This window comes from Aquimarina megaterium XH134 (assembly GCF_000520975.1).
GTDB classification, from domain to species: Bacteria; Bacteroidota; Bacteroidia; order Flavobacteriales; family Flavobacteriaceae; genus Aquimarina; species Aquimarina megaterium.
In genome coordinates this window covers 1-43,855 of sequence record NZ_JACB01000002.1, presented here as the reverse complement: position 1 = coordinate 43,855, position 43,855 = coordinate 1, and the positions used below count along the sequence as shown (strand labels likewise).

General features: G+C 32.2%; 44 protein-coding genes. 38 read left to right on the top strand and 6 right to left on the bottom strand.

Features of this window, described 5'->3' with window-relative positions; genetic code table 11:
• The first annotated feature begins 236 nt into the window (after positions 1 to 236).
• Together Z053_RS0102835 and Z053_RS31300 are read left to right on the top strand one after the other, a co-directional pair.
• Entirely contained in the window at positions 237 to 464 is a 228-nt protein-coding gene (locus Z053_RS0102835) for a TolB family protein (RefSeq protein WP_025663518.1), read from the top strand.
• A gap of 141 nt (positions 465 to 605) precedes the next feature.
• The gene (locus Z053_RS31300) at positions 606 to 770 is read left to right on the top strand and encodes a hypothetical protein (protein WP_206539202.1); all 165 of its coding nucleotides are present in this window, start codon (positions 606 to 608) and stop codon (positions 768 to 770) included.
• Positions 771 to 1,085: 315 nt separating this feature from the next.
• Here the strand turns inward: Z053_RS31300 and Z053_RS0102825 are convergent, their stop codons facing one another.
• The 4 genes from Z053_RS0102825 to Z053_RS0102805 form a co-directional block, all read right to left on the bottom strand.
• The gene (locus tag Z053_RS0102825) at positions 1,086 to 3,845 is read right to left on the bottom strand and encodes a M43 family zinc metalloprotease (RefSeq protein WP_035094834.1); all 2,760 of its coding nucleotides are present in this window, start codon (positions 3,843 to 3,845) and stop codon (positions 1,086 to 1,088) included.
• Positions 3,846 to 3,854: 9 nt separating this feature from the next.
• Positions 3,855 to 4,286, bottom strand: a complete 432-nt coding sequence (locus Z053_RS0102820; protein ID WP_035094831.1) for a hypothetical protein — start codon at positions 4,284 to 4,286, stop codon at positions 3,855 to 3,857.
• 114 nt (positions 4,287 to 4,400) lie between these two features.
• Positions 4,401 to 5,285, bottom strand: a complete 885-nt coding sequence (locus Z053_RS29770; RefSeq protein ID WP_025663514.1) for a tail fiber protein — start codon at positions 5,283 to 5,285, stop codon at positions 4,401 to 4,403.
• A 446-nt stretch (positions 5,286 to 5,731) separates the two neighbouring features.
• On the bottom strand, positions 5,732 to 6,574 hold the full coding sequence (locus Z053_RS0102805) for a DUF2911 domain-containing protein (RefSeq protein WP_025663513.1): 843 nt from the start codon (positions 6,572 to 6,574) through the stop codon (positions 5,732 to 5,734).
• Between the two features lie 121 nt (positions 6,575 to 6,695).
• On the opposite strand from Z053_RS0102805, the gene Z053_RS0102800 reads away from it, so the two are divergent.
• From Z053_RS0102800 to Z053_RS0102775, 6 genes are all read left to right on the top strand, one after another.
• Positions 6,696 to 7,355: an MIP/aquaporin family protein gene (locus tag Z053_RS0102800; protein WP_025663512.1), complete on the top strand. Its 660-nt coding sequence runs from the start codon at positions 6,696 to 6,698 to the stop codon at positions 7,353 to 7,355.
• 240 nt (positions 7,356 to 7,595) lie between these two features.
• Complete coding sequence (locus Z053_RS0102795) at positions 7,596 to 7,952, top strand: hypothetical protein (protein ID WP_025663511.1); 357 nt, start codon at positions 7,596 to 7,598, stop codon at positions 7,950 to 7,952.
• Between the two features lie 85 nt (positions 7,953 to 8,037).
• On the top strand, positions 8,038 to 8,532 hold the full coding sequence (locus tag Z053_RS0102790; protein ID WP_025663510.1) for an SRPBCC family protein: 495 nt from the start codon (positions 8,038 to 8,040) through the stop codon (positions 8,530 to 8,532).
• Between the two features lie 10 nt (positions 8,533 to 8,542).
• Positions 8,543 to 9,241: an SDR family NAD(P)-dependent oxidoreductase gene (locus Z053_RS0102785; protein ID WP_025663509.1), complete on the top strand. Its 699-nt coding sequence runs from the start codon at positions 8,543 to 8,545 to the stop codon at positions 9,239 to 9,241.
• A gap of 3 nt (positions 9,242 to 9,244) precedes the next feature.
• On the top strand, positions 9,245 to 10,552 hold the full coding sequence (locus Z053_RS0102780) for a cryptochrome/photolyase family protein (protein ID WP_025663508.1): 1,308 nt from the start codon (positions 9,245 to 9,247) through the stop codon (positions 10,550 to 10,552).
• A 97-nt stretch (positions 10,553 to 10,649) separates the two neighbouring features.
• Positions 10,650 to 11,015, top strand: a complete 366-nt coding sequence (locus tag Z053_RS0102775) for a nuclear transport factor 2 family protein (protein ID WP_025663507.1) — start codon at positions 10,650 to 10,652, stop codon at positions 11,013 to 11,015.
• Between the two features lie 537 nt (positions 11,016 to 11,552).
• Here Z053_RS0102775 and Z053_RS0102770 read toward each other — a convergent pair.
• Positions 11,553 to 12,431, bottom strand: coding sequence for a LysR family transcriptional regulator (locus Z053_RS0102770; RefSeq protein ID WP_025663506.1), 879 nt, complete (start codon positions 12,429 to 12,431; stop codon positions 11,553 to 11,555).
• 80 nt (positions 12,432 to 12,511) lie between these two features.
• On the opposite strand from Z053_RS0102770, the gene hutH reads away from it, so the two are divergent.
• The 28 genes from hutH to Z053_RS0102620 all read left to right on the top strand — a co-directional run bounded on the left by hutH (position 12,512) and on the right by Z053_RS0102620 (position 39,469).
• A complete protein-coding gene (hutH, locus tag Z053_RS0102765) occupies positions 12,512 to 14,092 on the top strand; it encodes a histidine ammonia-lyase (RefSeq protein ID WP_025663505.1) in 1,581 nt (526 codons plus the stop codon).
• Between the two features lie 51 nt (positions 14,093 to 14,143).
• Positions 14,144 to 15,382: an imidazolonepropionase gene (gene hutI / locus Z053_RS0102760; protein WP_025663504.1), complete on the top strand. Its 1,239-nt coding sequence runs from the start codon at positions 14,144 to 14,146 to the stop codon at positions 15,380 to 15,382.
• A gap of 81 nt (positions 15,383 to 15,463) precedes the next feature.
• On the top strand, positions 15,464 to 17,464 hold the full coding sequence (locus Z053_RS0102755) for a urocanate hydratase (RefSeq protein ID WP_025663503.1): 2,001 nt from the start codon (positions 15,464 to 15,466) through the stop codon (positions 17,462 to 17,464).
• A gap of 11 nt (positions 17,465 to 17,475) precedes the next feature.
• Complete coding sequence (locus tag Z053_RS0102750) at positions 17,476 to 18,078, top strand: HutD/Ves family protein (protein ID WP_025663502.1); 603 nt, start codon at positions 17,476 to 17,478, stop codon at positions 18,076 to 18,078.
• The gene (locus tag Z053_RS0102745; protein ID WP_025663501.1) at positions 18,075 to 18,878 is read left to right on the top strand and encodes an N-formylglutamate amidohydrolase; all 804 of its coding nucleotides are present in this window, start codon (positions 18,075 to 18,077) and stop codon (positions 18,876 to 18,878) included. The genes Z053_RS0102750 and Z053_RS0102745 overlap by 4 nt, the downstream gene beginning before the upstream one ends.
• Before the next feature lie 126 nt (positions 18,879 to 19,004).
• Positions 19,005 to 20,387 (top strand): formimidoylglutamate deiminase, encoded by a 1,383-nt coding sequence (hutF, locus tag Z053_RS0102740; RefSeq protein WP_025663500.1) that lies wholly within the window; start codon positions 19,005 to 19,007, stop codon positions 20,385 to 20,387.
• 695 nt (positions 20,388 to 21,082) lie between these two features.
• A complete protein-coding gene (locus Z053_RS0102735) occupies positions 21,083 to 21,442 on the top strand; it encodes a hypothetical protein (protein ID WP_025663499.1) in 360 nt (119 codons plus the stop codon).
• Between the two features lie 113 nt (positions 21,443 to 21,555).
• A complete protein-coding gene (locus Z053_RS0102730) occupies positions 21,556 to 22,146 on the top strand; it encodes an imm11 family protein (RefSeq protein WP_025663498.1) in 591 nt (196 codons plus the stop codon).
• A gap of 106 nt (positions 22,147 to 22,252) precedes the next feature.
• Positions 22,253 to 22,861: an SMI1/KNR4 family protein gene (locus Z053_RS0102725; RefSeq protein WP_025663497.1), complete on the top strand. Its 609-nt coding sequence runs from the start codon at positions 22,253 to 22,255 to the stop codon at positions 22,859 to 22,861.
• Positions 22,862 to 22,962: 101 nt separating this feature from the next.
• Complete coding sequence (locus tag Z053_RS0102720; RefSeq protein ID WP_025663496.1) at positions 22,963 to 25,053, top strand: hypothetical protein; 2,091 nt, start codon at positions 22,963 to 22,965, stop codon at positions 25,051 to 25,053.
• Positions 25,054 to 25,198: 145 nt separating this feature from the next.
• Positions 25,199 to 25,705: a hypothetical protein gene (locus Z053_RS0102715; RefSeq protein WP_025663495.1), complete on the top strand. Its 507-nt coding sequence runs from the start codon at positions 25,199 to 25,201 to the stop codon at positions 25,703 to 25,705.
• Positions 25,706 to 25,888: 183 nt separating this feature from the next.
• Positions 25,889 to 26,425 (top strand): hypothetical protein, encoded by a 537-nt coding sequence (locus tag Z053_RS0102710; protein WP_025663494.1) that lies wholly within the window; start codon positions 25,889 to 25,891, stop codon positions 26,423 to 26,425.
• A 62-nt stretch (positions 26,426 to 26,487) separates the two neighbouring features.
• The gene (locus tag Z053_RS0102705) at positions 26,488 to 27,006 is read left to right on the top strand and encodes a hypothetical protein (protein WP_025663493.1); all 519 of its coding nucleotides are present in this window, start codon (positions 26,488 to 26,490) and stop codon (positions 27,004 to 27,006) included.
• A 172-nt stretch (positions 27,007 to 27,178) separates the two neighbouring features.
• Entirely contained in the window at positions 27,179 to 27,613 is a 435-nt protein-coding gene (locus Z053_RS0102700; protein WP_025663492.1) for a DUF1801 domain-containing protein, read from the top strand.
• A 420-nt stretch (positions 27,614 to 28,033) separates the two neighbouring features.
• A complete protein-coding gene (locus Z053_RS0102695) occupies positions 28,034 to 28,231 on the top strand; it encodes a hypothetical protein (RefSeq protein ID WP_025663491.1) in 198 nt (65 codons plus the stop codon).
• Between the two features lie 60 nt (positions 28,232 to 28,291).
• Positions 28,292 to 28,873, top strand: coding sequence for a hypothetical protein (locus tag Z053_RS0102690; RefSeq protein WP_025663490.1), 582 nt, complete (start codon positions 28,292 to 28,294; stop codon positions 28,871 to 28,873).
• Positions 28,874 to 29,064: 191 nt separating this feature from the next.
• A complete protein-coding gene (locus Z053_RS0102685; protein WP_025663489.1) occupies positions 29,065 to 29,514 on the top strand; it encodes a hypothetical protein in 450 nt (149 codons plus the stop codon).
• A 183-nt stretch (positions 29,515 to 29,697) separates the two neighbouring features.
• Complete coding sequence (locus tag Z053_RS0102680; protein WP_025663488.1) at positions 29,698 to 30,777, top strand: glycoside hydrolase family 53 protein; 1,080 nt, start codon at positions 29,698 to 29,700, stop codon at positions 30,775 to 30,777.
• Positions 30,778 to 31,385: 608 nt separating this feature from the next.
• Positions 31,386 to 31,904 carry a signal peptidase II gene (gene lspA, locus Z053_RS0102670; RefSeq protein ID WP_025663487.1) on the top strand — a complete coding sequence of 173 codons (519 nt, stop codon included), beginning with the start codon at positions 31,386 to 31,388 and terminating at the stop codon, positions 31,902 to 31,904.
• 175 nt (positions 31,905 to 32,079) lie between these two features.
• Positions 32,080 to 32,799: a YARHG domain-containing protein gene (locus Z053_RS0102660; protein WP_025663486.1), complete on the top strand. Its 720-nt coding sequence runs from the start codon at positions 32,080 to 32,082 to the stop codon at positions 32,797 to 32,799.
• Between the two features lie 95 nt (positions 32,800 to 32,894).
• On the top strand, positions 32,895 to 33,287 hold the full coding sequence (locus Z053_RS0102655) for a hypothetical protein (RefSeq protein WP_025663485.1): 393 nt from the start codon (positions 32,895 to 32,897) through the stop codon (positions 33,285 to 33,287).
• Between the two features lie 3 nt (positions 33,288 to 33,290).
• Entirely contained in the window at positions 33,291 to 33,785 is a 495-nt protein-coding gene (locus Z053_RS0102650; RefSeq protein WP_025663484.1) for a hypothetical protein, read from the top strand.
• A 172-nt stretch (positions 33,786 to 33,957) separates the two neighbouring features.
• Positions 33,958 to 35,067, top strand: a complete 1,110-nt coding sequence (locus Z053_RS0102645) for a helix-turn-helix domain-containing protein (RefSeq protein WP_025663483.1) — start codon at positions 33,958 to 33,960, stop codon at positions 35,065 to 35,067.
• Positions 35,068 to 35,163: 96 nt separating this feature from the next.
• Complete coding sequence (locus tag Z053_RS0102640) at positions 35,164 to 36,246, top strand: S41 family peptidase (protein ID WP_025663482.1); 1,083 nt, start codon at positions 35,164 to 35,166, stop codon at positions 36,244 to 36,246.
• 184 nt (positions 36,247 to 36,430) lie between these two features.
• Positions 36,431 to 36,637 (top strand): hypothetical protein, encoded by a 207-nt coding sequence (locus tag Z053_RS0102635; protein WP_025663481.1) that lies wholly within the window; start codon positions 36,431 to 36,433, stop codon positions 36,635 to 36,637.
• A 320-nt stretch (positions 36,638 to 36,957) separates the two neighbouring features.
• Complete coding sequence (locus tag Z053_RS0102630) at positions 36,958 to 37,659, top strand: CPBP family intramembrane glutamic endopeptidase (RefSeq protein ID WP_025663480.1); 702 nt, start codon at positions 36,958 to 36,960, stop codon at positions 37,657 to 37,659.
• A 169-nt stretch (positions 37,660 to 37,828) separates the two neighbouring features.
• Positions 37,829 to 38,803: a class A beta-lactamase, subclass A2 gene (gene bla / locus Z053_RS0102625; RefSeq protein ID WP_025663479.1), complete on the top strand. Its 975-nt coding sequence runs from the start codon at positions 37,829 to 37,831 to the stop codon at positions 38,801 to 38,803.
• A gap of 126 nt (positions 38,804 to 38,929) precedes the next feature.
• Positions 38,930 to 39,469, top strand: coding sequence for an RDD family protein (locus Z053_RS0102620; RefSeq protein WP_025663478.1), 540 nt, complete (start codon positions 38,930 to 38,932; stop codon positions 39,467 to 39,469).
• 345 nt (positions 39,470 to 39,814) lie between these two features.
• On the opposite strand, the gene Z053_RS0102615 is transcribed toward Z053_RS0102620, so the two are convergent.
• Positions 39,815 to 41,998, bottom strand: coding sequence for a DUF5916 domain-containing protein (locus Z053_RS0102615; protein WP_035094823.1), 2,184 nt, complete (start codon positions 41,996 to 41,998; stop codon positions 39,815 to 39,817).
• A 240-nt stretch (positions 41,999 to 42,238) separates the two neighbouring features.
• Here Z053_RS0102615 and Z053_RS27770 point away from each other — a divergent pair, with 240 nt between their 5' ends.
• The gene (locus tag Z053_RS27770) at positions 42,239 to 43,303 is read left to right on the top strand and encodes a sensor histidine kinase (protein ID WP_025663476.1); all 1,065 of its coding nucleotides are present in this window, start codon (positions 42,239 to 42,241) and stop codon (positions 43,301 to 43,303) included.
• Positions 43,300 to 43,855 (top strand): LytR/AlgR family response regulator transcription factor (locus Z053_RS0102605; RefSeq protein WP_025663475.1); only part of this gene is annotated, 556 nt, incomplete at its 3' end. The genes Z053_RS27770 and Z053_RS0102605, both read left to right, overlap by 4 nt.

The window sequence follows — 43,855 nt, the reverse complement described above, 5'->3', positions numbered from 1 at the left end:
AATAATGATGTTGATGATTGGCACCCATCCTGGTCCCCTGATGGTTCTAAAATAATTTTTTCATCAACCAACAAGGATAAAAAATCACATATTTATATTATGAATAACGATGGTTCTTCAGTAAAAAAGATTCTCTCTCATGGTAGAAAAGCGACATTTCTACGTTAGCCAGGACCAAATAATGAAGCTGGTGAGTGGATCCTGCAGTTTGACCTAATGGCAAGCAAATCGCTTTTATGTCTAAGAGAGATGGAAATTTTGAAATTTATGTGATGAATATAGATGGTTGTAATCAAAAACGAATAACAAATAATGATGTTGATGATTGGCGCCCATCTTGGTATAATGATGGTACTCAACTACTTTTTGGATCAAACACGAACAAGGATGGAGACTACAGGAATGGAGACTGGAATATTTATATTATGAATACCGATAGTTCTTCAGTAAAAAAATATAACTAAAGGTACAAAACCCGCGCATGGTCAAAAGTACATAAATAATATTAATGAGGATACATTATGAAATATGTTAATACTCACATTTACATACTATTCTTTATAATAATTATTACTCAAAATTATGGTCAAAATGAATTTCCAGTCTTGGAAGGCCCATATATCGGACAAAAAACACCAGGCTTAATTCCTGAAATTTTTGCGCCTGATATTGTTTCGATAAATGGAAGATTTGAAAGAGAAGGAAAATCAGAACGTATAGAATTTAACGTTGCTACAAACGGTTATAAATATGAAGCTATTCATGTATAGGAAATGTTGCTACAAAATCGTACAGAAAGTACAGTCATGAGTTTCGAAAAAAACATCCAGTTAATCAACCTGTTAGATACGGTTAGAGAAAAAATCGAATTATACTATGACTAGCAGTAATTAAGATTTTATTCGGATTCAACAAGGATTGACATACAGGGGTTTTGTTCATTTGCATCGTTATGATTCTAGATCGGAATGCATCCCAGTAGTTTATAACCCTGTATAGACTTTCCTATACAGGGTTACAAACCAATAGAATAAAGACGTTTCATTCTATTATCATAAAATTAAGTAGCTAGTGATTTTGTACTCTTATTCTATTAAAATCCTTTTAATAACTTCATTATTATCAATCATTGAAATCTTTATTAAATAAATACCTTTTGGGTATCTGCTAAGGTTAATATCAATTTCTTTAGGATTTTTCAAATTCAGTTCATTTAATGATAAATCCAATTTCCCAAACAAATTATAGATAACTATATTTTGGATATTAACATTTCTAGATTTAACATGTACAAATCCATTCTGTGTTGGGGTTGGATATATTGTAATCGGATTTGAATTAACATCTTCTTGGTTAGAAATTAGCTTTATTGGACTTAAATCTTCATTATTTTGTTCAATAGAAGCATTATTTTTATTATGAGAAGAAATTATTGAATTACAGATTTGGTTCTTTAATGTAAATGATACTGTAGAGCCAGATTTAATTTTAGTACCTGGTTTAAGATTAATAGCCTTTCTTGCCGAAATATCTTTATGAACTCCATCAAATATAACATTACAGTTACCTCCAAAAGTGACTTCATCAGAAAAATAGGATACTTTTAATTTTGGAACAGAACAATTTTTATATTTATAAAATGCAGAATCATAAATATAATCAGCACTATATCCCATACTTGATAATATATCATACATGTCATACACATTTATTTTATGTTTGTCTCCTAATCCAGAAAACAATAAATTACCATATACCTCATAATCAGAATCATGATCCGAGAAGCATTCTAAATCAATATCTTTTTGTTGCCACTCTGGAAAAGTAACGTTTTGTCCATACTTAGTATTGGTAAAAAACAAATATGAAAATCCTCCATGAGATCCAGGGCCAAAAATAAAGAACTGATCTCCAAAAACCCTTAATTTACTGCTATAAGAGGCATTGTTATACTTTTTTAAAAACTGTTTTCTATTTGAAATTGTACCTGTAAGAGATTGTTTTATATTATCTGACTGTATCGGTATTGTATATAAATAAATATCATCATATACTGTTCTATAATCTTTTTTTGTAACCATATATAAGTAATTATTAGATAATTCAGAAGTGATAAATCCTTCTTCTGACGATATAAAATCCATTTGTATCGTCTCAGATAAATACCATTGATTACTACTATTTAATTCTAAAATACCAAATAATTTATTGGTAAGAGGTAAAAATATTTCATTAGGATCATAATTCCCTCTCTTTACCTTAGAGTAATTTAAAACTGTATAATGGCTAGAATTTGATGACAAATTATACCCAGGAACAGAGAAATTTTGATGAAACTGATAATTTCCATTACTATCTTTCTTATATATTCTTATTATATTATTTGTGTCTGATGCTTCTAAAACAAAAAGAAAATCATCTAAAGTAAAAACATCATAGCCTACTTTACTAGTTGCTGAACTATTTTGAATAGTTTGCTTTAAATACCATTGATCACTGGTAGTATTGTAATTATAGATATAAACTTTATCATCTGTCCAAGAGGAAACAATTATTTCATTATCCCTAAGAATAAGACCCTCGTCTGCAGAAATTGACCAATAAAAGTCAATTGCGAAATTCTGCTTAAGATTATAAGCACAACCACTTCTTTCGTAAATTAATAAATAATCGGCTTTAGCATCAGTAGTAATCAACCATTTATCATTCACTTCAATTCTTCCTCCAAATTCATTTAACCAATCAACAGTATACAATTCATTAGGAGGATATATGCTCTGAACTGGAGTATTTCCAATAGTGCATCCTCCTGGTGTTCCTCCAGTACCTGGAGGTACTCCTGAACACGAAACAATACCATTTGCATTCGATTCTTTATTATAAATCATTGGCTTATAAAGACTTAACATATTTCGCATCCTATCTTTTTGTCCTTGTGTAAAAAAAGTTTGACACTCATCTCTAGCATAATCCATAAAATTTTGAATAGCATTGGTAACTTGATTGTTACAATTATACCCTAAACACGCATCTTGATTAGAGTAATGTGCCTGTCTTTGTACTCCTTCGGTATCGCAAATCATATCTCCATCTGTGTCACAATTTGACGAACAAGAATCGTATTGAAAAGTATGAAATAAACCTAGCCAGTGTCCAATTTCATGAACAGCTGTTTTACCTAAATTATATACTGTGGAATTATCACTTTTTCCAACATAATAGTAGTCAATAACTACTCCATCTAATTTATTGTTATCTCTTATGAAAGGAAATGAAGAATATCCTAAATCCTGATTGTTATCACAGGCTCTAATATCTGTTGTCCATAAGTTTAAATATTGATTTGTAGGGAATCCCGGTTTTCTATAACTTTTAATTTTTTGATCTGTTATTAAGCTAACTTTTTTAGGGTTACAAGGAACATCACTCCCAGTATCAAAATAGGAAGGGCCGAAATAACGATTAACTCCATCTGTATAATTTCCATAAATATCCTTTTCTGCTAAACAAAATTTAATCTTTGTATCTACTCCTCCATAAGCCCCTGCATAGGCTTCATTCAAAATATTTATTTGCTCCAAAATTTTTTGTCTAGATAAGTTCTTACCATTTCCTATAGATTCACCTGAATGAATCACATTAAATATTACAGGTATGATAATTGTTTGATCAGAGGAGTTGCTTTTAGCTTGAAAACTTTTAACAACAGTCTTTACATTTTCTATTATATTTTTATCTACTAATTTGTACTGATCTAAATATTCATCACTCAAGCATTTTTGAGAATAACTAAAAGAAAATGTTATCAGTAAAATTAGAGTTATTATACAGTGTTGTGTTTTCATAATATTTTTTTAATCCTGTTTTTTTAGCCAATATACTAGGGATTCATGAGGAGAATCCTTATACTCGATTATTAGAGAGTCTTTAGTTAATTTGCGAACTAAAAACTTCATTCCACTGCCAGATTGATACATTAAATGTAGTTCCGTACATTCTGTATTCATTACATAATCATGTTTTCTACTATCACCTATCCTAATAGTTTTCTTATTTATAAACCAATGATTATAATATCTAGAAGAATCTATTGGTGGCCTTTGATAAGGAACAATACAATTGAAAACTTCCCAATTACCAATCAATTTGATCTCGCATTGATTTTCTTGTGAGAAAGAAAATTGACTTATTATAAGAATTAAGAAGAAGAAAATCTTAGCTCTTAAATCAAAACCAATCCACATTCTATGTATTCTTAAGTAATTAGAAACTGGGGTATTAAACATATTAAGTTATTAATTCATCTTTTTTGATGTATCAATTCGTTATATAAAATTGAGATTATTACCAAAACCAGATGATATCATTTTTGTAACTTATTTGAGATAGTTATAAATCCTTTATTCTTTTGATTTAAGTAGCTTCTTAACAAGGGATTTTAATTCATCAATTTCTTTTTGTTGTTGGATTGTATAAAGCGTTAATTCCTCAATTTTTTTAAGAAGATTCATATCCATTTCTGCTTGCATCACTCCATTTTTTTCAAATTCCTTTGCAGATGGTATTTCTGGTAAATGACTATTTTCTATAATAAATTTCTCTACCTCCTCAATACTTCTCAAATTATAATCCTTTTTAAAAACATAATCAGGAGCAGGAACGTTTAAGTCGATTAATACCTCTTCTGCATGGATGTTTCCTTTTACAGTCAACCTCATATCAGGACTAGTTGTTCCAATTCCTACATTTCCAGCACTATCGACTCTTAGCCTTTCTACTCCATTATTAGTTCCAATAGATACTCCATTTGTCCCATTAATTCTAAGACCATTATATGTAGCAAACCCGTGTTGAGCTGTTACTATAGCAACGTCTGTTACTGGTTGGCCTTGTCTAAAATTTAAATGTCCCTGTGTAGTTCCATGATATATATTTAAAGTAGTATTCCCATTTACATGTAGTTTATCATTAGGACTAGTCGTTCCAATTCCTATTTTCCCGTCATTTTTTAACGACATAATAGCCCCATTTGAACCTGTAAATTCATGAATAACACTAGTTCCTCCTGTTATTATGTTATAATATTCTGTTTTAACGCCATTCCTTCTAAATCCATTGTAGGACTTGTTGTCTCCATAATCAAAAGAGATTCTTCCATTAACTACTAGACTCTGATCGGGAGTAACTGTACCAATTCCAACATTGCCATTAGGTAATTCAGTGATTTGTGCATTAAGTCCTAAAGTAACTCCAAATACTATAATCGATAATACTGTTTTTTTCATTTCTCACTTTTGTTTTCTAGTTTATATTTATGACACTTAATTTAATGTTTATGTCTCAGTTATTGAAAATGTTACTTACATTTTCATGTTTTTTTGATTGATTTTTATAACAAAGATGCATATTTTTTCATGTATTTTTTGCAAAAAACTTCCTCATACTGGATTTTTATGATATCTCTCAATGATTAGCTAATAACTCATATAATCTATTTGCTTTATTTCATAACTACTATCTCTCTCTTTTGTTTTTCGATCTGTAACATACAAACATTAGATTAATGCTATGGAAAAGGATAAATATGTCCCATCAACAGTTCTGGCGTTAAAAATTGCCAGACTGTTCAAAAAACCTTTAGAAGATATCTTCTTTTTAGAAGAAGAAGATTAGAAAACAAAAAAGCGTTCCAAATGGAACGCTTTTATGATTTGTGTGTGAAAAAGAGTGTTTATTTGGCTCCCCACTCTGCAAGGGAATCTTTATTCATTTTAACATAGTCGGCATTTCCTGCCTTCTCTGCTAACTCTAACGAAGTTTTTGCTGCTTTTATTGCCCCATCTTTATCTCCAGCCAGAGAATAAATCAAAGATTGTTGTCTATGGTACCAAAAAGCAGGCTCTTTACGTAGTGATATCGCTTTATCAATATGTTCTTTTGCTTTTGCAAAATCTCCAGAATCTTTATAGAAAGTAGCCGCAAGATAATGATCTCTGTCGGTTGGTCCTGCCATAGTTTTTTCGATACTGGCAATAGTTTGTGCTTTTGCAGCAGTTGTTATCGTAACTGCAGCTTCTGTGTTTGCCCAAATAAAATTCATAACTGCAGAATCCATTTTAAAATCACTAAACATGATTGTAAATGTCTCTACATTCATAGGTAATGTATTTGATTTTACAGTTGCGGTAGCTGCTACTTTGGTATCATCCCATTTTTGTGGAGTCCCCCAATTGTTTGCATCACTATAAAAAATCACTTCCCAATTTTCTTTACCTGGTTTTGTGAAAATTGCATATGTTCCTTTTTTTAACTCTTTACCAGCAACTTTTACATCATCACTAAATGTAATTTGAGTATTTTTATTAGCTCCTGTTCTCCATAGCTTATCATAAGGCACTAAATTTCCAAAAATAGCTCTTCCTCGCATACTAGGGCGAGAATATTCAACAGAAACATCTGTCAACCCAATAACCTGCTCTATTTTAGAAGTAGGACTTGGTTGTGGTGCTTTTACCTGAGCTTCAATTCCTAAAGAAAATAAAGCCATAGAAAGAAATAAGATGATCTTTTTCATTGTAGTTAGTTTAGTTTGGTTTAAATTACTTAATGACGAAAATAAGGATTACAACATACATTAAAGGTTAACAAAAACTTAAAATAAGTAATAGTATATTTGTCATCATTTTAAAAAAGTAATGAGAAAATATATTTCTGAGAGCATAGGAACCTTTAGTATGGTATTTTGCGGTACTGGTGCTATGACTATTAATGAAGTAACCGGCGGAGATATCACTCACGTTGGTGTAGCGATTACCTGGGGGCTTATTGTAATGGCAATGATTTATGCTTTTGGAGAAATATCCGGAGCACATTTTAACCCTGCAGTTACCATTGCATTTGCATATGCCAAAAAATTTGAATGGGAAGAAGTACCTAAGTATATTGTTGCTCAATGTATTGGTGCTATAGCAGCTAGTAGTATTCTACTCTTTTTATTTCCTGAAAGTGAGTTCCTTGGCGGTACCCTACCAGCTTTCGATGATCTAAGAGCATTCGTTCTAGAGACATTACTCACTTATTTTCTTATGGTTGTTATCATTAATGTTTCTACAGGCTCAAAAGAAACCGGTACAATGGCCGGGATTGCAGTTGGCGGTGTCGTATTGCTAGAAGCCATGTTTGCCGGTCCGATGACTAATGCTTCAATGAATCCAGCCAGGTCACTGGGGCCCGCTCTATTATCTGGTCATTGGGAACATCAATGGTTGTATTTTATTGCTCCTGTTCTAGGTGCACTATTAGCTGTTCTAACCTGTAAACTGGTAAAACCCGATAATTGTTGTAAAGATTGCTAAAGAATAATAAGCTTTACCCGTTGTGTATCTAGGAAGATTATTACGAAAAAAGCGTCAATTCTAGTGTTTTCTAATAATTAACTTGTCTATTTTTGGTTATTATCAAAATTAAGCAAAGCCAATTTAAGTTTTATTACCAGTTACTTTATCCACATAAACTGATTTTTTGGTATTATACCCTATAAAAGTCATTCTTTTTAACATATATTTACAATTCATAAACAATACCCATATCCCCCAATGGAGCATTTTTCTAATGAATTTTGTAAAATAGACCTATACGATCAATATGCTATACTTACTATTAATGAAAATGTAGAATTTTCACTTAATAGAGCTTCAATACTAAGAGATAAACTTAAAAAGCATTATGAATCAAAGAATTTTATAATGATTAGCCATCGCAAGTTTGAGCACAAAGTCTCTCCAGAGATATATAAACAAGGGGTATTAGATAATATGATAGGATTGGCAATTGTATCTAGTAACGATAAAGAAAGGGATAAAGCCATTCTAGAACAGCCATTATACGGTAAATCCTTTGCGTTTTTTAGTACGCTCGAAGAAGCAAAAGCCTGGGCTAAAAGTTTTTTCTGACAAAGCTTATTCTTATCCTGTTTAACAAAAACTACCATAAGTTAAACAAAAAATTCATACATTTGTTGGTATACTTTCGTAAGCTATGAAAATCTATACATTAAAAACGAAACAACACCTTCCTATATCTATAGAAAAAGCCTGGGAGTTTCTTTCTGATCCAAAAAACCTAAAAACCATAACACCAGAGTATATGAAATTTGAGGTCTTATCGGGTGCTGATCGTAAAATGTATCCTGGTCAAATCATACAATATATTGTTACTCCAATCGCAGGAATCAAAAACAAATGGGTTACAGAAATAACACACGTAAAGAACAAAGAATATTTTGTAGACGAACAACGATTTGGTCCCTACTCGTTATGGCACCATAAACACTTTATTAAAGAAATTCCTGGTGGTATTGAAATGGAAGATATTATAGACTATAAAATACCGTTCGGGATATTAGGGCAATTAATTCACCCTATGATTGTAAAACCAAGATTAAAGGAAGTGTTTGAATATCGCAAAAAGAAATTAATCGAATTATTCGGAACAATAGAAACCAAAGCAAATAATGAAATTATATTTGTGTAAAACTTAAATAATGAGAAAAAATATTCTTCTTATAGGTGGAAGTCACGGAATTGGTTTTGAAATTGCTCTTAAACTATATAATGAGCATACTGTATTTATTGCTTCAAGGACTTCAGAAAATCTGGGTAATCTAGAAGTAACTCATATTCCTTATGATGCCTCAAAGGATGAAATCGACACTTCTGTTCTTCCCGAAAGAATCGATGGTTTTGTATATTGTCCGGGTAGTATCAATCTCAAGCCTTTCAACATGTTAACTCCAAAAGTATTTGAAGAAGACATGCAGATTAACTTTATGTTTTTGGTCAAAATCATACACACCCTACTCCCAAAATTAAAAAATTCTGAACAAGCAAGTTTAGTATTTTTTAGTACAGTAGCTGTAAAGGTCGGAATGCCTTTTCATACCAGTATTGCAGCTGCAAAAGGTGCAATAGAAGGATTTGCAAAAGCATTAGCTGCAGAATATGCTCCAAAATTTAGAGTAAATGTTATCGCACCATCACTAACCAATACTCCTCTTGCAAAAGGGTTATTAAGTAATGAAAAAAAGAAAGAACTCATGGATAATCGCCATCCTATGAAACGTGTAGGACAAGCAGAAGATATCGCAAATATTGCGCGTTTTTTGTTAAGTGATGATAGTAGCTGGATTACAGGTCAGATTATAGGTGTAGATGGCGGTATGTCTACTCTTAATGTAAACTAATTTATGAAAGAGAAAGTCACTGTATTCTGGTTTAGAAGAGATCTTAGATTAGATGACAATACAGGATTTCTTAAAGCACTAAAAGGAAAGTATCCAGTCTTACCTATTTTTATTTTTGATACACATATTTTAGATCATTTACCAAAAAATGATGCCCGGGTAACCTTTATTTTTGAAACGCTGCAAAAAATGAGGTTAGCACTTCAACATCAATACAAAAGTTCTTTATCGCTCTATTATGGCACTCCTAAAACAGTTTTTGAAACACTAATTTCTCAATACGAAATACAACAGGTATACACCAATCATGATTACGAACCCTATGCAAAAGAAAGAGATACTCTAATCAAAAACCTTTTACAAAAGCATAGCATTCAATTACATACTTTTAAAGATCAGGTGATATTTGAAAAAAATGAAATTGTAAAAAAAGATGGTAATCCATATGTGGTATACACTCCCTATAAAAACAAGTGGAAAGAAATATTTGACCCCACCTTATTAAAAATTCATTCTACAAAACTATATCTTAACAATTTGGTTAAGGATACTGATCTTGCTAATGTAACATTACAGGAAATGGGATTTGTAACCTCATCTATCAAGGTTCTGGATTATGATATCTCATCTCATCTTATTCAAAACTATGAGGCGACCCGAAATTTCCCGTCAAAAGAAAACGGAACTTCAAAAATTGGCCCTCATCTACGTTTTGGAACAGTAGGAATTCGATCGATTATCAAAAAAGCTATTACTGAAGATAATCAGGTATTTTGGTCAGAGCTTATCTGGAGAGAGTTTTTCATGCAAATCCTATGGCATTATCCGTATACAAAGGATTCTTCTTTTAAACCGAAATATGATCGAATCGAATGGAGAAATAACGAACAAGAATTCGAAAAATGGATGAATGGTCAAACAGGGTATCCATTAGTAGATGCAGGGATGCGACAACTTAATCAAACAGGATATATGCATAATCGTGTACGCATGGTGGTTGCTAGTTTTCTATGCAAGCATTTATTGATCGACTGGCGGTGGGGTGAAGCTTATTTTGCAGAAAAACTAGTAGACTATGATATGTCTGCAAATGTAGGCAACTGGCAATGGGCAGCCGGTTCTGGTGTTGATGCAGCTCCTTATTTTAGAATCTTCAATCCTACTACACAAATCACCAAATTCGATAAACAACTTTCCTATATCCATACCTGGGTTAATAACATTAATGAGCTTACCTATCCACAACCTATGGTAGAACATAAAATGGCACGTGAGCGTTGTCTTACAGTTTATAAGAAAGCCGTTGGTTAGGTAAAAAAATTATAACATTTTTTTAAAATTACCGATGCCGTTTTTTTTGTATTTTACACATATCACAAGTTATTCATAAACCAATAATTTTAACATCATGAACACACAAGAAGTGGCCAAACGTCTAGTAGAACTCTGTCGCCAGGGAGAAAATATGCAAGCTCTTAAAGAATTATACGCTCAGAATATAGTAAGTAAAGAAATGCCAGGAACACCTAATGAAGTAACTTCGGGTATTGATGCTGTGATTAAAAAAAGTGAGGATTGGTTTGCTTCTGTCGAAGAGTATCATGGTGGAGAAATATCTGAACCCGTAGTTGCAGAAAATCATTTTAGCTGTGCCATGAAAATGGATTGCACTTTTAAAGAGCAAGGTCGTATGCAAATAGAAGAAGTTTGTGTCTATCAAGTAAATGATGGTAAAATTACTGAAGAGCAGTTCTTCTATTCTATGCCAAATTAATGCCCGACAAATTTCAAAAACCTGATACTATATATAGTTGATCTTTTTACCAGGAAATAATTGAGACCATATTTCTTTGATTTACATAGTCGAATACATCAAAATTATGTGTTTAAAACATACTTTTTATAACTATAGATACATTTTATTTGTTAAAAAATTAACATTTCATGATCTTTAGTAGGGTACTTCATAAGTACCCCCTCCCTACTTCGGGACTACCCTCCCCCCAGTACAAAGACAAGTGTATCCTGTGTTAAATACAGGATACACTTGTGTTGAACAGAGGTGACACCTCTGTTTGAAGTACCCCTGGCCTACATTTGAAGTACCCCAAACCGGGTATTCACTACAGCACCCCCACTATACTAAGTACCCTCTATCGACATCAACCACCAGATAGGGTACTTATATAAGTCCCCCCTCCCACTTCGACAAGTGGGTTTTGAGTACTTATAAAGTTAAATAGGTGTATATCACTCCTTTTTGTTAAGAATATCTTAATAGATAATATGTAAAAATGTTTCGCACATATTGCTATAAGAATTTCAAAATTTGCTGTAGCGCAGGATTCCGATTGTCTTTTTTCCAAATAACAGAAAGTATAGCTTTTTGAGGTATTTTTGGGATCTCTAAAAACTTTACGCCCAGATCAAAACCCCGTTGTAACGAGGTAGGAACAATAGCAACTCCTAACCCACTCTCTACCAATTTAAAGATAGTCTGTGCATGTACCGACTTATGTGTCACCTTGGGAGTAAATCCTTTATCCTCGCAGATACTCATAATTTTATCATAATACAAAGAACTATAATCTGATGAAAACAAAATAAAATGCTCGTCAGATACTTGCGCAATACTTTTAAAAGTTTTTGAGGTAAGCTGATGCTCTAATGGTACTACCAAAGAAAATGAATCTGTATGAACTGTTTTCTTTTGTATACCTTCGGGCACACGTGCTAATCGTACAAAACCAAGATCTAGCTGATCTTTTTCTACAGCTTCTACCTGCAGATGATTAGACATTTCTTCTAAACTAAATTGTATATCGGGGAGTTCTTTATTAACCATAACCAATAGTTCTGGAATAACCGTTTGCATAGCAGATCCCAAAAAACCAATTCTAATCTCCCCATTACTCCCCTGATCAATCAAACGAGTTTGTCGTATTGTAAAATCAATATGGTTAAAAATATAATCTAACTCCTTCTTAAGATATACTCCCGCAGCCGTTAGTGTTACCTTTCTTTTATTTCTCACAAAAAGAGCAACACCTATTATTTCTTCCATTTGCTTGATTTGCCTACTTAATCCCGGTTGAGAAATAAACAATCGATCCGCAGCTTTTCTGAAATGTAACTCCTCGGCTACTGCCATAAAATAAGTGAAGTGTCGAAGTTCTATTTGATAACTCATAGTTATTAATTAATGATCAAATTAGTATTTCTAATTATCAAAAATAGGTATTATTTTAGTAAAAAAATAGAAATACGCATATGTCAACGATAACAAACCATTTTTCATTTGGAGAAGATTACCTAACTGCAGGTATAGCAATACAAATTGCTCGTGGAGAAACCACCGGAGTTATCTCTGAAACTTCTCGCAATAGCGTAAAAAAAAGTCAGCAGGTAGTAGAAAATATTGTAGAAAAAGGAGAACCTGTATATGGTATTAATACAGGTTTTGGACCACTTTGTACTACAAAAATATCTAAAGAAGAAACCAATATTTTACAAAGTAACATCTTACAAAGTCATAGTGTAGGTGTTGGCGAACCCATAGACATCGAGATTGCTAAGCTCATGCTCATTCTCAAAATTCAATCTTTGGCAAAAGGATATTCTGGTATTGCAGAAAAAACATTAGACAGGATTCTGTGGCATATTAATAATGATGCCATACCTATTGTTCCCAGTCAGGGATCTGTTGGAGCATCTGGAGACTTGGCTCCGCTCTCTCACCTGTTTTTACCTTTACTGGGATTAGGGAAAGTCGAATATCAAAATAAAGTAATCACCACAAAAGAGTTGTTTGACATCACAGGCTTAAAACCTCTTGATCTTGGTCCAAAAGAAGGATTAGCTTTAATCAACGGAACTCAATTTATTGCAGCACATGCAGTACAGGTAGTTGCAAAATTACATAGCTGTCTTACACAAGCAGATATTATTGGAGCAATGATGATCGAGGGATTGCAAGGTTCTGTAAAACCATTTTTTAAAGAACTACATCAATTACGCCCCTATAAAGGTAATATTCATGTTGCTTCAAGAATAAAGTCTCTATTAAAAGGTTCTGAAATTATGGAAGATCATATCGATTGTGATCGGGTTCAGGATCCGTATTCTTTACGCTGTATGCCACAAGTGCATGGTTCATCTAGAAATGCATGGCTACATTTAAAAGAACTTCTCGAAGTAGAGCTAAACTCGGTAACCGACAATCCAATAATAATCAACGAAGAGTTAACTATTAGCGGGGGTAGTTTTCATGGGCAACCGCTAGCTATGGCTATTGATTATGCATGTTTAGCAGCTTCAGAACTGGGCAATATTTCGGATAGAAGAATTTACCTGGCATTAGAAGGTAATTCTCCTGGAGTTCCTAAATTATTAATGCAAGATACAGGTATCAATTCTGGATATATGATACTACAATACACTACAGCTGCTTTAGCTAGTGAAAACAAAGGATTATGTTTTCCATCCAGTGCAGATAGTATTCCTACCTCTCTTGGCCAGGAAGATCATGTAAGTATGGGATCGATCGGTGGTAGAAAAGCGCTAAGAGTAATCGAAAATTTGGAAAAAATCCTAGCCATAGAGTTATTAACTGCCGCTCAGGCATTCGAGTACAGAAAACCTTTAAAATCAGGGGTTATTCTAGATGAAATTCATAAAAAAGTACGAGAAGCCGTATCTTTTGCAGATAAAGACAGGGTATTTGCAGACGATATTGAGAAAGGAATCAAAATCATCCAAAACAAAACTATAATTACTACTGCTAATCAAGTATCCTTAAAAGAACACGTATCTCTGGAAACACAGTTTTCTAGTGAATTTGAACAGTATTAGTCCAAAAATTAAGTAGTTCCCTTAGCTCGATGTAAAGGAAAAAAATATAATATGACAACATATACATTAATAGGCCCGATCACGCAGCTTATACCGCTACAAAAAACGGGTAATAAAGGCGCGATAAAAGATCATGATCTCGAAATTATTGAGAATGCTGGTATTCTTATTGAAGGTGAAAACATTCATACCATTGGAGTGTTCTCTGATTTAAAAGAAAAGGCCCATGCGTTACATGCAGAAATTATAGAATTGCATACCGATTACGTATGTACTCCCGGATTTATAGATGCTCATACGCATATCTGTTTTTCTGGATCCAGGGCTAATGATTATGCCATGCGAAATGCAGGAAGATCCTATTTAGAAATAGCCGAAGCTGGTGGAGGTATCTGGGATACTGTTACCCAAACCAGAAAAGCAGAACAACAGATACTTACCGATGGAGTTATACAGCGAGCTAATACCTTATTAAAAAGAGGAATCACAACTGCAGAAGTAAAAAGCGGATATGGGCTTTCGGTTACAGAAGAGCTTAAAATGCTACGCGCTATAAAAACTGCAAATATCAGTACAGCAGCAGATTTAGTCTCTACCTGTCTTGCAGGGCATATATTGCCGAAGGATTTTGATGGAGATCACAAAGCATACCTCGAAGAGATGAGCACTACCCTTTTTCCTATATTAAAAGAAGAACAGCTCACCAACCGAATTGATGCTTTTGTTGAGCAAGGCGCATTTCTCCCTTCTGATATCTATCCCTATTTTGAAAAAGCAAAACAGATGGGATTCGATATTACGGTACATGCAGATCAGTTTAATACCGGAGGTAGCGAAGTAGCTGTAAAAGTAGGTGCTATTAGTGCAGATCATTTAGAAGCCAGTACCGAGAATGAAATACAAATGCTAGCCCAAAGTAATGTGATTTCGGTAGCATTACCCGGTGCTTCAATAGGTTTAGGATGTGATTTTACTCCTGCCCGAAAAATTTTGGATGCCGGAGGAGCATTAGCTATTGCCAGTGACTGGAATCCTGGTTCGGCACCAATGGGTGATTTACTAACCCAGGCATCTATTCTGGGAACATTTCAAAAACTAAGTAATGCCGAAGTTCTTGCCGGAATTACCTGTAGAGCGGCGGCAGCACTTAACCTAGACGACAGAGGAAGATTGGTTTCTGGAATGCTTGCAGATTTTAATCTGTTTGAAACAGAGCATGTACATGAAATCTTTTATCACCAGGGAAAACTTGTTCCTTCCCAGGTATGGAAACGTGGAAAGTTAGTATAACTACAAATGGTATAAAATCAAATTTCAATGGCTTGTACCGAATTCGATTCTGTAACAACCATGAAGCTAAAAAAAATAAATATGAATTTCAAAGAACAAATACTTCAAGGGATTCCTAAAACAATGCCTCCAAAGAGATCTTTGGATTCTAAAATTAGCCGTGCCCCAAAGAGAAAACAAATCCTTTCTAACGAAGAAAAAAAACTCGCGCTTAAAAACGCATTACGCTATTTCCCAAAAGACTGGCATAAAGAACTTGCCAGTGAGTTTTTAGACGAACTAAATACATTCGGTCGTATCTATATGTATCGTTTTATGCCAGAATATACGATGTATGCTCGTCCTATCGATGAATATCCTGCAAAAACAAAACAAGCAGCAGGAATCATGCTTATGATTCAGAATAACCTTGATCATGCGGTCGCACAGCACCCGTACGAACTAATTACTTATGGAGGTAACGGTGCTGTATTTCAAAATTGGGCGCAGTATATACTCACGATGCAGTATCTGGCTACAATGACCGAAGCACAAACGTTGCATATGTACTCGGGGCATCCCATGGGATTATTTCCTTCTTCAAAAGATGCGCCCAGAGTGGTTGTAACCAACGGAATGATGATTCCTAATTATTCAAAACCCGATGATTGGGAAAAATACAATGCCCTGGGGGTAACACAATACGGGCAAATGACCGCAGGGAGCTATATGTATATTGGTCCTCAAGGTATTGTTCATGGTACTACCATTACCGTAATGAACGCTTTTAGAAAAACATTGAAACCCGAAGAAACACCTGCTGGTAAAATCTTCTTAACTTCTGGATTAGGAGGAATGAGCGGTGCACAGCCAAAAGCGGGAAATATTGCAGGATGTATTACCATATGTGCAGAAGTAAACCCAAAAGCTGCCCAAAAACGCCATGAGCAAGGCTGGGTAGATGAAATCCTTGATGATTTAAATGATTTGGTAACCAGGGTTCAAAAAGCAATGGAGCAAAAAGAAACTGTTTCTATTGCCTATCAAGGTAATGTTGTAGATATCTGGGAACGTTTTTATGATGAAAATATCTACATTCAATTAGGGTCTGATCAAACATCATTGCATAATCCCTGGTCTGGAGGGTATTATCCTGTGGGACTAAGTTATAAAGAAGCCAATACCCTGATTAGCAACGATCCCGAAGCATTTAAAAACAAAGTTCAGGAATCGCTTCGCAGGCATGCTAATGCCATTAATAAACATACGGCAAGAGGTACCTATTTTTTTGATTACGGAAACGCGTTCTTACTCGAAGCCTCTCGTGCAGGAGCAGATATCATGGCAAAAAACGGTATTGATTTTAAATATCCTTCTTATGTACAGGATATTTTGGGACCTATGTGTTTTGATTATGGGTTTGGACCTTTTAGATGGGTATGTACCTCTGGGAAACCAGAAGACCTGGATACTACAGATCAGATTGCTCTAGAAGTGATGGAAACTATCAAGAAAGTTTCTCCAAAAGAAATTCAACAGCAGATGCAGGATAATATTACCTGGATCAGAGAAGCCAAACAAAATAAACTTGTAGTTGGTTCTCAAGCTCGTATTTTATATGCCGATGCCGAAGGAAGAATCAAAATTGCTGAAGCGTTTAACAAAGCAATTGAAAGCGGAAAAATTTCGGCGCCGGTTGTTCTGGGGAGAGATCACCACGATGTGAGCGGTACCGATTCTCCTTATCGCGAAACCAGTAATATTTATGACGGTAGTAAATTTACTGCAGATATGGCAATTCATAATGTGATCGGAGATAGTTTTAGAGGAGCTACCTGGGTATCTATCCACAATGGTGGTGGTGTTGGCTGGGGAGAAGTAATCAACGGTGGATTCGGGATGTTACTTGATGGAACCGTAGAAGCTTCAGAAAAACTGGAACGCATGCTATTTTATGATGTAAATAACGGAATCTCAAGAAGAAGTTGGGCTCGAAATGAAGAAGCACTGTTTGCTATAAAACGTGAAATGGAAAGAACTCCACAACTTAAAGTAACATTACCTAATTTGGTAGATGAAGAGTTCTTAGAAGGTTTTATATAAGTTCATCATATATGGAAATTACTGTCATAACAGCAGATACATTTAAGACCAATGCCTGGTCGGGAGGCACAACAACGCAATTTTTTATGCATCCGCCAACGGCAAATTACAAGGAATTAAATTTTGATTTCAGGTTAAGTATGGCAACTGTTGCAGTAGAAAAATCTGTTTTTACTTCGCTTCCCGGGGTATCGAGAACACTACTGGTTTTGGATGGAGAAATAACATTACAACACCAAAACCAATATACGAAACAACTTTCCAAATTAGATAGTGATATATTTGAAGGAGGTTGGAAAACATCTTCTATAGGGATATGTACAGATTTTAATCTGATGACCACAGGTAATACGGTGGGTACACTAAATGCTCGTAATGTTACCCAAAATGAGAACACCTCATACCCTATTCAAAATAAGCGAGATTGGGTGTTTATCTATACGTATTCTGGAGAAGTTACCGTCGATATCAATGATAAAGCATATACGATTAGTCAATCTGATGTATTGATGATACGCCAGCCAATAGCAACGATTATGCATATTAATGCCATAAAAGATAGTACCTTAGTTTTTTCTGAAGTAACAACTAATGATAAAAATGTAAACGTGTGAATCTATTTAAGATTACAGAAGCCAAAGCACCTATAGTTCCTATAATTATAAGTGTACCTCATTCGGGAACAAAGTTTCCTGCAGCGATAAAAAAACAGTATAAAAAAAGAATGCGTAAGCACCTTGATGATACCGATTGGTTTGTGCATCGACTGTATGAATTCGCACCAGCTATGGGTATCACTGTAATTAAGGCAAATCTAAGCCGATGGGTCATCGATCTTAATAGAGATCCCAAAAGTGTACCCTTATATAATGATAATAGGCTTATTACCAGTAATACACCTGTTACAGATTTCTATGGTAATAAAATTTATAAATCTCAAGAATTCGAACCCGATCAAACCGAAATTAAAAGAAGATTAGAGACCTATTACTGGCCCTACTACGAGCAAGTTAAGACTCTTATAGAAGATAGAAAAAAGCAGTTTGGCAAGGTTTTACTTTGGGATGCACATTCTATTCGCCATAAAGTAAGTACTATTCAAAAAGATCCTTTTCCCGATATGATTTTAGGGAATAACGATGAGAAAACCGCATCGCCAGAACTCATTACCGCTGCATTAAGCGGATTAAAATCTGGGGCTTTTAAAGTTAATCACAACTCCCCTTTTAAAGGAGGGCACATTACCCGTTACTTCGGAAATCCGGAAAACGACATTCATACGCTTCAGCTCGAAATGAATAAGATTTTATATATGGACGATAATGAAATTACGTATAATGTGGACAGAGCAAAAGAGGTGCAGCACATATTACAAAACACCATGGAGCGTTTAATTGAAACGTTGAATGCATAATCAGAAAAATCAGAGGTTGGAGGTTAGACAAGTTTTTGTCAATCAAACATCAAGCTTCCGACACTCGACCTCAGGCATCGAGCTTCAAACTGAAACTTTGATCTAATAAACAACAAACTTAAACAAATGAAAACCTATCATTTTAAGGGAATATTACAAAATACCGGTTGGAAAGAACATACAGGGGTTACGGTGAATAATGAAGGTATCATTACCGATATCTCTTCTTTTGATCCACAACATACATCCAATAAAATTATTGATGGCTTTGCAATTCCCGGGTTTCAAAATGCACATTCCCATGCCTTTCAATATGCAATGGCTGGTTTGGCAGAAAGACATGAAAACACTACTTCTACCCCGGATGATTTCTGGGGATGGCGAGAAGCGATGTACCAATTGGCATTAACGATGAATCCAGAGCAAATGGAAGCCATAGCAACTATGCTCTATGCAGAAATGGCTCGTCATGGATATACCAATGTAGCCGAGTTTCATTATGTACATCACGATAAAAATGGAGTTCCCTACGCTAACCTTTCAGAAATGGGAAATAGTCTTATTTCTGCAGCAAAAAATGCAGGTATTGGGATTACCTTAATTCCTATTTTTTATCAAAAAGGTGGTTTTGGAAAAGAACCAAACGATAGACAACGAAGGTTTATCTCTCCTACGATTGATAAGTATCTTACCTTATTAGAATCGAGTAAAGCAGCTTGTAAACACTACCAGCACGCTAATATTGCTATTGGCATTCATTCTATGAGAGGAGTTGAACCGTCTGATATTGCCGAGATTGCAAAATCCGGACCTCAGGATATTCCATTTCATATTCATGTTTCAGAACAACTAAAAGAGATCGAAGATTCTGTAAAATACCTGGGGAAACGCCCCGTAGAATGGCTATTAGATCATGTAGATATGAATGATAGGTTTCATCTGGTACACGCAACACACCTAACAGATAACGAAATCGAGGGTATTGCAAAAAGCAAAGCCAATGTAGTACTCTGCCCCAGTACAGAAGGTAATTTGGGTGATGGATTATTTCCGTTAAGAAAATACCAGGAAAATGGTGGAAAATGGAGTATTGGTACAGATAGTCATGTAGGGCTTAATCCATTAGAAGAACTACGCATTTTGGATTATGGGCAACGTTTAATTTCTCATAAAAGAAATACGTACTCTTCTCATCAACAAGGAGATTCTGGAATTTATGCAATAGAAATGGCAACAAAAACAGGAAGAAAAGCGATGAATAATTTTACTGCAGATTTCTTTAAGGTCGGAGAACCACTAAACGCCTGCATTATTGATGCTTCGTCGCCATTATTAGCTACTGTAGCTACACAAAACCTGGCATCGACAATAGTATATGCTACCGATTCTAATATGCAGTTAGGAACTATTGCCAATGGAGAGATGATTGTAGCAAACCAAAATCATATAAAGTACCATGAGATAAAAGAAAAGTTTGCTAAAACCATCGATGCACTAAAAAACAGGTGATATTTCTGATTAGCGTAATCTGTTGTGCGGTATTGAAAGTAGCTTTTTTTCACCATAAAACGTCAATTCGAGTGCCGCGCTTTTGAGGGTGGTGTATCGAGAATTGGATTATGGCAAAAAACATTTAAATCCACAACAGCCTAACATATATACTTTACATATAAAACCCTCTAAGATTTCACTAGAGGGTTTTACACATTTAACCACTTAAATTACAATCATATAAACTCAACTTAGTATAAAGATACTGTACTAAATAATACGATTCTTACGGGTTTCCGCAATAGGTGTAATTAATGCTTAAAAAGTATGATTTTAACACTTCCTTGGATAACTATAGAGCATAGTTTTTTAATCTGATACCCATTTCATCTTAAGTGTATAGAAAAGTTCAAAGCCTTGTTAGCCATGTCGAAGTACGCTATATCTTCACATTACCCCGAACACCATCGAAAGATTATACTTGTATGGTTTGATAATGTTGTGTTTATCAAAAATAAGTTAGATTTGTTAAAGACATATAAGAAATATACTCAATTGGGTATATCCAATTGTTGTAGTGCATTTAAGAAAACACAAAACTAAAAATGATTCTTAATTTTTTATGACCAAAAAAAAAATCTAAAAAGAAAAAGGAACCAAGTTCGATTAAAAAAATCGGATATATTTTACTTGTGTTTAGTCCAATATTTATTATGATTTATTTTAATGGACAAAGCAGAAAGAAAAAATTAGAAACTGAATCTTTCAATACTATCGGAGTCGTTGAAAAACTAAAACCCAATTCAAAAAAAGGTAGGACAACAAGAAAAGATGTGGTTTACTTTTATTTCGTAAAAAACGATACTGTCTTTCATAAGTTAACTGACTTGACTAATAACGGGATTAAGAGGTTAGGAATTAAAACTAATGAATGCTACGAATTGAAAGTTGTAAAATCTGATTATGGAATATTCGAAATTGATTTTAACAAAAAGATAGATACAATTATTGATAAAAGTGAATATAAAACTCAAAAATACAACACGAGTATTCATCGGAATATAATAGAATGAAAAACGCACTACAACAATGGCTATAATTAATACGGGGTTTGATGCTTAACCCAAAGTGTAGTGCTTTTAATAAAGTCCGCCAAAACGTTATGTGATATTAAATACCTTTTTTTATGAAAAGTTTATTACTGTGCCCTGATGAGGAAGTATCTCCTTCCTTGACGGCTTCTGTTAACTGTTCTTGTAATGAAATGATTTGGGAAAATGGTGTATTGGTTTCCGAAGATGACTATGATTTATCCAATTTAGAATTCTTTTGTGAAAGCTTACCCAAAGGATATTTTCCAGATTATGCTGTGAGTGACATGGGATGTTCAGTAGTGTCTAAGCGGTTTAAAACTTTTTTAGACAACCTAAGCATGGATAATATTCAATATTTTCCAGCGACTATTATTGAAAGGGAAAAAGAACCAGCTAAAGAAGGATATTTTGTTGCTAATATTATTGGACTTTTAGATTGTATCGATATTAATCTTTCCATAATGGATATGGATCAAGATGAGAAAAATACTATAATTTGGAGTATCGATCAACTTGTATTAATGGAAGATATGAATAATTCCAACAAGATTTTCAGAGCAAGGTATTTTACCCGAATAATTTTGGTAGATGAATTATTTAAAGAAGCATTCGAACAGACTGGAATAAAGGGCATAAAATTAATTTCACCTGAAAGATGGGATGGATATAATGGAGAAAGATAAATGTGTAAAAAGATAAAACATCACATAACACGAAAATAAAAAGTATTAAAACAACTTTTTATTTAAGCCGTTATGTGCAAGCAAAACCAGTAATATTGAAAATTAGATGAATGCTATAGTTGAAAAATATATAAATGGGCTTAAAAATGCATATTTTGAAAATAATGGACGGGAGGATTGGGAGCATTTTGAAAAAGTTATACAAAGAGCGGAAAAAGAAAATATTAGTAAACTAAAACAAATTTATCCTGAGACTTCTAATGCTTTAATTGCCTTACTTGGATATGTAGATGGAACGTATTGGAGAAAATATGCCGAAGAAGAAATTACATTCTTCATTTTAGGTTCTGATGTTTATAAATATCCCTATTATTTATTATCATCTAAAGAAATAATAGAAAATCGAAATCAAGCTACAGAATACTATGCAGATTATATTGAAAGAAAATATGATGGAGTTCAAATTGATGATAAAATCACAAATCGAGCTGACACGATTAATTGGCTTCATTTTTCTGATTGTATGAACAATGGAGGAACCTCTCAATTGTTTGTAGATTTTAGTCCATCTGAAAAAGGGAAAATAGGACAAGTAGTAAGATTTTTACACGACCCAGACGAATTCAAAGTAATCGCTGATAGCTTTGAAGATTATTTAAAAAACTTGATGGACAGTGAATATGATTTTATCAATGAGGACATAATGGAGTATTAAAAAATACGAGCACATAACAAATTGTATATAGCATATGCTCCCTTCGGAAAGCAAACGCAACATACAAGGAACGTTGGCAACAACTTTGAAAAACATCGAGATTGAAAAGAAACCTACTGATATTATTTCTAATTATTACTTCTAATCTATTTGCTCAAAAAGAGCGACTTGATTTTTTGGATTGGCAATTACGTAAAGGAGATTTGAATGCTTTAACCCAAATAGCTGAATATTTTGACAGTAAAACTGAATTAACTGAATATTTGGGCTATCACATAATTAATACTAATGAATCCGATGTTGCTAAAAGACTAGTTAGGGAAAATTCTATGTTTCTTGATTCCGAAATAGTTATTGACTCTACAATAACTAGCGCTGATTTTAAAAAATTTCTAAAAGAAAACAAAAAGAATATTACATTTTCAAATCTTGCAAATGCCTTTTTAATAACACCGTTTGACAAAAGAAAAACGGATTTTGAAATCATCGAATTAACTGACTTTAAATGGAACAGTTTAAATGCTAAACGTAATGAATTATTAAAACTCGATTGGGTTAGAGAAAACGCAATCGACAGCTTAGTAGATTCAAGAAATCCTTTAGCACTATTAAAAATAGCTTCAGTTTTATTAAAAAACCGATACAGATTTGACGAACACTACGACAATGAAGAAGTAATTAGTTTAATTCAATTACTAACGAATTCTCAAATTGCTGTCCCAAATGAAAGTGGAGTTTTAAGCTACCATTTAGAAAAGGACTTTTATGAACGGTCAAAAATCAATCTACTTATTTTCATAGCAAACAACTATAAAAACTACAAGTGGGATGAAACTATCAAAGCGTTTACAAATAATATATTAAGTGTTAAATCTGTTGATAAAGAAAAAGGTCTAATTGAACAATTATCGAATGAGAACGATACGATAGCATTGACCGCATTCATCCAATTAACTAAATTAAATCCAGAAAAAGTCGTAAAGTTATCAGATGAATATAGGAGAGCGAGAGTGTCAAAAAACCGAAGGCTACCTCTTTTCCCTTATAAATTTTTGAAACAGCTTGTTCAACTAACAAATTATTGCAATCAAAACAGTATAGATTTCAATGGAAGTAATCAATTAAAAGACAATATTAATCGTTTAAAAAAAAAATTATCTTTTGTAGAAAGGCGAAAATTAGAAAATGAACTAATTCAAAGTTTAAGTCTAGAAAATATCACTGCTTTTGAATATTGGAGTTTAGTCTATTCCAATTCATGGTCATTATCATATTCAAGTGGTAGAATTCTTGATATATTTTATTCAAAAAATTGGAATAAGTTAATTGAAAATGAACAATACCTTAAAACTTATTTATTAAAATCACGTCTTTTTGATGACCTTGGGATTATTGGGTTTTGTAATAATTACCTAATTAAGTTTATAGGTTCTAATAAATTGTATATCAATTCAATAGAAAATTTACATTCCTTTAATTCAAAAATTAAAACTCAAATTGAAAGAGCAACAGAAATTGCTAAGAAGCCAATTGTATTTAAAGAAAAGGAGAAAAAATCTTGGTATGGAAATACTTCCGAGAATATAGAAAGTTTTGAATCTTCTTATTCAAAGATTATCGATAAGCAAAATGATAGTACTGAACGGGAAAAAGAAATTACTTACCTTCTATCGCAAATTAGTTATGACCAAATAGGTAAAGCATTAGAACTGATAGAAAATGTGAAATTTAAACGAGAATCTAGTAAATATTCTTTTTTAGCAAGTGATTTTGGTTTCACTCATATTCCTACTATAGTCGATAAAGGTAATAGAGATGACTTTTTAAGTAATTATAATAAACTTAGTCAAAAAGAATTGTACGTTTTTTACCTCAATAAAGTCAAAATTGATTTTTTGAATAAGGACAATTCATTAAATTATGACAAGATATATGATTTATTAAAATTTGATATTAATTCATCTTTTGTAGGAGGTGGCGGAAGTACAAAAGACAAAGGTGTATATTCTATTATCAAGGTTTTAGAATTGACTTTCAATACAACTCTGGGTTATCCAAATAAGTTATGTTGTTCAAACAATATGTACGCTTGTAATTCACGTTCAAGAGCAATGGAATGGATGAATTACCTGAAAGTCAACAAGCATTTAAAAAATGAACATAATGAACCCGTTTCATTTGCACACGAATAAAAAACAGTTGCTAACAATGTGTATAAGTAATAGCGGTTTAAGTGATAAAATGAAAGTATAAACATAAAAAAAAGATCGGTACAAAACCGAAAGGTTCGTGAGTAGAAACCCGCTACTACTCATACACAAAACGTTACCCACAATTATGAAAAAAAATAGTTTATTGATATTTATAATCCTGAGCTTTATTAGTTGTGGAGAAAAGACAATATCTGATAAAAGTTTTGAAATAGAAAAACCTAATTTGATGTATGGTGGAATGGTGGTCTCGGCAAACCCATTTCAAATAGAAGGAGAAAATGGAAAAAGGTATATCCGTAGAAAAGGTGGCGTTGGCGGAATAAATTTAGCAAACCCAGAAATAAATAAATTATACGGTGCTGATATGTCCGTTACTGACAGCACTAAAGCAATACTTCTAATAGATTTCCCTTTGAAAAAACAAATTGGTTATGAAATACAGAATGATAACGGATTTAATAGAAAAGACTTAGTACTTGAATTAAGCAAAGCATATTCCGAAATTTATGTCGAAAAGGATGAATATGGAATTTGTTGTGATGACCTTTCTGATTTGGAATTAAAAATGATTATGGTTTACGAAGTTAATGGAGAAATTTACTTGGAACCTAAAGTTGAATCGAAAAAGTAACTGTGGGTAACATCATATATGTGATCATAGCAGATAAGTTATGAATCGAATGGTTGTTGAATTTTTGGTAAGGCGCAAAGATTTTATGACGAGAAAGATAAAATCAGGGCAGAAAAAATCGATGGCTCAGTAACGTTTTACACAGCTACGACACATACTTATAACGTTGTAGTGCATTAGAAAATGGAAGAATTAATAGAAAAATCTACTATACAAATTAAAGAACGAATTGAATTTTGGTTCTTTAAGTATTTCAATAAAACCAAAACGGATTTTAATGGAAATGAGATTTTTACATTGTTTGAACTTTTAAATGCGAAATTGCAAGTTAAACTTAAACAACGATTAAGTTTAGATGGAAATGAAATTCCTGTATTAGTCTTGAAAATTTCAGAATCGGAATTTGTAATTAACACAACTAAAAAATTTGTCCAAATTGACTCTGACTCGTGTGAAATCATTAATTACTCTGAATTTGAATGGCATAATGGATATAAAAGTATTTCTATTATCAATACACCAACTGGTAAAGTTGCTAATGTCAAAACAGAGGGTTTGATTTCGGATTTCGGATTAAGAAAAAGAAACGGAAAAATAGTTTATTGGAAGATCCCATCTGGAAAGCCAGGTTTTGCTTTTTGGAATGTTACCAAGAAGTGTGAATTAATTGGGAGAAAATTTAAAATAACTGAACAAAAACGACACCACAACAACACCTAAACTGCATTAAAACGCAGCTTAGCCAAAACGTTGTGCGTAAGTTGAGATAAACTGTATTCTTAATGAAAAATAGATTTTTGAAAATAATAAAACGGATTTTAATAACGATTTTGATTCTTTTTGTCGTTGTGTTTATATCAAACGAAATCGTCTATAGAACTTCGATTCCTGAAAACTTTACGGAATCTAATTGGAATGGAAAATGGAACAGTTCTGAATATACGCTCATTAGTGGAAAAGTACTGACAACGATTCCTGAAAATCACAACAATGAATTTAAAAGTGAGACGCTCATTTATTACAATCTCTGGAGTGTTTATAAGCCTGGACAAAATAGAATAGTGGAATTGTCAGGAAACTTTTCGGAATCAGATATTAATGGAAATAACATTGGACAAAAAAGACGACCGAATGAAAGCAGTGAATCCAATCGTAGATTCTTTAAAGCTAAAATGTCAATTGGAAATGGACAGTTTATTGAATATGATGGAATGAAAGATGATGACGGAATTGAAATCAGCGGTGAATACGATTCAAGCTTTCCAAGAGATAATGGAACTTTTGAATTGAATAAAAAGTAAGACCTACACACAACAACGACTATAGTTCATTACGACTGAAATTCCTACTCAGAATTTCACGATTTTTTGCTACATTTATTGTTATGGCGGAATGATACTGGCGTACTATTCCGTAATGAACCGTAGCCCTAACGTTGGCAGGCATTACAAAACAACTTAAATAATTACAGAAATGGCCAAAAATAAAACTACCGAAACAGAAGTCGATGTTTTTGATTTTATTGAATCATTTGTAGATAATGATCAAAAGAAAGCTGACAGTTATAAGTTATTAGAGTTAATGAGTGAATGGTCAGGTTTTAAACCTAAAATGTGGGGACCAACTATAATAGGTTTTGGAAGCTATCACTATAAATACGCAAGTGGACATGAAGGCGACGCTCCTTTGTTGGGTTTCTCACCACGAAAAGCTCAGTTTTCACTCTATGTCTATTCGAAGACAGATAAAAGTGATGCGCTTTTAACAGATTTAGGGAAATTCAAAATGGGCAAGGCCTGTATTTATTTTAAGAAATTAGCTGACATAAATATTCCAGTTGTAGAAAAACTTAGTATGGAAACAATTGCTTATCTCAATGAACACCATGAGTGCGCTTGTAGAAAATAAATAAGGGCCTACCAACACGATGTATAAAACATAGCTAATAAATCCTAAATCGAAAGGTTTGTAATTATTTATGAAAACCGCCAAATTTTTAATTTGGCTTTAAGAATTAAAAAATTAAAACAAAATATAAAAATTCGGCTCCGTGTTAAACCGAAAAGTTAGTGGCTTTTTATACGCTACGTTCTATACACAAGTCCGTTACCAACAAACTGAAAATTGAAACGTACATTAATATTTATAACTCTGATTTTATTTTTTTCAAATTTATTCGGACAATCAAACGACCGAATTTATTTGTCGAAAAATCATAGCTATGGAAAATACTATTGTTATTCTGTTAAGGAATTAATAATTCACTCTGACTCTACTTACACTCGAAACAGTTACTGTACCTCGAAAAAAGAATGGCGGAATTATAAAATGCTTGAACCGATTACTCAAAACGGAAAAATAACTCAGAATGGAAATTTTCACACTCTGACTGCATATAAAGACGGAATTGAAACTGAATACAATTGGACTTTGGAACTTCAAAATAAAAAAGCGAAATTATATTTCACCGACAAAAAAGGAAAAAGAAAACTATTGACAAAATATAAGCAAATCGGAATTGAATAATGAAAAGAGCCAGTTGGTAACACTATGTAAACGCAATGCTTTTTCAGTGTTGTGAGCAATATGAAAAGACTGATATCAATATTGATCTTACTTTTGATTTTCTCTTGTTCGAAACGAGAGTACAAGACTATTGATTTTGGACAAATTGAAATAACTGTTCCTTCTAGTTGGAACAAATACAAAAAGAAGGGGATTGACAGTTATATAAGTGGATTAATAACTAACAAAAATGACACTCTGATTTTCGATTTAGGTTGGTATTCTGGTGACTTAACAAGAAACAACGAAGTTCTCGTATTTGACAAATCTGAATATGCTAAATTTACTAAGGAACAAAAAAAGCAATTGGAAACAACCAAACATTTAGTTGTAGATGATTTTTTGACCACAGAATATGATGCTAAGGATTATTTAAAATATGAATATGAATTAGACAGTATCGATTGCTTTCAGACCAAATTTATAAAACCGAAAAATAAAGGATTTGGCGCAAGTGGAATTTATATTGATAGCTTAAAAGGCGGTGGACCGAATTCTAATAAAACAAGATTGAGTTTTTATGGAAATGGTTTATCGGATTCAACTCAAGTAGAGTTTTTTAAAGCGCTTAAAAGTATAAAGCTGACGAAGTATTGTCAATAATAAATACAGCTCACAACACAATATATGTGATCATAGCAGCTAAGTGTTTAATCGAATGGTTGTTGTATTTTTGGTAGGGCACAATGCTTGCGAAAAGTGAAAGTTAGCAACCAATGCGCAGTTTTTGTCGAAAATAGGGTAACATTTTGCTCTGCTACGACACATATATTAAGCATTATCATTAATTAAATATGACGGATTTAGAAATCAAAAAGAATATAAGTGAGAAAGCTGTGGAATATGGAATACCTACAGAATATTCATTTTTATATGATGACTTATCCAACAACTTTAAAAAAGAATTCGAAAGCAATATTGATCAATCTGAATTTGGAATTCCAATAGTTAAGTTTGGGCATCGAAATGGTGACTGGTTAATCGTAGGAACGAAAAAACTAGCCATTAAAAGCGAGAAGTTGTACTTAATTGGAATCGAACAAATTAAAGGATTCGAAATCCCAAAATCAGAATCTGAGAAAGCAAAACAAAATCAACCGAATAGAATGATTCGGAAGTTTGAATACGAAGTATTAACTATAAATAATCATGATAGGAATTCAATAGATGTTTTGTTGAATAAAAAAATTGACTACTATGGTTTCTGGCACATAATGATACGTCTTCTGTATCTAAAAAAATAATGATAACACTATATAAGTGATCATAGCAGCTAAGTGATCAATCCACTGGTTATTGTATTTTTGGTAAGACGTAATGCTTGTAGCAAGAAAAAGTTAGCAACCAATGCGCAGAAAAACCGAAACGCAAGATAACATTTTGCTCTGCTACGACACATATATTAAACGTTGCCAGTAATTTGAAAAATGAATAGAACATTACAAATATTAATTACTTTTTTGATTTTCATTTCTTGTAATAAAGATGACATTAATGCACCAACTACAGAGAATGAAAATTCGACTTTTATTTCTGCTATTGACATATCAAGCCATCCTGAAATATCAAATTCAAATCCTACTTACTATGATTTGGAAGGAAATCAAAATGATTTCTTAACAATACTTAAAGATAATGGAATAAACACTATTAGATTGAGGCTTTGGGTAAATCCGAGTAATGAACACTCAGGATTTAATGAAGTAAAACAGTTTTCCCATACCTTAAAAACTAATGGTTTTAAAACTTGGTTGACTCTTCATTATTCAGATACTTGGGCAGACCCTGCTCATCAAGAAACCCCAATGCAATGGGTAGGTATTAATTTTACTCAATTGAAAGACAGCGTATATAATTATACGGAAAAAATTATGACCGAATTACAACCTGATTATATCCAGATTGGTAATGAAATAAATCCTGGATTTCTTCATCCACATGGACATATTACAAATAACTTTCAGCAATTTAAAGAACTAATGGATACTGCAATTGTAGCAGTAAGAACAAATAACTATGATACTAAAATAATCATACATTTTGCTGGCATTGAAGATTCTGATTGGTTTTATAATCAAGTGAGTGTTTTAGATTATGATATTATTGGCTTATCCTATTATCCAATTTGGCACGGAAAATCTTTAAATAACCTCAAAACTAAAATGCAAAATTTAAGTGAAACCTACAATAAAAAAATAGTTATTGCAGAAACAGCCTACCCTTTTACACTCGAATGGAATGACTGGACAAATAATATTGTAGGATTAGACGAGCAATTAATTCTTCCCAAATATCCAGCAACTCCTGAAGGTCAAAGAGATTTTATAAAACAAATAAAAACATTGGCCAAAGAATTAGAAAACGGAATAGGATTTTGTTATTGGGGTGCTGAATTAATTGCTTGGAAAGGAAATCAATCAACAGATGCTTCTGCATGGGAAAATCAAGCGTTGTTTGACTTTGATAATAAAGCCTTGCCTGTTTTGAGAGAATTTTTAAGTGAATAAAAATACTGGCAACAATGTATATAAAAAATAGTCGATATATTGCTAAATTCAAGGCTTGGTACTCGTACCAAACTTTAAGCTTAACCAAAAGTTTTATGCTTCGAAATCACCTACTTTTCATATACTAACCGTTGCAACTCATTGCGAACAAACTAAAAACCAAATTACTATGAATAAAAAAACATTTAATCTAATTCTTATAATAATGTCACCTATACTATTAATAGTATTGTTAGAATATGGTGTGTTTGAAAAATATTTAGCTTACATCTTAATTCCTATTTTAATAGCCTACTACTTTTTAGGCCAATATTCTGAAAGAAAATTTAAGAAATGACTTTTTGTAAAGACATAAATTAGATTTAGTTAAGATGTGTGAAATTTATGTATAATTTAGAAGTTAATTTATATTCAAAAAATACAGGTCTGAAATCTATTTTCAAAAAAGTAAAAGAACAATATATTTATGGTCTTTTAGTAAGTTACACTGATCGTATTGAAAAATATGGACATTAAAGATTAAGAATAAAAAAGTACATAACACTACCTAAACTGCATTAAAATGCAGCTTAACCAAACCGTCACAAGCAAACCGAAAAAGTAAAACTATGAAAGTAAAAAGACTGATTAAAATATTTGTTTCTTTAGTAATAATTTTCAGTAATATAAGCTGTGATCAGATTACAAAAGAAAAGGTTAGGGAGGAAATTTCTAAAAATGAAACTGTAAAAGTAATTGGTGACAACTTCATTCTAACAAAAGTTGAGAATACTGGAGCAGCTTTAAGTTTGGGAGAAAACCTTACTCCTAACTTAAAGATCATTTTTTTACAGGTTTTGCCTTTGCTAGTCCTTCTTTTTATGTTCATTTATATTGTTAAAGAAAATAAGATTTCGAAACTTAATCTGATTGGGTTTTCCTTTATTATTGGAGGTGGAATTGGAAACATATATGATAGAATATTATTTAATTCAGTAACAGATTTTATGTACTTGGAATACGGGTTTTTACACACAGGAATTTTTAATATGGCGGATGTTTCTGTAGTAGTTGGTACTCTTCTGATTTTATTAAATTCAGTAATATTGGAATTGAAAAAGCATGAGTTAAAAAAAGCCAGCTTGTAACATTATATATGAAATCAAAGCAATTTAGTAGCAAATCGAAAGGTCATTTCCTTTTTGCAATGGCGCCAGATTTTTATAAATTGAATAAGAAAAAAAATGCGCAAATAAATCAATTGGTATAGGTATGCTTGCCTTGCTCTGATTCATATATTTAGCATTGTGTACAATTACAAGGATGAGAAACCTATTAATAATATTCTTCATACTCACTACCAAGATAGTTTTCGGACAATATCTGGGTTATTCACCTATTGATGATTCAGATGTTGACAAATGGATACCAAAGTTTCAAATGGAATACTATGGAGTTTATAATTTTGGAGATTCGGAGGGAGAATCCACTCTGGTTTTGTTCAGTACGGGATCTGAAATAATTGCTCAAATAAAAAGTGGAAAATGGAATTCCGATATTAAAGCAACTGAATGGATTTTCCTTTATGATAATTTGACCAACGTTAAGATTGATGAGAATGAGCAGTTCACATCCGACCAATATCAAGGAGAATTCGTTATATATGAAAACAATGGAAAACGAATAAAGTGCTTGAAAATTTATGATTCGTGGAGTGAGGTATCAGAGAAAAAAGGAGAGTACGAACTTGGACGTAAAGCAAATCAAAAAGTATCTGAGACATATTATGGGCATTACGCAAATGCTTCATTTGAAAATCTAAATCCGGAAAACCTTGAAAAGATGTCATCTAAGGAACTTAAGATCATGAGAAACGAAATCTTTGCTCGATACGGATATAAATTTATAGAAGGAGGCAAAATGGATAATTATTTTAGACAACAAAATTGGTACAAGCCTCAACATACTGATGTTGACAAGTTTTTAACCTCTTTGGAAAAACGAAACATTGAGCTTATTCAACTTATGGAAGGAAGGCCTTAAATAAAAAGTATATAACAATTTGTATATTGCATTTGTACCCTTCGGGACATAAACGCACCATACAAGAGACGTTGTGTGTCATCAAAATCAAAATTATGGGAAGATGGATGGAAGCTTTAAACAAAAAAGAAGAAGTTGTGTTTGAGATGGCTCCTAACTTTCTTATTTATTGCTCAAAGCATTTACCAAAAAATATTAGAAATGAGTTCCCAATACTCTTAAATTTGGATCTTAATTCTAACGATTGGATAGACGAATTACAGACGTTTAAATCAGACAGAATATCTGAGCTGAAAAACGAAATTGAACGAGTTCGCAGGATACTGAATAATGAAGAGTTTACTCTTAATCTGAATAGGGAAAAGATATTAAAATTTTGGACTACGAAAGAGTATGATTTGAAAAATATAAATGACGATATAAACAGTTTAAAATCTTTCTTCACAAAGTCTATCGAACAAGATTTAGAGATAAAAATCTATTTATAAAATATGGAATTCAAAAGTTACATATTAGAATTAAAAATAATTCTTATTCTAATTACAATTTTGGGATTAGGATTGACTTTTGGAATTGAAACAGAACTGATCAATATTGACCTATCAAGCATTTTTATCTTGCTTACATCAGCTATTCTTTTTGTTGGAGTATACTGTTATTATGCAATTATGAATAATAACTTTATTCTGAATAGTGAAGAGATGCTAATTATAAATCGATTTTTATTCTTCAAAAGAGAAGAAAAAATTAGATTTGATAAAATAAAAAGCATCATATTTCGGGATGATACAAGTATCAATATGTTTTCAGGATATAAATGGATCGAAATAAAATATTTAGCGGATTCTCTATCATTGAAATCCAAAAAAGTGTATTGTAATGGAATGGAATATGATGCATTTGACGAGAACATTAATTTTCCAACTTTTGATGAGTTTTTTGATGAACTCGAAAGAAGAGGCTTAAATATTAAATGGACAAAATAACGAACCCAGCATTGTGTATAAATAATAGCCGTTTAAGTGATAAAACAAAAGGTTCGTGAGTGAAAACCCGGTACTACTCATACATGAAACGTTGGCAGCAATTAGAAAGTAAGTTGAAAAGAATGGAATAATTATTCTGTAAAACTTTAATCTTGTATAAAAATTAATAAAATTGACCTACCATGACTATCCGCTAGCAAATGCAATTATCCTGTTTGGGGCACTGCAAGGAATTTTACTGATTTTATTCCTCTTAAAAAAAAGTGGAAATTCATTAACATATCGGTTTTTCTCATTATTTCTTTTTTCATTAGCATATCTAAATTTATGGTACGCTCTATATTTTATGGGGATTCATGAAATTAATGGATTATCAATAAATGGTATTCCTTATCCCTATGAATTTTTAATGGGTGTAGGATTTTATTTTTATGTAAAAAGCCATAAAAATTCTGAGTCTTCGATTTACAAAAAAGAGTTTTTTTGGTTTATCCCTGCTCTTATCTATTCGCTATTAGATGTTTACTTCTATTCTATAAGTATTCAAGAAGATAGTAATAGAATTTATCGTGAACTTGAGAGTTCAGGGTTTTTCTTAGTGATAGAATATATTCGATTTATATTCAATGTAATTCTTGGAGTTTTAGCTATTCGTTTTTTAAGTAAAATAATGACTACTATTGAGTTAAGCACTAAAGACAACAGAACATTGAATTGGTTATTCCTTTTTTCAAGAGTTTTCATAACCTACAATCTATTGAGCTTACTCCTTACCATTATTACTTTTTTTCTTGATAAAACGAGTATCCTTGCTCTTAATCTATTCTATATAACATTTTTTATAAATACAATTTTCTTATACTGGATAGGCTATGTGGGATTTACAAAATATAATACTATACTTTCCACAATTACTTTAGCCCCCCAAAGCCATGATCAAAAGAAAAAGAGGCTCATCGAAGAAAAACTAAATCAAATCATGGAAATTGAAGAATTGTTTACCCAGAAAGATTTTTCACTTCCCAAATTGGCATTGGCGACGAATATATCTCATAAGGAACTCTCTAATTATATCAATACTGTCTATAAGTGCAATGTATCAGAATTCATTAATAGATATCGAGTGAACAAGGTGAAGGCGCTTATTGATGATTCAAATTTTAATCATTATACACTTGAGGCCATTTCATATGAAGCTGGGTTCAAATCAAAATCGTCATTCCATTCAATCTTTAAAAAACATACGGGCATAACTCCTTCTCGTTATAAAAAAGGGCTATAAAAAGTCCAATATTCTTCTTTTTGGCCTAATAACCGCCTTTTTTATGGGGTAATGCTATTTGTGCAAATTACTTTTGAGTAATGAAAACTTTATACGATGAAAAAAATAATTTATTTTGCTTTAGCTCTTATTACTGTACTCCTTTTATTTGCGAAATGTAAACGCAGTATTAATTCGGCAGATCAAGAAATTGAACAAAACTTAACTGTTCAAGATAGCATTCAAATTTTTTCTGATAGCTTATTTTATATATTAGAAAAAAATTATCTTTTTAAAGATGGAGTGTCTTGGAATAAGATAAAAATGCATTTCGAAAAAAATGCATTAATACATTCTACATTTGAAAGTTCTCTTAAAGAAAGTAAAGGCGTTTTCGACTCTATTGGTTGTAACCATTGCATGCTTTTTTCTGAAAACGGATACTATCCAGCAACTCCCAAAAAACAACTTTTATATAAAGATTATAGTTATGGATTTAGTAAAAAACAATCAGAAGGAGTCGAATTCTCTGTTTCCAAATTAGGAGATGCGTATGCTTATATTGTGATGCCAGGAATGCTTTTATTAGATATATCTCAGGAAGAACTTAATGCAAAAACACAAGAGATGTATGATGAAATTGTAATGCTAGACAAACACAATGATTTAAAAGGCTGGATTATAGATTTAAGATTTAACATAGGAGGGAATTCTTATCCCATGATTAATGCCCTATATCATTTACTGGGAGATAAAGTAGTATATAATATACTAAATATTGATAAAGAGATTAAAGAGGTTAATAAACTAAAAAACGGGAAATTCTATTCTGGTGAAAAAATAGAAACAGAGATTAATGTAACCAATGAAAAAATTGATACTAAAATTCCAGTAGCTTTAATTATTGGTAATTGGACTGCCAGTGCTGGGGAAACAGTTGTCTTAGGGTTTAAGGGAAGAGAAAATGTTATAGAAATAGGAGAACCAACCTATGGTTACCTTACGGGGAATGATTTGTTTGAATTGCCTTTTAAAGTCAAGGGTCCTTTAACAACTGGATATTTAGCAGATATGTATGGGAATTATTCTGAAAATTTAAAACCAGATATTCATATAAAAGAAGAAAAAAGCAATTTTAAAAACCTTCTAGAAGATCAAAATATTATTGAAGCAATTAAATTTATTGATTCTAAAAAATAAAAGCTGCCAACAACGTATATAAAAATAGTATTGATATTGAAGGAGATTCTTATAATCCTGCAAGTCGAGAATGGACTTGGTTGTATTTATCTAATAGAAGAATTGAAAATGAAAGTGCAGAAATAGGTCAATTAAAAGAAAACTCTGAAATATATAAAATTGAGTCCTCGAAAATTGAGTTTGGATGGTTTCTTGCTTACTTCTTAGCACAAGAGACAAGTGGAATAAAAATTATTCAGAATCCCATAGGCATATAAAAGGACGTTCTATTCTGACAGAAGAAGATGGAGGATATAGAATAGCAGGTAGTTCGAGTAAAAATTATTATTACGGTGATGAAAAACCAGAGTTATTAATTTATAAAACAGATCCAAAAGGAAACTTTGAATAAATGATTGTAGCCAATAACTTGTATATTGCATATACTCCCCTTCGCGAGTATTGAGAGTAGTTTTTTTAAATCAGATGAGTATGGCACAACTCTCGAATTGACAAACTTTTGTTAAATAATTATTTATGAATACAACTAGAACACTGAGTATCAAACCATGAGTATTTCTATATAGCTCACATCAAAATTATAGGCTATAAATACATGATTGGGTAATGTCATGTTGGTCAAAAATAAGTTAGATTTGCGAAGGACATAAGAGAAATATACCCGATCTAGTATGTGTAATTCTTGTACACTATTAAAAAAACAAAACATTAATGAACTTAATTAAAAACGAGACTATCGAATCAAAAATACTTGCTCTTATTCAGTTAATTTTGGTATATAGTTTTATTTTCAATCCCTGGACTTCTTTTCCTTATACATTTATAATAATTATTATTACTATACTATTATTCACCTATTGGAATGACAAAAGTTTAACTCGAATTGGACTACAACCTAACTTTAGTTTTTTAAAAACCATTGGGATAGCGCTGCTTCTTTTTGTTGTAACAATACCTATTTTAGATTTTATTATTCAACCACTGGTCAACAAAATCACTGGCGAAATAGCTGATTACTCTGCATTTAAGTCAATTGCCGGTAATTTTCCTAAATATTCTAAGTATTTTCTTTTTATTTTGATCAGTGCAGGATTCGGAGAAGAAATATTGTTTCGTGGTTTTCTGTTCAGACAATTGAAAATAATCATACCAGAATTTAAATTTAAAACCATATTAATTATTGTTCTGTCTGCTATATTTTTTAGCCTGCCACATCTTTATCAAGGTCCTAGTGGTTTGATTATGACATTTATATTTGGGATCATCTTTGCAACAGTATATGTGAAATCAAATTATAATTTGTGGGTAACAATACTACTTCATGGGCTTATCGATAGCATGTTTATTACACTAGCATATTTTGATAAATTAAATTATTATAACTTATCAAACGACTTATTTTTTGGGTATTAGAAAAAAAATAGGGTGTTGTAACTATCATAAGAATATGTATGTTAGTACTTCTGAATGGGTTAAAAATCATTTAGATTTGTGAATGATCCTATATAGAAATAATATAATAACAAATGCTATTATATCTTTGTTGGTGACAATTTTCAAAGACAAAATATAAAATTAAAGAATGAATAGAATATTCCAATTAACAGCTTTACTATTATTGCTTTTAACAAGTTGTACTACATCAAAAAGCAAAAGTGATTTGTTACGAAAAGAAAATAAGCAAATCGTATTGGACAAGATACCAAACAGCAAAACTGAACCGTTACGCAAAACTATTGAACAAATCGTATCGGATAAAAATGCGGTAGTTGGCGTTTCAATAATAGGAAATAATGGAACAGATACTCTTTCGCTAAACGGAGACAAACGATTTCCAATGCAAAGTGTGTTTAAGTTCCATATTGCATTAGCCGTATTGGCAGAGGTTGATAAGGGGATATTGTCATTGGACCAAACAGTAGTAATAGGTAAAGATGAACTTTTGCCAGAGGACTTTTGGAGCCCACTTAGAGATGAAAACCCGAATGGAGGCAGCTTTACAATTAAAAGGTTAATTCAGTACAATGTATCTCATAGCGACAACACAGCCTGTGACATTTTAATACGACTTATCGGAACACCTAAAACAGTTGAAGAGTACATAAAAAAGAGTGGTATAGAAGATATACAGATTACTTTCAATGAAGAAGGATTACAAGCAAAGTGGGAAAATATATTCCAAAATTGGACAACACCGAATGCAGCAAGTGAAACACTAAAACTATTCTTTGAAAATAAAAATAACTTACTTTCAAAAAGCAGTTATGATTTCTTTTGGGAAACTAATATAGATACAAAAACAGGAAAAAATAGAATAAGAGGACAATTACCAAAGGAAATAATTGTAGCCAATAAGACAGGTTGGTCAGGTACTAACAAAGAAACAGGAATTACTGCTGCGGTAAACGATATTGGAATTGTCTTTTTGCCAAATGGGAATTACTTTGTTGTCAGTGTTTTTGTAACAGATTCTCAAGAAGATTTTAAAACAAATGCAAAAATTATAGCGGATATTGCAAAAGCTACGTATGACTTTTATACTACACAAAAGATATAATAAACTGCCAACAACAATGTGTATAAATAATAGTGGTTTAAGTGATAAAACGAAAGGTTCGTGAGTGAAAATCCGCTACTACTAATACACACAACGTTGGTAACTATATATTAAAACAAATACTACATGATTGAAAATCCACAATATGCAAAATTCTGGGATAGAGTTGGCGCATATATAATAGATGGACTTATAGTCGGAACCCTAACCTTCGCATTGAATTATTTAAATATCACGAATTTTAAGAGTTTTCTCTTCTATCTCCCTATTACAGTAGCTGGAATTTTGTACAAACCATACATGGAAAGTTATTATGGAGCTACTTTAGGTAAAATGGCACTTAATTTAAAAGTAACAGATTTGAATTACAACAAAATTGATTTTAATAAATCTTTTTTGAGAAGTCTAATTATTATAATCCCTTCTCTTATCTACATTCCAGTTTATTATTTTGCCTTCGATAACCCTGAAATAACAAAATCAGAAGGATTTATGGAATTCTCTGTGGCATTGGCCTCTGCATATCCTACGACTTCTTTAATTATAAATATTTTTTCATTTATATTTATTGTTGACTTAATAGTACTTTTAAGTGAAGGAAATAAAAAACAAAGATCTTTAAAAGATTTTATAGCAAAAACCTATGTTATTAAATCTAAGGACTAAAAACAGTTGCTAGCAAAGTGCCCTATGTGCTCATAGCGACTAAGTGATTAATAAAATGGTTCTTATATTTTTATTAGGGTGTACTTCTGGTTCGAAAAAAAAGTTAGCAACCAGTATGCAAGAAAAACCGAAAAGCAAGGTAACATTTTGCCTTGCTCCGATTCATTTATTTAGCGCAAACCAACATTTAAAATTTGTATTTCTCTAAAATATCCTAACTCAAAAGTATTCCTTATTACCAATACACCTAGAGAACAAAAAATGTTAACAGCATATGAAATAGCTTATAGTTATGTAATCTATTTGTGAACTGATTAAACTTTACCAGTTCACAAATAGTAATCCTTAAAAATCAAACCTATAATTCATTTTAAAAGCTACACCCCAATTGTTGCGTATAATATCCTGATTATAATTATCTGAAATTACCAAATAGATATACGACAAGGGTTTGTACTCCCATTGCAAACGGCTATTGATATTAAAATTATCAAACTGAGTGTTGTACTGTAAATAGGTAGTCCAGTTTAACCGATTAGAAAAGAAAATTTCACCTGTAAAGCGTGCTAAATGAAATGTCTCTGTTCCTAATGCTTTTAAATCTATACCATTTCGTTCATATCGAACTTGTAACCGCGCTAAAGGCATTAATCTATATTGGGCATTAACACTAACTTGGTTTTTATATCCATTATAATAACTACCGTAACTAACATTACCTCCATATTGAAACTTTTTATTATCGGCAGAAGCATACCCCAAACCAGCATCTACATATCTATATTTATCTGCTATAATAGGATTTCCGTTATTCAATGGGTCAAACGCATATTTCAGGTTCACATACTCATATCGCAATCCACCATATAACAATGATTGGTTTTTAAATACTAAATCATTATTTACTCCTATGGTCGCTTGTGTAACATTGCCCTGATCATCCCAATAGGTTTGATTATACATATTTAAATAGCGGTGATTATCGATGGTTTTAGAATCTTTATAAAATTTAGTGAAAGTAATACGACCACTAGCTTGCGTGTACCCTTCTCGTATAGTGCTTTCTAAAATCGCATCATAATTATATAAACGTGGTACAAAACCAACATCTGTAATATAGTTTTTTTCTACTTTTCTAATCCCTGCATAACCAGATACATTTATGGTATTGTACCAAATTCCCAAATTATAAAAATTAGTATCTCCCGAAGTATCATTGGTATTACTACCCGCAAAATTTGCAAGTCCTGTCCATTTATTATTTTTTGATTGATAATTTAAGTTGATTCCTGCTACTCTATTATAATCATCTCTAAAAGAAAAATCATCTGTTTCCTGTCTATTGATAATAAACCCTGTTGTTGTAAAAGATTTGGATAATTGTTGTTGCACCACCAGAGCTCCATAATTCTGGGCAGGAGTATCATCTTTGGCTTTTGTTGCCACATTAAGTACCCCCAATCGTGTTGTTTTAGTAATGTTTCCAGATAATTTTAATCCGAAGGATATTTCGCTATCTGCCCCTATTCGTCTAGAATAAAAAGGATTTACTCCACTTACTCCCAAGCCCGTAAAAAGGTCGCTATTCTCTAAAAAGAAATTACGTCGTTCGGGAAAAAACACCGAAAAGCGACTTAAATTAGTTACTTGTCTATCTACATCTATTTGTGAAAAATCGGGGTTTATGGTGGCATCTAATTTTAAAGAAGAACTTACATTAAATTGTACATCTACACTTGGTTTTACCTTGGTCTTTTCGGTATCATTAGCAACATCTTCTGAATGATTCATAGTAACCGATGGCGTTACAGCAAATCGAGACGATTTATTCTCTGACAGATTTTCTACATCAAAGGTTTTAGCAAATCGTAAATCGAACTGTCTATAATTCCGATCTATTGGTGTGCTGGTTGTCCACTCATTTAATTTAATATTTCTGGTGTGAAACATGACTCCCCATTCTGGAGTATCTGCCTTATAGCCCAATGCCTTTAACGGGATTTCCACTTCGTATGTTTTTAAATTCCCTTTTGCAGAAGTCCTGGCATTCCACACCGTATTCCAACTCGTACTTATTCTAAAACCATCTCTACGCCTGGCTACTAATGCGTCTATTAATGCACCTCCCATATTAACAATAAAGAAATAACCAGATTGTTGTTGGTTATAGGTATCTATAATGATAGCAAACGAATCACTTTCTGCTCCAGAAGTTCCGATATCATCTCGTTTTAAAGATCCTATTTGAACATCGGGAACTGTATCATGATACACAGCACTTATGTACAATTTTTTTCCATTATGAAACATTTTTACTTCAGTTGTATTAGACGCCAAATCTCCATTATTGGGTATATAATTAAGGAATCCTCCTTCAGGAACCAGAGTATTCCATACAGATTCGTTTAGCTCTCCATCTAATTGAATACTACTGTCGCTAAAAATTATTTTCCCCTTCCCTAACTCAGATTGAGCCTGAACATGAAACATCACAAAAACTGATATTAAAAGAATTACAATTCTCTTCATTTACTTAAATTAAAAAGTTTAACAAGGTGTTTATATTTCAAAACACATTTAGGAAGTAAAGCTATCCGAAGTATGTATTCGTATTTTAAAAAGTAGACTAAGAGGTAATTTTCACGTCTGGAAAGTTGTATTTGAAAGAAACAAAGTTTAGTCTATTATATTTCTACTTTTAGCTACAAAAAACCAGTTTTAAGCTACTTTTAATTCTCATCCTCTTTAAAATTGTACTTTAGTGCGTATATGAGTAGTTTTAAAAAAACATCGGCATTTTTTAATATTCCGATAGTCAAACATTTTTTGTTTTGGCTTGGTATTTACATCTATTTTGTCGGCACTGTAAACATGACGTATTACAGTGGTTACAAAGAGGTTATAGAGCATTTTGCTATCTATATTATATGTCAGGTTATTGTGGCGTACATATGCCTGTATTTTTTGATACCACGTTTCTTAATACCGAAAAAGAATATTCGGTTTGCAATAAGCTTATTGTTGTTATTAGCTGGTGTATTTATCATTTTTGTAGGGTTTCATGAATATTATCATATCCCTAGATATTTTAAGTCTGGTGATAATGCTATCTATGATTCTAATACCATATTTTGGGAGAAATTATTAGATCCTCGTATCTTTTTTGGTAAGTCTACAATAATTTTAACACCAACAATATTATTAGTCGTCGCAAATTTTTATAAAGAAAAGCAGGATTATCTACAGCTCAAAGAGCAAAAAATAGCTACAGAATTATCGGTATTAAAACATCAGTTAAATCCACACTTCTTGTTTAATACCTTAAACAATTTATATGCTTTATCTATAGACAAATCTGACAAAGCTCCTGAGGTCATTGCAAAACTATCTGAGATCTTAGATTATATCCTGTATGGGTGTAATGACAAATATGTATCGTTGAAAAAGGAAATTGAACTCATAGAAAACTATCTCGATTTAGAAAAAGTGAGATATGATGATCGGGTAGATATTAGTTTTAATAATAATGTAGAAACCGATGTTAACATTGCGCCGCTAATTTTGTTAACTTTTATAGAAAATACGTTTAAACATGGGGTTGCGCATGAACTTAAGAAAGCATATATCCAGATAACGATAGCAGTAGAAGGAAAGTTTATACGATTTGACATTACAAACTCTATAGCAAAAAATGTGGTTTCTGCGAATAAAGAAACCATTGGATTAACGAACGTAAAAAAACAGCTGGAATTATTATATTTTGATGATTATTCATTAGATATTAACAAAGAAAACAATTGCTTTAATGTACGTTTAAAATTGCCTGTAAAATGACATACAAATGTTTAATAATTGATGATGAAAAGTTGGCTAGAGGGCTTATAAAAACACATTTGTCTCAATTAGAGGATTTCGAATTGGTGGCTTCTTGTGGTAGTGCCATTGAGGCTAGCATGATACTCCAAAAGGAAACCATAGATTTATTGTTTTTAGATATCGAGATGCCTGTTTTAAAGGGCACTGATTTTTTTAAAAACCTGGTACACAAACCCAAAGTTATTTTTACCACAGCTTATAGAGATTATGCTGTTGAAGGGTTTGAGCTAAATGCCGTTGATTATATTCTAAAACCTATAACTTTTCAGCGTTTCTTTAATGCTATAGAAAAATTTAGAACGTTACAAAGAGTCAGTAGTTCTGAGCCAGTCTCTACCCCAGAAAATAAAGATGCTTTTATCTATATACGAAAAGACAGAAAACAGGTAAAAGTGTACTTAGATGCTATTTTATATATAGAAAGTTTAAAAGATTATGTCAAAATACATTTAGAGAAAGAAAATCACATAACCAAGTCTAGTATATCGGCTTTTGAAGAAAAGTTAGACG

Coding starts and splice junctions, on each gene's coding strand:
- Z053_RS0102835 (WP_025663518.1), top strand. CDS start 237: ATGTCTAAGAGAGATGGAAATTTTGAAATTTATGTGATGAATATAGAT.
- Z053_RS0102825 (WP_035094834.1), bottom strand. CDS start 3,845: ATGAAAACACAACACTGTATAATAACTCTAATTTTACTGATAACATTT.
- Z053_RS0102820 (WP_035094831.1), bottom strand. CDS start 4,286: ATGTTTAATACCCCAGTTTCTAATTACTTAAGAATACATAGAATGTGG.
- Z053_RS29770 (WP_025663514.1), bottom strand. CDS start 5,285: ATGAAAAAAACAGTATTATCGATTATAGTATTTGGAGTTACTTTAGGA.
- Z053_RS0102805 (WP_025663513.1), bottom strand. CDS start 6,574: ATGAAAAAGATCATCTTATTTCTTTCTATGGCTTTATTTTCTTTAGGA.
- Z053_RS0102800 (WP_025663512.1), top strand. CDS start 6,696: ATGAGAAAATATATTTCTGAGAGCATAGGAACCTTTAGTATGGTATTT.
- Z053_RS0102795 (WP_025663511.1), top strand. CDS start 7,596: ATGGAGCATTTTTCTAATGAATTTTGTAAAATAGACCTATACGATCAA.
- Z053_RS0102790 (WP_025663510.1), top strand. CDS start 8,038: ATGAAAATCTATACATTAAAAACGAAACAACACCTTCCTATATCTATA.
- Z053_RS0102785 (WP_025663509.1), top strand. CDS start 8,543: ATGAGAAAAAATATTCTTCTTATAGGTGGAAGTCACGGAATTGGTTTT.
- Z053_RS0102780 (WP_025663508.1), top strand. CDS start 9,245: ATGAAAGAGAAAGTCACTGTATTCTGGTTTAGAAGAGATCTTAGATTA.
- Z053_RS0102775 (WP_025663507.1), top strand. CDS start 10,650: ATGAACACACAAGAAGTGGCCAAACGTCTAGTAGAACTCTGTCGCCAG.
- Z053_RS0102770 (WP_025663506.1), bottom strand. CDS start 12,431: ATGAGTTATCAAATAGAACTTCGACACTTCACTTATTTTATGGCAGTA.
- hutH (WP_025663505.1), top strand. CDS start 12,512: ATGTCAACGATAACAAACCATTTTTCATTTGGAGAAGATTACCTAACT.
- hutI (WP_025663504.1), top strand. CDS start 14,144: ATGACAACATATACATTAATAGGCCCGATCACGCAGCTTATACCGCTA.
- Z053_RS0102755 (WP_025663503.1), top strand. CDS start 15,464: ATGAATTTCAAAGAACAAATACTTCAAGGGATTCCTAAAACAATGCCT.
- Z053_RS0102750 (WP_025663502.1), top strand. CDS start 17,476: ATGGAAATTACTGTCATAACAGCAGATACATTTAAGACCAATGCCTGG.
- hutF (WP_025663500.1), top strand. CDS start 19,005: ATGAAAACCTATCATTTTAAGGGAATATTACAAAATACCGGTTGGAAA.
- Z053_RS0102735 (WP_025663499.1), top strand. CDS start 21,083: ATGATTTATTTTAATGGACAAAGCAGAAAGAAAAAATTAGAAACTGAA.
- Z053_RS0102730 (WP_025663498.1), top strand. CDS start 21,556: ATGAAAAGTTTATTACTGTGCCCTGATGAGGAAGTATCTCCTTCCTTG.
- Z053_RS0102725 (WP_025663497.1), top strand. CDS start 22,253: ATGAATGCTATAGTTGAAAAATATATAAATGGGCTTAAAAATGCATAT.
- Z053_RS0102715 (WP_025663495.1), top strand. CDS start 25,199: ATGAAAAAAAATAGTTTATTGATATTTATAATCCTGAGCTTTATTAGT.
- Z053_RS0102710 (WP_025663494.1), top strand. CDS start 25,889: ATGGAAGAATTAATAGAAAAATCTACTATACAAATTAAAGAACGAATT.
- Z053_RS0102705 (WP_025663493.1), top strand. CDS start 26,488: ATGAAAAATAGATTTTTGAAAATAATAAAACGGATTTTAATAACGATT.
- Z053_RS0102700 (WP_025663492.1), top strand. CDS start 27,179: ATGGCCAAAAATAAAACTACCGAAACAGAAGTCGATGTTTTTGATTTT.
- Z053_RS0102695 (WP_025663491.1), top strand. CDS start 28,034: ATGCTTGAACCGATTACTCAAAACGGAAAAATAACTCAGAATGGAAAT.
- Z053_RS0102690 (WP_025663490.1), top strand. CDS start 28,292: ATGAAAAGACTGATATCAATATTGATCTTACTTTTGATTTTCTCTTGT.
- Z053_RS0102685 (WP_025663489.1), top strand. CDS start 29,065: ATGACGGATTTAGAAATCAAAAAGAATATAAGTGAGAAAGCTGTGGAA.
- Z053_RS0102680 (WP_025663488.1), top strand. CDS start 29,698: ATGAATAGAACATTACAAATATTAATTACTTTTTTGATTTTCATTTCT.
- lspA (WP_025663487.1), top strand. CDS start 31,386: ATGAAAGTAAAAAGACTGATTAAAATATTTGTTTCTTTAGTAATAATT.
- Z053_RS0102660 (WP_025663486.1), top strand. CDS start 32,080: ATGAGAAACCTATTAATAATATTCTTCATACTCACTACCAAGATAGTT.
- Z053_RS0102655 (WP_025663485.1), top strand. CDS start 32,895: ATGGGAAGATGGATGGAAGCTTTAAACAAAAAAGAAGAAGTTGTGTTT.
- Z053_RS0102650 (WP_025663484.1), top strand. CDS start 33,291: ATGGAATTCAAAAGTTACATATTAGAATTAAAAATAATTCTTATTCTA.
- Z053_RS0102640 (WP_025663482.1), top strand. CDS start 35,164: ATGAAAAAAATAATTTATTTTGCTTTAGCTCTTATTACTGTACTCCTT.
- Z053_RS0102635 (WP_025663481.1), top strand. CDS start 36,431: ATGGTTTCTTGCTTACTTCTTAGCACAAGAGACAAGTGGAATAAAAAT.
- Z053_RS0102630 (WP_025663480.1), top strand. CDS start 36,958: ATGAACTTAATTAAAAACGAGACTATCGAATCAAAAATACTTGCTCTT.
- bla (WP_025663479.1), top strand. CDS start 37,829: ATGAATAGAATATTCCAATTAACAGCTTTACTATTATTGCTTTTAACA.
- Z053_RS0102620 (WP_025663478.1), top strand. CDS start 38,930: ATGATTGAAAATCCACAATATGCAAAATTCTGGGATAGAGTTGGCGCA.
- Z053_RS0102615 (WP_035094823.1), bottom strand. CDS start 41,998: ATGAAGAGAATTGTAATTCTTTTAATATCAGTTTTTGTGATGTTTCAT.
- Z053_RS27770 (WP_025663476.1), top strand. CDS start 42,239: ATGAGTAGTTTTAAAAAAACATCGGCATTTTTTAATATTCCGATAGTC.